The sequence below is a fragment of the Rhizohabitans arisaemae genome (genome assembly GCF_025996515.1).
Classification (GTDB): domain Bacteria; phylum Actinomycetota; class Actinomycetes; order Streptosporangiales; family Streptosporangiaceae; genus Rhizohabitans; species Rhizohabitans arisaemae.
Map to the genome: position 1 here is coordinate 631,764 of NZ_BLRH01000035.1, position 57,671 is coordinate 689,434.

Consider the following 57,671-nt stretch of genomic DNA (forward strand, 5'->3'; position numbering starts at 1 on the left):
CGCGGCCTCCCGGTCCCGTCCGTTCAGCCAGGCGAAGTACTCCCGATAGGCGGTGTCCTCGGCACGGTTTCCACCCGACACCAGGTCACGCAGCATGACCGGTACGGACCAGCCGTCGGCGACCAGGTGGTGCAGGGTGAGGACGAGCCGGTGCCGGTCGTCGCCGAGGACCAGCGCGGCGCGGAGCAGCGGCGGCGCGGCCAGGTCGAACCGGTGCGCCCGCTCCTGCGCGGCGACGGCTTCGGCGACGGCGTGGACCGGCTCGCCGGAGCTCCGCGCGTCGACCTCCCGCCACGGCGGGATCGCCCGCTCGGGGACGAGCTGGAGGAGGGATCCGTCGTTCAGCCTGCGAAAACCCGCCCGCAGCAGCGGATGCCGGTCGAGAAGGCCCTGGACGGCGTCGCGGACCGCCCGGGGGTCGGCGACACCGGTGAGCTCGATCACCTGCTGGACGGTGTAGACGTCCGCGGCGTCCTCGTCGTACACCGCGTGGAAGTACAGCCCCTGCTGGAGCGGGGTGGCCGGCAGCAGGTCGGCGACGCCGCCCGCCCGCAGCCCGTCCAGCTCCTCCTGCCCGATCGTCACCAGCGGGAAGTCCGACGGGGTACGGCCTCCGGCGCCCGGCGCGGCCGCGTGCGCGGCCAGCCCCCGCAGGGCTTCGACCCAGGCGTCGGCCAGCTCCGCCACGTCGGCCGGGTCGAGCACCCCGCCCGGCCAGGACCAGGTGGCGCTCAACCGCGGCCCACGGGGTCCGTCCTCGACGATCGCGTCGATCTCCAGCGCGTGGGTGATCGGCATCCGCGGGTCCCGCCCGGCGGTGAGCGGCTCGGCGCCCGGCGGTGGCTGCCAGTCCCCGCCGTCGGCCCGGAACCGGCCAAGATAGTTGAAGAGCACCTGCGGGCCGGTCGGATTGCCGTGTCCACGGCGGAGCAGCCCGTGGTTCAGGCCGGGACCCGGCAGGGAACGCAGCTGCTCCTTGATCCGCTTGAGCGTCGTGCCGGCCGCGGGACCACCGGTGTGGAAATCGGCCCGGTCGAGCTCCCCCGGATCCAGCCGGACCGGGACGACCGACGTGAACCAGCCCACGGTCCGGGAGAGATCTGCCCCGCCCGCCACCGCGTCCTGCTCCCGGCCGTGCCCCTCCCGCTCCAGGACGAGCACCCCGGAGGTTTCACCCCGCCATCCGGTGACGGCGACGGCGAGCGCGGTCAGCAGTACGTCGTCGACGCCTGCCCGGTACGCCGTCGGCAGGTCGGCCAGCAGCGGCGCGGTCACCTCGGCCGGGAGCGAGATCGTCAGTGTGCGCCGGGTGGTCTCGACGTCGGCCGCCGGGTTGAGCGCCCGCAGCGTCCGCGAGCCGAGCGCCGGCACGGGCTCGCGTGTCAGCTCCCGCCAGGCCTCCCACTCGGCCTGCCGATCCCCGGCTCGTGTCCCGGCGTCCAGCAGCTTCGCCCAGCGCGGGAACGAGGTGCCCACCGGCGGCAGCCCCACCGCCGTCCCTTCGGACAGGGCGGCCGCGGCTGCCGCCAGGTCGGCCAGGACGATCCGCCACGACACCCCGTCGATCACCAGATGGTGCGCCACCAACAGCAGCACCCCCGGCGCGTCCGGGCCGGGGTCGAGCCAGACCGCACGCAGCATCCGCCCCTCCGCCGGAGCCAGCCGCGCCACCGCCCGCTCCCGCTCCCGCGTCACGATCGCGTGCAACGTGTCCGTGGGTTCCCCATCGATCGCGTGGTGAATGCCGGCTGTGGCTTTCGCCCGCCCGGGGCGTGCGGTGTCGGCGGGAACGGTCTGCGGCCTACCGGTTCCGGCTTCGGCTTCCACGGCGGGAGAGGTCGGCGGGAGCTCGCCGGCTCGGGCCGCGTCATCCGTACCGGGTGAGTTGTCGGCGAGGATCTGTGCCGTTGGTCCGGTGATGAGCCGGTGCTCCGCTTGTTCGGTGATCGGGCCGGTGAATGGCGGGGGAAGGGCCGAGCCGGTGTCGTCTGCGGGCGGGGTATCAGCCGTACCGGATGGGTCGCCGGGTTGTCCGGGGGCGGCTGTCGTGGGGTTGCCGGCTGGGGCCGCGTCAGCCGTACCGGTGTCGGGGAAGGACACGTGGTCCAGGAGGTCGGCGGCGCGGACGGTGCCGGGCGGGGGGACGTCCAGGGTCCAGGAGGGGCGGCTCAGGCGGGCGCGGAGCATGCCGTGGTGGTCGAGGACGGCCTGGAGGGCGCCGGTGAGGAGTTCACGGGTGAGGCCGGCGGGCACCTGGACCGCGACCGACTGGTGGAAGCCGTCGATCGGGGCGTTCAGGTCGCGGAGCCAGGAGACGATCGGGGTCGGCGGGGCCGAGCCGATCCCCGGATCGTGGGCCGGAGCCGAGGCCGCGGGGGTCGCGGCGCGGGCGAGCGCGGCGACGGTGCGGTGGCGCAGGACGTCGCGGGGGGAGAAGGCGAGTCCCGCGCGGCGGGCCCGGCCGACCAGCTGGATCGCCAGGATGCTGTCGCCGCCGAGTTCCACGAAGCCGTCGTCGGCGCCGACCGAGGGCAGCCCGAGGAGTTCGGCGAAGAGCCCGGCCAGCAGGTGCTCGGCGGGGGTGGCGGGGGCGGCCGTGCCGGTGGCGGCGGTCCAGTCCGGCTCGGGCAGGGCGTCCCGGTCCAGTTTGCCGTTGGGGGTGAGCGGGAGCGTGCCGGGAAGCACGACGATCACGCCGGGCACCATGGCGTCGGGCAGGCCCTTCGCCGCGTGCCGCCGCAGCTCCGCCGGGTCCAGCCCGGCGGAGCCGGTCACATAGCCGACGAGCCGTTTGACGCCGCGGTGGTCGGGGCGGGCCAGCACCGCCGCCTGGGCGACGCGGGGGTCGGCCATGAGGACGCTCTCCACCTCGCCCGGCTCGATCCGATGACCGCGGATCTTGAGCTGGCCGTCGTCCCGGCCGAGGAAGTCGATGTTCCCGTCGGGCCGCATCCGGACTCGGTCGCCGGTCCGGTACATGCGGTCGCCGGGCGCCCCGTACGGGTCGGCGACGAACCGCTCGGCGGTCAGGCCGGGCCGGCCGAGGTACCCGTGGGCGAGCCCGCGGCCGGAGACGTACAGCTCACCGGCGACTCCGCGGGCGACCGGGCGCAGCGCCGAGTCCAGGATGTAGCAGCGGGTCCCGGGGTCGGGCACCCCGATCGGCACCGGCCCCGCGGCTTCGGGGTCGGCGAGCCAGAGGGTGGAGTTGACGGTCGCCTCGGTGAGGCCGTACGCGACCACGACCCGCGTCCGCCGTCCCCAGCGGGCGATCAGTTCGGCGGGGACGGCCTCGGTGCCGACCACCAGCACGCCGCCTTCGGGCAGGTCGCAGCCGGCGGGGAGCGCGGCGACCAGCGACGGCGGCAGGATCATGTGGGTGACCCGGTGCTCGGCCAGGTATTCGGTCAGCTCGGGACCGGCCACCCGGCGCTCCGCGGGGACGATCACCGCGGTGCCGCCGACGCAGAGCGACATGACCAGGTCCCAGACGGCGACGTCGAAGCCGACCGAGGCGAACTGGGCGATCCGGCTGCCGGCGTCGACGCCGAGCCGTTCCCGCGCGGTGGCGATCAGGCTGCCGACGCCGTCGTGGGAGACGACGACTCCCTTGGGTCTGCCGGTCGACCCCGAGGTGTAGATGACGTAGGCCGCCTGGTCCCGGAGCGGACCCGGCAGGTTCGTGTCCGGATATTTGTTGAGTTCCGATGAGGCGTCGACAAATATCCGGACAAGTGATTCGGGGAGGTCGCCGGCGAGCCCGGCCACGGTGACGACGGCCCGCGCCCCGGCGTCCTCGGCCAGGTATGCCACCCGATCCGCCGGGTTGTCCAGATCGAGCGGGAGGTAGGCCGCGCCCGTCTTCATCACCCCGAGCAGCGCGACGACCAGGTCCGCCGAGCGGGGTACGGCGGTCGCGACCACCTCCCCGGGCCGGATCCCCCGGTCGCGCAGCAGCCGGGCGAGCCGATTGGCCCGCGCGTTCAGCTCGCCGTACGACAGCAGCTCCGGCCCGCACACCACGGCGGGCGCGTCCGGCGCCGCGGCCGCCCGGCGCTCGAAGGCCTCGGTCCAGGTCGGTCCGCCCGGTTCGCCGGGCGTCCCGGCGAATCGGGTGAGCACCAGCTCCCGCTCGGCCGGGTCGGTGAGCCCGATCGAGCCGAGCGGCCGGTCCGGGTGCGCGGCCGTCCCGGCCAGGACGGCGAGCAGCCGCCGTTCGTGCTCGGCGAGTTCGCCGGGGGAGCAGACGGCGGCGTCCGCGGCGAGCTCGATCCGCACCCCCTGGGGTCGGTCGTACACGGTGACGATCAGGTCGTCGACCGGCCCGGTCGCCAGCTGGTGGGCGGACACGGCGAGCCCGCCGAAATCCGGCTCCGCGTGATGGGGGAGCACGTTGATCGTCGGGCCCACCAGCGAGCGGAGCCCGCCCGTGTGCCCCAGTTCCTTGGCGAGCTCCTCGCCCCGGTACCGGGAATGCGGCATGATCTCGCGGACCTGCTCGATCACCGCCGCGAGGAGTCCGGCCGGGGTCGTGCCGGGCCGGACCGTGAGCCGGAGCGGCAGGACGTTGGACATCATGCCGGAGCCGGACTTCAGCTCCGGGTCCACCCGCCCGGTCATCGGCAGGCCGAGGACGAGGTCCTGTTCGCCGGAGGCCCGGTGCAGGTACGCGGCGACGGCCGCGATCGCCACCCGGGAGAACCGGGTCCCGGCCGCCTCGGCGAGCCGGCGCAGCTCCGCGACGAGCCCCGCGGGCGGCTCCACGATCCGCCGGTGCACCCGTACGGCCCGCTCGGCCGGGCACTCGACCAGGCGGGCGGGCTCCTCGGGGAGTCCGGCCAGCCGGTCGTGCCAGAAACCGCGGTCCACCGCGTACCGCGCCGAACCCCGATACTCCAGGTCACCGGCGACCAGCCGGCGCAGCGACTCGTCCCGTACCGCGTCCGGCTCCGCCCCCGAGTACAGCGCGGCGGCGCGCAGGAGCAGGCATTGGATGCCGAATCCGTCGGTGACCAGGTGGTGGTAGCGCTGGTACCACCAGATCCGGTCGCCGGACAGCCGGATCAGCGCGTGGGCGAAGACCGGACCCTCGGCCAGGTCGATCGCCCGGTTCAGGTCCGCGTCCATCCAGGCGCGGGCCGCCGCCTCGGGGTCGGGTTCGCCGGACAGGTCGAGCAGGGCAGGCGTCCAGTCCGGGCGGGGCCGGGGGATCTGGACGGGCCGGCCGTCCCGCTCGCCGAAGACCACGTGCAGGCCGTCGGCGAGCAGGACGGTACGGCGGACCGCGTCGGCGAGCCGCGTCAGGTCGGGCCGTTCCCGCGGTTCCCCGGCCGGGGTGGTGAACTCCACGTAGAGGCCGACGTTGTAGGCCGGGTTCTCCGGCTCGATCCGCTGGGCCAGCCAGATCCCGGTCTGCGCCCCGGTGAGCGGCAGCGTGAACGCGTCGTCGTACATCGTGTGGGTGCCCTTCCGTCCCTGCCGGCGGTTTCGTCGAGGCTGCTTGGTCGGCCGTGGCTACTTCTTGAGCAGCGGCTCGACCTGATCGATGGCGTACGGGATGCTCAGCACCGTGTTGAAGGACAGCGCGGCGCCGATCGGCGGGTCCTGGTAGGTGACGAAGAGGTCACGCCCCTCCTTGGCCACCTTCAGCTCCTTGTAGACCGAGTCGTTCTTGATCCGCTCCCAGGGCTCCTTGCCCGTGGTGAGCCACACCAGCCGGTCGACCTCCAGGATGTTCAGCCCTTCGGAGCCGAACTCGACCACGTTGGAGGCGCCCGCCTTCCGGGTGATCTCCTCGGGGACGGTGAAGCCCATCTCGGCGAGGAAGGCGGACTTGGGGTCGCCCTTCTGGAAGGCCGAGTACTGGCCGGGCTTGAAGCTGTCCGCGGCGACGGCGGTCTTGCCCGCCCACTGCGGGTTGGCCTCGCGGACCTTGGCGAACCGCTGTCCGATCCCGGCGATGAGCTGCTGGGCCTTCGCCTCCTCCCCGAGGGCGCGGCCGGCGAGCAGGGTCAGCTCCTGCCAGGGTGCGGCGTAGGGGTCGAACGCCTTGGGCTGGGCCACCACCGGGGCGATCTTGGAGAGCTGGTCGTAGTGCTCCTTCTGGATGCCCGAGTACATGGCGAAGATCAGGTCAGGCTTGAGCGCGACCAGCTTCTCGGTCTTGACGCCGTCCTCGCGCAGGCCGAGGACGACGGGCTCGGTCCCGCCCCAGGCGTCCTTGGCCCACGGCCAGTCGGTGAACGGCTTGCGCTGGAACCAGTCGACCACGCCGACCGGCTTGAAGCCGAGCGCGAGCACCGGTTCGTGGTCGCTCAGGCCGATGGTGACGATCCGCTCGGGCCGTTTGGCGATCTGCGTGGTGCCGTATCGGTGGTCGACCCGGATCGGGAAGGCGCCTTCCGCGCTCGACGAGGCCGCGGCGGGCTGGGCCGTTCCCGGGGTCTTCTCGGCGTCGGCGCCGCACGCGGCGGCGGCCAGGCTGAACAGGGTGAGGGTGGCGATCGTGGTGAGCAGCCGCCGGGCCGATCGCGGAGCTGCGGGGAACCTGGGGGACATCGTTTCCTTTTTCAGGCTCAAGCCGACGCCCGATGCCGAGTTCCGGAGTCTGCCGCGACCGCACAGGCTCGGGCCGGATTGGGCGCACGCCTTACCGATAGAGCATCAACAGCGGGATACTAAGGTAAGCCTTACCTATCTTCAATCCCTCCGGAGTGCTTGCATATGGGAGATAGGTGAGGTATGCCTTGCCTAACCGTAAGATCGGATCCCTGTGGCATCTCACAAGGCGACGGCGTCACGGCGGGCCGCTCCGGCGGTGACCCCCCGGCCACGCAGGCGCTTCCCGCTCGTCGGCGTCGCGGCCTGCGCGCTCGCCGTCCTGTGCCTGCTCTCCCTGATGCTGGGCAGCCGGGCCATCCCCGTCGACCAGGTGGTGCGGGCCCTCCTCGACCCGGACCACCCCGGGCTCGACGCCCAGGTGGAGGCGATCGTCCGGGGCACCCGGTTCACCCGCACCCTCGTCGCGGTCCTCGCCGGAGCGGCCCTGGGCCTCGCCGGAGCCGTCATGCAGAGCCTGACCCGCAACCCGCTCGCCGACCCCGGCCTGCTCGGCGTCAGCGCCGGCGCCGCCTTCGGCACCGTGGTGGCCGTCGGCGCGCTCGGCGTCGCCACCCTGCGGATCTCCCTCTGGTTCGCCTTCGCCGGGGCGGCCCTGGCCGGAGTCACCGTCTACCTGCTCGGCAGCCGGGGACGCGCCGGCGCCACCCCGGTCAAGCTCGCCCTCGCCGGAGTGGCGACCACCGCCCTGCTCGACTCCCTCACCAGCGGCTTCGCGCTCACCGACCCCGAGGCGCTGGACCGCTACCGCTACTGGTCGTCGGGATCGGTCACCGGGCACGAGACGGGGACGCTCCTGGAGATCCTGCCGTTCCTGGCCGCCGGGACGATCCTCGCGCTCAGCACCGCGGGCGCGCTCAACGGCATGGCCCTCGGCGACGACGCGGCGATCGCCCTCGGACACCGGCTCGCGTGGGTCCGGATCCGGGTCGCCCTCGCGGTGACCCTGCTGACCGGCGCCGCCGTCGCGGTCACCGGCCCCATCGTCTTCGTCGGGCTCGTCGTCCCGCACCTGGTGCGGATGGCCGTCGGCCCCGACCACCGCAGGCTGCTCACCGGCTCGCTGCTGGTCGCGCCGTGCCTGCTGCTCGCCGCCGACATCCTCGGACGGATCGTGGCCCGCCCCGCCGAGATCGACGTCAGCCTGGTCTGCGCGCTCCTCGGCGCGCCCTTCTTCATCGCCCTCGTCCGCCGACGCCGCCTCGCGGAGCTCTGACCGATGCCCGTCCTCGAACTCACCCGGTCCCCCGGGCGCCTGACGTTCCGGTTCTCCCGGCTCGCCGTCTCCGGTGTCCTCCACCCCCGGCTCATCTTGGTCTGGCTCGGGCTCGCCGCCGTCACCTTCCTCGTCTTCTGCCTCGCCGTCGGCTTCGGCAGCGGCGACCACACCATCGCGCCACCCGGGGTGGTGGCCGCCCTGTGGGGTACGGGCGACACCGCCGACCTCTTCGTCGTCCGGGAGCTGCGGCTGCCGCGCGCCGTCACCGCCCTGCTCGCCGGAGCCGCCTTCGGCCTGGCCGGGGCGATCTTCCAGGCGGTCGCCCGCAACCCGCTCGCCAGCCCCGACATGCTCGGCATCACCCAAGGGGCCGGGGTCGCCGTGGCCGCCGGCGTGGTGCTCGGCCTCGGCTCCGGCCTCGGCACCCAGGTGCTCGGGCTCGGGGGAGCCGTCACGGCCGGGCTGCTCATCTACCTGCTCGCCTGGAACCGGGGTACCACCGGATACCGCATCGTCCTGGTCGGCGTCGGCATCGGCTGGATGTGCTCCAGCCTCACCTTCTACCTGGTCAGCCGGGCCGAGCTGTATCAAGCCCACCAGGTGGTGGGCTGGCTCGTGGGCTCCCTCAACGACCGCGGCTGGGCGCACGCGCACCCGCTCGCGCTCGCCCTGGCGGTGCTGCTGCCCGCGGCGCTGCTGCTCGGCCGTCCCCAGCGCGCGCTGCAGCTGGGGGACGAGACGGCCGGGGCGCTCGGGGTCCGGGTGCACCGCGCGCGGGTGGCCCAGCTGCTCTGCGGGGCCGCCCTCGCCGCGTTCGCCACCGCCGCCACCGGCCCCATCCTGTTCGTCGCGCTCGCCGCCCCGCAGATCGCCCGGCGGCTCGCCCGTACCGGCGCGCCCCCGGTCACCGCCGCCGCCCTCACCGGGGCGGCGATCGTGCTCGCCGCCGACCTGATCGGCCAGCGGCTCCTGGCCGATCTGATTGTGCCGGTCGGAGTGGTGACCGGGGTGCTCGGCGCCCCGTTCCTGCTGTGGCAGCTCGCCCGTACCCAGGGCTCGGTCGCACGGGAGTGAACCCGGCAGGGCGGTCGGGTACGGCCGTCCGGCCGTGAACTCCCGGACCCGGAACGCCGGCCCGCTCACCGGCATCGGCCTTCGGCGGCGGCTCCTCGCGATCCGGTGGCTTCGCCCGTACGGATCGCGAGGGCTTGAGGCGAACGAAACGCCGCCGAGGTCAGCGGGTGAGCACGTACGGCCGCCGGTCGGCGCGGAGCCGCCCGGCGAGGGAACGGGTGATCTCGCCGACCCGGACCGCGGTGGCCGACAGCAGCGTCGAGGTGAGGCCGTGGGTGTGCTCGGTGGCGCCCTGCACGTAGAGGCCGCAGCCCATCGAGTCCGCGACGGCGATCCGGTAGTCCCGCTCGATCCGCAGCCCGCCGCCCGGGAGCCGCCGGCAGTGCTCCCCGGCCGCGCCGAGCAGGGTCAGCGGGTCACCCGGCCGGTAGCCGGTGGCGTACACGACGACGTCGGCGTCCAGCGCCGTCCGCTCCCCGGTGGGCAGGAACTCCACCACGGCCCGCAGCCCTCCCGCACCCGCGACGACCTCGGTGAGCCGGGAGGCCGACATGATCCGCAGCCGCTCGACGCCCCGGACCTTCTCCTGGTAGTGGCGCCGGTAGAGCTCGTCGATGAGATCGAGGTCGACCACCGAGTAGTTGGTGGAGGCGTGGTAGCCCATCAGCATCTCCTTCACCCGCGGCGGCGCGGTGAAGAAGTGGTCGACCGCCTGGGGGTCGAAGACCCGGTTGGCGAAGGAGCTGTCGTCCGCGGGGACGTACCCGTACTTGCCGAAGACGGCGCACACCTCGGCGCCGGGGAAGGCGCCGTGCAGGTGCTCGGTCACCTCCGCGGCGCTCTGGCCCGCGCCGACCACGACCAGCCGCCGGGGGTCGCGCAGCCCGGGGAGCCGGAAGAGCAGCTCCGAGCTGTGCCAGACCCGCTCGTCGTCGACCGTACCCTCCGGCAGGAACGGCTCCAGCCCGGTGGCGATCACCAGGTTGCGGGTCCGCCGGGTGGTCAGCTCGCCGGAGGCCGCGTCCCGCCGGGCCACGACGTCCAGGTACTCGACCCGCCCGTCCACCTGGACGGGGGTGACCGCCACCACCTCGGAGCCGTATTCCACCTGGCCGGCGAAGGGGGCCGCCGCCCACTCCAGGTAGTCGTGGAACTCCTCCCGGGAGGGGAACATCGTCTTGTGGTTGATGAAGTCGGCCAGGCGCCCGCGGTCCCGCAGGTAGCTCAGGAAGCTGAACTCGCTCGTCGGGTTGCGCATCGTGACCAGGTCTTTCAGGAACGACACCTGCATGGTGGTGCCTTCCAGGAGCATGCCGCGATGCCAGCCGAAGGCGGGCTGCCGCTCCAGGAACACCGTGTCGATCGATTCGCCGGTCTGGGTGTGGTGCTCGCGTAACGCGATCGCCAGGGCGAGATTGGACGGTCCGAAGCCGATGCCGACCAGATCGTGGACGTGCTTCTCCGCAGCAGACATGGGGGCCTTTCAACAGAGGGCGCCAGGGGGGAGGGGGCCGCGCGGTACGCCCGGAGGTGGAGGCGTTCGCCCGGCGGCTTCCAATGATCCAACAGTTCGGTTAGGTTAGGCTCACCTAAATCTTGAGCCTAGCCCGTCCTGATCCCCCTCACAAGGAGACCCCATGCGGATCGTGATGTTCGGCTACCAGACCTGGGGGCACCGCACCCTGCGCGCGCTCCTGGACACCCCGCACGAAGTCGTCCTCGTCGTCACCCACCCCCGGAGCGACCACGCCTACGAGAAGATCTGGGACGACTCGGTGGCCGACCTCGCCGCCGAACACGGCATCCCCGTGCTCCTGCGCGACCGGCCCGAGGACGAGGAGCTGACGCTCAGGCTCAAGGAGGCCGCCCCCGACCTCATCGTCGCCAACAACTGGCGGACCTGGATCCCGCCGGAGATCTTCAACCTGCCGCGGCACGGCACCCTCAACGTGCACGACTCGCTGCTCCCCGCCTACGCCGGGTTCTCCCCGCTCATCTGGGCGCTCATCAACGGGGAGCCGGAGGTCGGGGTGACCGCGCACATGATGGACGAGGAGCTCGACGCCGGGGACGTCGTGGTTCAGCGCGCCGTCCCCGTCGGCCCCGAGGACACCGCGACCGACCTGTTCCACCGTACGGTCGACCTCATCGGCCCCGTCGTCGAGGAGGCGCTCGCCCTCATCGCCTCCGGCCGTACCGACTGGACACCGCAGGACCGGTCGAAGGCGAGCTTCTTCCACAAGCGGTCGATCGACGACGGCAACATCGACTGGACCTGGCCGGCCGAGGACATCGCCCGGCTGGTCCGGGCCCAGTCCGACCCGTACCCGAACGCCTTCACCCACCACCGGGGCGAACGCGTCCGCGTCCTGAAGGCCTCGGTCTCCCGGGGGATCTACGGCGGCACGCCCGGCCGGATCTTCATCCGGGAGGGCGACGGCGTGGTCGTCGTGGCCGGAGCCGAGGCCAGACGGGGGCGCAGCCACGGCCTGGTCGTCGAACGCGTCCGCACCGAGGACGACCGTGAGCTTCCCGCCGTGGAGTACTTCCGCACCATGGGCGGCTATCTCAGGTCGAGCCCTTGAAGACCGTAGGCCCGGCCCCGGGCCGCGATCCGGCCGCTCCGGGATACGGTTCCGTCATGGGTGGCTGTCGCACGCCGGATCCCCGGCCATGAAGATCGCGGAACTGGCGGCGGTGGTCGAGGACGAGACGGCCGCCATGACCGAGCTGCTGGCCGAGCTGGTGCGCGTCCCCAGCGTCGGCGGTACGGCGGCGGAGTCCGCGATCCAGGAACGGCTCGCGGAGTGGCTGCGCGCCGAAGGGCTGGAGGTGGACCACTGGCCCATCCCGATCGAGGCCCTCGGCGCCGAGCCGGACTTCCCCGGGATGGAGGTGCCCCGCACCCAGGCGTCCGGGCTGGTCGCACGGCTTCCCGGCACCGGCGGCGGGCGCTCCCTGATGCTGGTCGGCCACGTCGACGTGGTGCCGCCCGGGGACCTCGCCGCCTGGACGACGGACCCCTACGGGGGTGTCGTCCGGGACGGCCGCCTGTACGGGCGGGGCGCCTGCGACATGAAGGGCGGCCTGGTCGCCGCGCTTTTCGCGGTACGGGCGCTGCGCCGGCTCGGGCCGCGGCTCCGCGGGGACCTGCTGCTCGCGTGTGTGGCGGGTGAGGAGGACGGCGGACTCGGCGCCTACGCCCTGCTGCGGCGGGGATGGCGGGCCGACGCCTGCGTGATCCCCGAGCCCACCGGCCTCGGCGTGGTCCCCGCCAACGCCGGTGCGCTGACCTTCCGGCTGACCGTGACCGGCCGGGCCGCGCACGCCGCCCGGCGGGACGCCGGGGTGAGCGCGGTGGAGCGGTTCTGGCCGGTCTTCCAGGCGCTGCGCGAGCTGGAGTCCGCGCGCAACGCCGCGCCGGACCCGCTGATGCGGCGCTGGACCCTGCCGTACGCGATCGAGATCGGGATGGTCCGGGCCGGTGACTGGTCGTCCACCGTCCCCGGCGAACTGGTCGCCGAAGGGCGTCTCGGGGTGATGCTCGGCGAGTCCGTCCCGGCCGCGCGGGCGGCGCTGGAGCGGGCCGTCGCCCGGGTCTGCGCCGCCGACGACTGGCTTCGCGAGCACCCGGTCCGGGTGGAGTGGTGGGGCGGCCAGTACGCCGCGGGCCGCCTGCCCGCAGAGGACGGCGGCCTGCTGGCCGCCCTCACCCGGGCGCACACCGCGACCGCCGGCGGACCGCCCGAGGTCTGGGGCGCCCCGTACGGCAGCGACCTGCGCCTGCTCACCGGGCTCGGCGGCATCCCCGCCGTCCAGTACGGCCCCGGGGACGTCGACCTGGCCCACGCCCCCGACGAGTGGGTCGCCGTGGCCGACGTCGCCGCCGCGGCCCGTACCCTCGCGGCGCTGGCGGCCGCCCACTGCGGCTAGGCGGGGGCCAACGGCTTCGGCTCGGCGGTGAACACCCGTTCCCCGGCGAGCCAGGTGCCGAGCACCGCCGTACGGCTCGCGATGTCGTGCGGGTCCAGCCGGCGGAGGTCGCGATCCAGCCAGGCCAGATCCGCCGTCATCCCGGGGACGAGCAGTCCCCGCTCCCGCTCGGCGAACGCCTGGTAGGCGACCCCCGCGGTGTAGGCGGTGAGCGCCTCCTCCAGGGTCACGCGCTCGCCGGGCAGCCAGCCGCCGGCCGGTTGCCGCTCCGCGTTCTCGCGGGTCACGGCCACCGGGAGACCGGACAGCGGCCGGTGGTCGGTCACCGGCCAGTCGCTGCCGAAGGACACCCGCGCCCCGGACCGGAGCAGTGAGCCGATGGGGTACTGCCGCCGGGCCCGTTCGGGACCGAGCCGCGGGATGGTGAGCTCGACCATCGCCGGGTCGGTCCGTGCCCACAGCGGCTGGAGGTTGGCGATCACCCCGAGCTCGGCGAAACGCGGCAGATCCGCCTCGTCGAGCACTCCCACATGGGCGATGACCGGGCGCCGGTCCCGCGGCCCGTTGACCCTGATCACGTGCTCGATCGCGTCCAGCGCGGTGCGCACGCCCGCGTCGCCGATCGCGTGCAGGTGCGCCTGGAACCCGAGCGCGTCGACGGCGGCCAGCGTCCGGAGCAGCTCTTCGTACGGCCAGATCGGCATGCCGCGCGTGCAGGGGTCGTCGCCGTACGGCGCGAGCAGCGACGCCGTCCGGTTCTCCACGATGCCGTCGACGAAGAACTTCACCGTGTTCGCGGTGAGCAGGTCACCCGCTGCGCGGACCCGCTCCCGGATATCGGCGAACTCCTCGGGCTGATCGCGCCACCGCTCCGGGTCGGCGCGCAACCCCAGGTTGACCCGGGTGGCGAGGAGCCCGCGCCCGGCCGCCGTCAGATACGCCTCGACCGTTTCGGGCTCCACCCAGGCGTCCTGCACCCAGGCGACCCCGGCGGCGGCGAAGATCTCGGTCGCCCGGCGGAGCGCCGCCACGGTGTCCTCGGCGGTGCGTGGCGGGGCGACGCGGAGCACCGCGTCCACCGCGTCCCATTCGAGCATCGTGCCGAGGAGTTCGCCGTCGGGGCGGCGCGCGAAGACCCCGCGGGCGGTGTCGGGCGTCGCGGCGGACAGGCCGGCCCGCCGCATGGCCTCGGTGTTGCACCACAGCGTGTGGTAGTCCCAGGCGCGGAGCGCGACGGGGCGGCCGGGCACCGCGGCGTCCAGCCACCTGGCGTCGAACAGGCCGTCCGGCGCCAGGGTCGAGTCGTAGCCGGCACCGGTGATCCACTCGTCCTCGGGGTGCGCCTCGGCGTGGCGGCGTACCTCCTCGACGATTTCCGCGACGCCGCCGTGGCCCTTGAGCCGAGGACCCGACGCCTCGAAGCCGCCGTGGTCGGGATGGCAGTGCCCGTCGCCGAACGCGGGGAGGAGCAGGCCGCCGTCGAGGTCGACGGTCTCGTCGGCGTCCCCGGCCAGGGCGGCGGCGCCGAGGGCCTCGATCCGGCCGTACCGGACGGAAAGGGCGTGGGTGACGGCTCCGGTCCCGGTCCAGACGACGCCGTTGCGGAAGAGGGTTCGAGTCATCGGCAACCTAAAATGAATCGCGTTAGTTTTGCGTGGAAAGGATAGATTGTCCGAAGCCTGGGCAACAGGGGGTGGGACGACAATGCCGCGGCGTGCGGGCAGGCCCAGCAAACCCGTGCTGAGCAGGGACGTCATCGCCCGTGCCGCCCTCGGGCTCATTGACGAGGTCGGCGCGCAGGGGTTCTCCCTCGCCCTGCTCGCCCGGCGGCTCGGCGTCCGGCCCTCCTCGTTCTACAACCACGTCGCCGGCAGGGACGACATCCTGGCCGCGGTCCGCGAACTGGTCTCCGACTCGATCGACGCCACGATGTTCGCGGAGCTCCCCTGGGACGAGGCGGTCGTCCGATGGGCGTACGGCTATCGCGCCGCCTTCGCCCCCCACCCCCCGCTCATCCCGCTCCTGGCCACGACCCCCGTCACCGGGGCCGTGCGCACCCTGCGCATGTACGACCAGGTGGCCGCGGGCCTGGAACGCGGCGGCTGGCCCGCCGGGACGGTCATCCCCGTCCTGGTCGCCCTGGAGTCCTTCATCCTCGGCTCCGCCCTCGACGTCGTCGCTCCCCCCGACATGTTCGACAGCGGGCCCCTCGACGCCGAGGCGCCCACCTTCGCGGCGAGCGTCCGGGCCCGCGACGCGGCCGCCGCCGCCCGGGGGTGCTCGCCCGCCGACCTGGCGTTCGAGGTCGGCCTGCGGGCGATGACGGCGGGACTGCGCCGGACGCTCGGCGAGCTCCGCGCCTGAGGTACGCCCGGATCCCCGAGCGCCTGAACCCGGCCGTTCCCGCCGGTTCGGCCGTGCTCCGACCGCAGTCCGTGTCTTTGTGGCTTGAGCGAATATGAAGACTTTTTCTAACTCTGATTTGGATTCTGAGGTATAAAGATCTCACCACAATCGTTTCAAAGGTGTTGGCACATGATCGACCGCACTCGTCTCTCCACCCTCCTCGACCGTGAACGCGACGCGTTCCGCGCCCGCAACCCGCGCTCGGCGGCGGCCTTCCAGGCGGCGCGCGCCCACCTGTTCGGCGGCGTGCCGATGACCTGGATGAACAAGACGGCCGCCGGTTTCCCGCTCTACCTGGCGCGGGCCGGGGGAGCCAAGGTCGTCGACGTGGACGGGCACGAGTACGTGGATCTGTGCCTCGGCGACACCGGGGCCATGGCGGGCCACTCCCCGGAACCCGTCGTGGCCGCGGTCGCCGAACGCTACGGCCGCCTCGGCGGGGCGACGGTGATGATGCCCACCGAGGACGCGGCCTGGGTCGGCGCCGAACTCGCCCGGCGGTTCGGCCTGCCGTACTGGAGCTTCTCGCTCACCGCCACCGACGCCAACCGGTGGGCGATCCGGCTGGCCCGCGCCGTCACCGGGCGGCCGAAGATCCTGGTCAACAGCTACTGCTACCACGGCAGCGTGGACGAGGTGCTGATCGTGGTGGACGGCGAGGGGCGGCAGGTCTCCCGCGAGGGAAACGTCGGCGCGCCGGTCGACCCGGCCGTGACCTCCCGGGTCGTCGAGTTCAACGACCTGGCGGGACTCGAACGCGAGCTGGCCTACGGCGACGTCGCGGCGGTCCTCATGGAACCCGCGCTCACCAACATCGGCATCGTGCTGCCCGAGCCCGGCTACCTCGACGGGGTGCGCGAGCTCACCCGGAAACACGGCACACTGCTGATCAACGACGAGACCCATACGTTCTCCGCCGGGCCGGGCGGCTGCACGGGGGCGTGGAATCTCACGCCCGACATCGTGACGATCGGCAAGGCGATCGGTGGTGGCATACCCAGTGGGGGCTACGGACTGTCGGCCGAGACGGCAGCGCGTATCGAGGCGATGAGCGGGCTCGACCTGGTCGACATGGGCGGAGTGGGCGGCACCCTGGCGGGCAACGCGCTCTCCGTCGCGGCGATGCGGGCCACTCTCGAACACGTCCTCACCGACGAGGCCTTCGCCGGGATGACCGAGCTCGCGACCCACTTCGCCAAAGGGGTCCAGCAGGTCGTCGACGCCTACGCGCTGCCGTGGTCGGTGGTGCGGCTCGGGGCCCGCGCCGAGTACCGGTTCGCCAGCCCGGCCCCGCGCAACGGCGGGGAGTCCAACGCGGCGGGCGACCCCGATCTCGACGACTACCTCCACGTCTACCTGGCCAACCGGGGTGTCCTGCTCACCCCCTTCCACAACATGGCGCTGATGTGCCCGGCCACCACGCCCGCCGACGTGGACCGCCACCACGAGATGTTCGAGGCGGCGGTGGCGGAGCTCGTCGCGTGAGCGCCGCGGCACACCTCGACGAGATCGACCGGATCCTCCTGCGCGAACTCCAGCGGGACGGCCGTGCCTCCTACACCGCGCTGGCCGAGGCCACCGGCCTGTCGGCGCCCGCCGTACGGCAGCGTGTGCAGCGGCTCAGGGACGAGGGGGTCGTGCAGATCGTCGGGGTCACCGACCCCATGGCGCTGGGGCTGCCCGTGATGGCGTTGATCGGGGTGCGGACCGACGCCGACGTGCACGCCGTGGCGGACCGGATCGGCGAGCTGTCCGGCGTGATCTACGTGGTGCTCACCTCCGGCTCCTTCGACCTCTTCGTGGAGGTCGTGTGCGAGAAGCCGGCCGAGCTGCTCAAGATCCTGAACGACCACGTCAAGCGGGTCCCCGGGGTGACCCGCGCCGAGGCGTTCACCTACTTCGGCATCCACACCCACCGCTTCGCCTGGCCCGGCACCTGACCACCCCGCCCACACCCTGGAGGTACCGGAGGTCACCCACGGTGATGGGATCGCTTGACGTGCGCGCCGTTCAAACTCCATGGTTCATGTACGTGTCAGGCCCATTGCGGTGAGGTCTGAAAGTGAGCCTCGGGAGATCCTGCCGGACGACAGGGCCCGGGGCTTGCGGCATTTCCGGCCCAGGTTCGTACGTCGATCGCTTGCATCCGTGAGGCTGAGGTTCGATCCGGAGAGTCTGTTTCCTTGATCTCTGTTCGGCTAAGCCGCCTCGGTACCTATCCCGGGGGCGCCTTGAGTTTCCTGGTCCTGCCACAACAATTCATGAGCTTCCGACGACGGTAACCCGGGTGAGCCTTGGTTGGAGCTCCAGATTTATCGCATTTGCTCAGGTTGAGGGTGGCTGGCTTTGGTGGATCGAGTCGCGATTCAAGAGCGAGGGCGAACGATCGCACGAGCTTAGAAGTTATGCAAGGATTTTCCTACGGTAATACGGAAGTCAGATTGGGTAGCGGCTTCAACCACGGATGTTCAGGCTTTTGAGAGAGGCTGGAGCTACAACATGCTTCGGAAAAAAGTTGTAACTCCAGCTAGAGGCATCCGCAACCTGGAGTACCAGGACGATGGCCTGCATGCAGGGCATATCTAGGGATATTGGGTTCCAGGCGGACCTGAAAGGGGGCGCTGAGTCGGCTTGGTGGTGGTTCGGCTTGATTTTTGTGTCACTTTGGACCGCATACGGTGGCAGACTCAGTGCATAGGACGGGCCTCCTACCCGCTGAGTTCACGGTTCGGCGCTGGTAGGAGGCCCGGCCGGACTTAGCTTTGTCCGGCGATGAACACGATCCACACGATGGTTCTCAACAAGGCCAGTGCGGTTCGTGCCCACTCATGCAACCGCGGAGAGCGGCTGCCATTGTGACGGTTCTCCTCCACCGGATTCCTTTCTACGCAAGGTCTCCCTGACCCGGCGACATCCGCTCAGGGCACGAGTGTGGAGGATCACTGTCAATCAGCAATCTTGCCACTATTGGTGCGGACGCCTCCCGAAAAATCCACATTATTTCTCCATATCGTGGGCGTCAGTCGGCCGGTTTCTCCTGCTGTACGGCTTCTACCTGCGGAGAAGGGTGCACAAGAAAGCGCCGTCCCGTATGTGGGTTTTGATCTTGTGGGTATGCCTTACTCGTATAAATGCTGACATTTCGCCTTAAGCGTGAGGTTCCCCGGTCAGTTGGGACGGGCTTCGCCCGGGGTCGGCCCGCCCAGCACCTGGGAAGGAAGGGTTCAGCACATGAACCGGCAGGTCAGGGCGGGCGTCGCCACTCCGCTCGATCCCGGCCGGTTCGACGGACCCGTCGACAAGGACCGACGTCGACGACGATGAAAGGGGCATCGAGGTGCTGGAGAAGAAGCTCACCGAGGCGCGCTGGACCCATGTCGCGCTGCCCAGCTGCGATCTCGACAAGGCGATCGAGTTCTACACCGGGATGACCCCGCTCGTCGTGGTGGCCCGGCACGAGGACGAGGACGGGCGCAATGTCTGGCTCTCCAACGACAGGCAGGTGGAGTCACCGTTCGTGCTGGTGCTGGTGGAGTTCGCCAAGGACAAGGGGAAGCCCCAGCCGCAGCTCACCCCGTTCGCGCACCTCGGCATGGAGGTGCCGGACCGCGAGGACGTGGACCGCATCGCGGCGGAGGCGCGCGAGCTGGGCTGCCTGCACTGGGAGCCGACGGAGCTGCCGCCGCCGGTCGGCTACGTCTGCGCGCTGAAGGACCCCGACGGCAACGTCGTGGAGATCTCGCACGACCAGAAGGTCTTCGAAGAGGTCCGCTCCCTATGGGGGAGTTGACCTCGGTCCGCGTGGCGGTGGAACGCTGGTCGATGATTTGGCCGACCGGTGCGCCGAACGGCTCGCCAAGTCCAAGCGGCCGGTCCGGTTTGAGGTCGTGGCGGCGCTGCGCCGTACCTCCGTCGGCAAAATCCGCACGTTCCTGCGGAAGTCGGGATCTGAGTGACCCCGGCCCCGGATCGGCCTGTAGGAGGCGGCATACTACCGACATTCGGGACTTTGGGGACTTCTAGTGAGAGAGGTGACGACATGCTCGCCTCCACCAGTGCCATCGCCGACATTCTGCAGCTCCGCGGGGAGACCGGCTGGCTGAGTCCCCCGCTCGTCCCGATCCACCGGACGGCGGCGGTACGGGGCACCGCCCGCACGGTACGGCTGGCGCCCGGCCCCGGCCCGGAAGGCCTCAATCCGCTCCATCGGTTGCTCGACGGGAGACTGTCCGGCCGGATCGTCGTCGTCGCCGGAGCCGAGGCGGCGGCCGGAGCGGTCTGGGGGAGATCCTCACCCTCGCCGCCCTCGGGGCCGGTGCGGCTGGCGCCCTGGTCGAAGGCGCGGTCCGCGACGTCGCCGCCATCGCCGAGCTCGGCTTCCCGATCTGGGCGCTCCGCGAGGCCACCGTCGGGCCCGGGCCCGACGTCCACGTCGCCGTGATCGGCGATCCTGTCGAGATCGACGCCGTGACGGTCTCCGACGGCGACCTCCTGGTCATGGACCGGAGCGGTGTCGTCATCGCCTCACCCGAGATCCTCGCCGAGGCCGCCGAGTACGAGGTCGCCGAAGCCCGGGTCGTCGCGGCCCTCCGCAGCGGCGCCCCCCTGGCCGACGCCTACCGCCACAAGGCCGAGACGGTCGCCCGGCTTCGCGCGGGTTTCTGACCGGCTCGGCCGTCGAGGTACGGCCGCGGCCGTACCTCGACACGGCTGCCGCAAGCCGTCGGGGCTGCCGCCGGTCTTGGACCGGAGCGGGGTTGTGGCCGCTGACCAGACCCGGTTGCCGGGGTCGTCTGATGGCGCCATCAGCACCTCGGGTACCGGTGGCCTCATAAGCTAAGTACATGACAGCCGAGGAGCTCGCCATGCTGGATATTGCTGAGATCGCCAATTTGCTGGTCGAACGTACTGAGAAGCGTCGGCAGGCTACCTTGGCTGCTCTCGATCCGAAACGGCGCGCTCAATTCGGCCAGTACTTCACTCCTGCGCAAGTTTCGGACTTCATTGCGTCACTCGCCCGATTCCCGGTATCTGGCTCCGTTCGGATCCTTGACCCTGGTGCCGGTGCCGGGTCTCTCTCAGCTGCCCTCGTCGCACGCCTGATCAAAGAGCGGCCGGATCTCTCCGTGACACTCGTGGTCTGTGAGATAGACGAAATCGTCCATCCAGCACTTGATGAGACTCTTCGGGACTGTCGGGAACAGGCAGGTAGCGTTGGTGTGGAGATCGAAACCGTCCTGCAAACAGGTAATTTCATTGACTGGGCAGCTGGTGGCTCGCTCCTGGATACTACTCCAGAACCGTTCGACCTGGTGATTACTAACCCGCCCTACAAGAAGCTCAGTCGCGCTTCTCGCGAGCGGAATATTGTCGAATTCCATGCATGTGGCGTCTCAAATCTCTACGCCGCTTTCCTTGCGATGAGCGTGAATCTGCTCAAGCCCAATGGTCACCTTGTGGCGATCACACCGCGCAGCTTCGCCAACGGCCCCTACTTTCGGCCTTTTCGGCAGTTCTTCCTGGAGAAAATGCACCTTGACCGCCTCCATGTCTTCGAGTCCCGATCGACCGTCTTCGGAGACTCCGACGTCCTCCAGGAGAACATCGTCTTCAGTGCCAGTCGTCAATCCAGACAGGATCGCGCTCCTATCACGATCTCTATCAGCGCCGGGTACCATGACACCCCACGGACGCGCACGGCGCCGCATCGTGAAGTCGTCCAACCGGACGATCCAGAGCAGTTCATTCATATCAGCGGCGCCGACGATGATCGTGAGCTAGCCGAGATCCACTCCCGGCTCCCTGCTCAGTTGCCTGAGCTCGGGCTCAGGGTTGCCACCGGTCGTGTCGTCGACTTCCGGGCCAAGGAACACCTGCGTCAAGACCCTGGGGCCGATACCGTTCCTCTGATCTATCCCCTACACATGCGTGATGGTCGAGTCACCTGGCCTGTCCCGGGAGCTCGTAAACCAAACGCAATCGTCTCAAACGAGACCACCGTGAAGCAGTTCTTTCCTTCAGGAAACTACGTGATCGTTAAGCGTATGTCATCGAAGGAGGAACGACGCCGGATAGTCGCAGCGGTCTTCGAAGTGGAGACGTTTCCCAATGCAAATATTGGCTTCGAAAACCACGTGAACGTCTTCCATACCAACGGACAAGGTCTTTCCATTGAAGTCGCTCGGGGTCTCGGACTATGGCTTAACTCCACCGTTCTGGACAGAATCATCCGAAGGTTCAACGGGCACACGCAGATCAACGCAACTGACCTGCGCAATCTGAGGTACCCGTCCCTTGCTGAGCTGATGGCCATGGGGACGGTCCTGGGCGCAAGCCCCTGGCCGGATCAAGACAAACTCGACGACTTGGTCACGCAGCATGTGGTCGCCTGCCAGACTAAGCGGGGTGATAACGCCACGGCCTAAGAGCACCCCGTCGGCCGAGATGGTTGCGAAGATCATGGAGGCTCAGGGCATCCTTCGCCTCCTCGGCTTCGACGACGAGCGGTGCAACGAGCGATCCGCCCTGGTCCTCCTCGCCCTGCTAAGGTTGCCGCCCAGCGCGTCTTGGCCAAGCGCTGAGCGCCCCATGCTACGGACCGTAGAGATCATGGACTGGCTGCGCACCAATTACGAAAAGGACTACAAACCCAACACCCGTGAGACTATCCGCCGCTTCACCCTCCACCAGTTCGTCGAAGGCGGGCTCGTTGTCGCCAACCCCGACGACCCTGGGCGGCCTACGAACTCGCCAAAGAACTGCTACCAGATAGAATCAGCCGCTTTCGAACTGATCCGGCTCATCGATTGTCATGCATTTGACGATCAGCTTGCTGCCTATCTGGCCATGATGCCCGGCCTGAAGGCGAAGTACGCCATGGAACGTGACCTGTTGCGTATACCGGTAACCCTCCCCGACGGAACCGAGGTAAAGCTCAGCTCTGGCGGTCAGAATAAACTGATCGTTCAGATCATCGAGGAATTCTGTGCACGCTTCACCCCTGGCGGCCAAGTTCTCTACATCGGCGATACCCAGAAGAAGTGGAGCGTCTTTAAAGAAGACGTTCTCGCCAGGTTGGGCATAGCTGTGGACTCACACGGCAAAATGCCAGATGTTGTGGTTTACATTCCTGACCGCAACTGGCTCGTATTGATTGAGGCAGCCTCCACACACGGTCCGGTCGATTCCAAGAGACATGGCGAATTGAAATCTCTATTCCATGGCTCGACTGCTGGCCTCGTCTTTATCTCGTGCTTCCCATCCAAGGTGGTGCTCAGGGAGTACCTGAAGGACATTTCATGGGAAACCGATGTCTGGTGTGCCGACAATCCAACTCACCTTATTCATTTCAACGGCGATCGGTTCCTAGGCCCGTATGAGTAGAATCAGCGGTGCCCAGTACTATGGGCATCTCGGCGGAACGGGGCCGTAGCGCGTACGGTATGGTCGGCGTCAGCTCAGGTCCCGAGGACATCAAGTTGCTGCGCCGCCTGCTCAATAGGAGCATCTGAGGTCACCGGCTCAATCGCGGCGGCCGGGAGGGGCTTCCACCCAGTCGAGGGCGCCTTTCCGGGAGACGGGCCGGAAATCCCCGATGGGGCGGCCGGTTTCCAGGGCGGTCGCGGTCGCCTTCAGGAGCGCCAGGAAGGACGGCCAGTCGGCCTTCTCGGCTGGGCCCACCTCGTGGGAGAACTCCCCTGCTTTGCCGGTGGCCGTGTCCACGACCAGGGTGTCACCGTTGATCGCTATCGCGAACGGGACCAGATGCCCTTTCCACCAGCCGTCCGCAGCGGCGTCGGTGTCGGTGCCGCACGAGTACTCCCAGTCCTCGGAGAGGGATTCGACCGGCATGAGACCGAAGAAGGGCGGGCCGAACCCGTCGTACTTCGCGCCGTCGTGGCGGAGCAGGGAAGCGCGCAGGTCGTCGGGGAGGGCGGCGCCGATCCGGGCCTCGACTTCGGCGATCGCCCGGGGACGCGCCGGTCCCTTCAGCGTCCGGTAGGTGACCGGGTACTTCGCGGCGAGCCGGCGCTCGATTCGGCGCCAGACCGCGTTGACCCGCGCGGCGACCGCCGGGTCCGGGCGGCGGACGACCGGGGGACGCCGATCCGGGCAGTCGGCGGCCCGCGGTTCAGGGGTCGGCGGCGGCGTCGGAGTGGGCTTCGGGGGCGAATCCGGGGTGGGCGACGGGCGGGGGCCGCCCGCACAGCCGGAAGGGTAGCCGGACGGCGGCCGGGTCGCCCAGCGGAGTTCGCAGCCGGCGGTGACGGTGGGATACCGGCCTCGCAGCGCCGTACCCCGCTCCAGCGAGGTGGCCACGTCCTCCAGAAGCGTGAGGTAGGAGGAGCGGCCTTCGTAGCGCACCCGCTCGGCGTGGACTTTGACCCCGACCCTGCCCGTACGAGGGTCGACGAACAGGTCGGACCCGTCGTCCGCCACGGCGAACGCGAGCAGGCTCCCGTGCCACATGCCGCGTTCCGGGTCGGCCTCCCGAAGCGATCCGCCCATCACCAGGGCCCGGCAGTGCTCCGCGCTCGCCTCGGCCATGCTCCACAGGTCCAGGAGGCCGTGGGCGGGCGGGAAGTGGAATCCGGAGGAGGCCGGCGACAGCGGAAAAGTGGGCTGGGAACCGCCGTCGGCCCCGTTGTGGCGGAGCAGTGAGGCGTACAGGTCGTCGGGCAGCCTCGTCCCCCGCCACGCCTCCCACTCCGCGATGTCGGCCGCCGTCATGGGCTTCCTGAGGGTGCGCAGCGTCGCCGAGGCGCGGGCGCCCAGCCAGCGTTCGATGCGGTCCCACGCCCCGTTCACCCGCGCGACGATCGCCGGATCCGGTTCCCGCGGCGGGGGCAGGGGGCTCGGGTCGGCGTCCACCGGCTCGGGCGGTTCGGCCTCGGGTTCCCCGTGCCAGAAGATCGGCGCGCACCCGGCCGCCCGCGCCTGGTCCGCGGTGAGGGCCCGGCCGAGGATCCGTGCCTCCGCCTTCAGGTCCCGGTTTCCCCGGCCGTCGACGCAGCGCAGGGGCGTCCACAGGCTCGACGACGTGATGAGCATGGAGCATTCGGACGACCCGGTCACCTGCGCGGAGCTCACCGCACCGCCTGCGAGCAGACCGATGACGAGCGGAATTCGCATGGCTCGGGCCATACGTGACCTGATCATCCCGGTACCCTAATCACGAGATATCTGCTTCTTATTTATTTCATGACTTATATGTTTATTGCGGTTTGTGCTCTTGCGGTCCGCCCAGGCGGGGTCAGGGGCGGGTGAGGTAGGCGTGCAGCTTCCTGGCCTCCTGAATGAGCTGTCCGTTGCCCTTGCGGCGGGCGACGAAGTCGGCGAGCGCGGGAATGTCCGCCCGGGCCTCGGCCCAGCAGGCGAAGGCGCTTGCGTCGACCAGCAGGCTGCGCAGCCCCCGGACCGTCTTCTCGCCCTTGCCGGGCAGCAGGATCGGCAGTGCCGCCTCCATCGCGTTCCAGACCTGCCGAAGTGAGCCGTCCGTCGCGGCCTCCCGCAGGATGATCCCCACCCGCACAGCCGACTGCCCGCCGTGCTTCACCCTCTGCGCGAGCAGGTTGCCCAGGGCTTGGGCCGGGAGGTCGCCACGGGCGGCGAGGCCGAGGACCACGGGCATCCCGACGGGCCGGGAGTCGAGCAGGCACCCGGCCAGCAGCGACATCGTGGCCTCGCCCGCCGGCCCGTGGCCGAAGGCGAGCTCGTGGAGGATTTCCGGTCCGATCCCCGCGAACCCCCAGCGGGTGGTGGTGAACGACAGGAAGCGGGTGAAGTAGGCGGCGTTGAGCTCGCGATGCCAGGGCAGGACCGACGGCCAGAGATCCGACGGTTGCGCGACGTCGTCCGGACGGGGACCCGTGAGCACCCGGTCGATCAACGGAAACCCGGTCGGCCGGTACTCCACGGTCACGGTGATCCGGGCGTCGCGCGCCTCCTCGGGCAGGGATGCGGCGGGGTCGCTGAGAACCTCGGTGCGATCGCCGATCCGGTAGGCCCATCCAAGGGTCACGGTGGGCACGGGTACCCCGCCGGCGGTGAGCAGCGCCGCGACCCGACGTCCCTCGGGAGAGGTGAGCCGCGCGGTGCGGGCCAGGACCTCCGGGTCGAGGTCGCGGGGGAGGCGCAGGAGCGCCTGCGCCAGGTCGGCGGGCATCGGCGTCGCCCCGGCCGCCTCGTAGGTCTCCAGCCGGGTGAGGAACTCCTCGGCGTCCAGCCGCCCGTCCGACCAGGTGGGGGTGGCGAGCAGCATCGGGGGGAGGACACCGGCGCGCAGGGCGTGGAAGATCTCCGCACATCGGCTGAGGGTGATCCACCGGTTCCCGGGGGTGAGGTCCGGGTCCGGGAGCTGCCCCACCCGCGACTGAGGGCTGCCGAACTCCCTCGCCAATGCGTCCACCCAGAGAGCCGGATTGTTCCACCTACCCCAGAAGGTGGAGTTGTACAGCCGCGGATGGGTGAGCCGGCGGATCAGATGCGTGCGAGCCGTCTCCCGGTCGGCCGCGGCAAGCGCGACGAAAGCCGCGAGGACCCGCTCGACGCTCCGCCAGCCCTCCAGGTCCTTCCACGAGGTGAGTTCGATGAGCTCCTCGAACGACTCGATCGGCGCAGGGAAAGGTACGGCCTGCGGCGGCTCCGGCAGTGTGAGGGAGTCGAACGGATCGGCCGGCTCCTGTACCGGCTCGGGCAGGGCCACCTCGCCGCCGAGCAGGGGAGCGAGCTTTTCGGCCGACTCATAGGGGAGCACGGGGACCGCCTGCTTGATCGTGTCCAGCCCGGCCGGGCCGAGGTGCGGAGCCAGCTTGAGCGCGATGCGGACCGCGCGATCCCGGACCTCCGGCGAGTTGTGGCCGAGGGCCGGGACGAGCGCGGGGGTCACCTCGTCGGCCAGGCCCGGCGAACGCCGTACCGACCGGTCCAGCCAGGTCAGGCCGGAGTCGACGAGTTTGCGCTCGGGCCGGAACAGGACCCCTTCGAGGGCCTCGGTGAGCTCGAACGGGTCCGGCTCGTCCAGGCGGCGCAGGTGCTTGAGGGCGAGTTCGGCGACCTTGCCCGGGGCGGCGGGAAGCAGCCGGACGTAGTCCCGGGAACGTCCCGCGACCTGCTCGGCGGTGGGCTCCAGAGCCTCGTGCAGCCGGACGAAGTAACGCAGGTCGGCGGGGGCGCCGCCGCGCAGGAACCTGCTCACGCATCCGGCGAGCAGCATCTCGCGCCGGGCGGGGGAGGCCGTGGCGATCAGCCTGGCGATCCAGGGGTCCCGGTCCTCCTGCCACTGGAGCGCACGTCCGACGCCCTCGGCCTCGAAGATCCGGGGGAGCATGCGCGTGAAGAACGGATCATCGGTGATCTCCGTGTTGATCGGCTGGACCGCGGACACCCAGCCCACGGTGAACAGGTCGTGCTGCGGGGGTTCGGCCCCGGTACGGCGGAACAGCTCGATCGCGAGTTTCACCCCCCAGCCCTCAGGTGTGCGAAGCCGGAGCGCGAGCCGCCCGGCCAGGTCGGCCTGCCAGTCCGGTGGCCGCGTCGCGAGAACCCTGAGGAGAAGCTCCTGCTCCCCAGGCTTCTGGGCGGTCCACCGGTCGGTGTACTCACGGCGGTTCAGCCAGGCGGCGACGGCCGCCGCACCGCCGATCGTCGTGGCCCCCGCCACCCGGAGAGCGGTCCCGAACTCGTGGAGGCTCCCCCACCGTCCCGCCCGGTCGCGAAGGACGGCCAGGTGGCCGGGGAGCTCCCGCGCGATCCGGCGCCGATCCTCGTCGCCGAGGGCGGTGACGTACTCGGCGAGTTCGGCGGTCCGCCTCCTGTTGATCAGGTCACGCACGTCATCCCACGCGGTCATCGGACCTCTCCAATCACAATTGACACTGAAATATCAGTCTTAGGTAGGAAAGCGCACGCCAGCGGCAGCAATGGTGGGCCGGCCCCGGGTTGTCGCGGAGGCGTGACGAGGACATTGCCAGTCGGCCCCGACATTTTCGGAGCCGTTCCCGGCGGGCTTCGGCCGGTGCGACGGCGGTTCCGTAGTGATCACCCCAGCGCGCCGACGGGGCACATCTCGCGCGGGTAATTACAATCCGCAAGTGAATGTGCACCCAGGGTGGTTGGCCCCGGTTTTTGAAGGAGAGAGACCATGCGAACTCCCGTACGGCTGGGCATGGCCGCCACGCTGATCGCGGGCATGGCGACGGTCGTGGGCGTCGTCCCCACCGCCCACGCCGCGTCCGGCACGGCCCGGGCTCGGTTGCCGATCGACGTGGACATCCGCATCAGGCTGCTGCATTCCGGCAAATGCCTGGACGTGCAGGAACAGAGCACGTTGAACGGCGCCGCGATCGTGCAGCGGGACTGCTCCGGCCAGTCCAGTCAGCGATTCCGGATCGTCAACGCCACAGGAACGTTCCGGATTCGGACGTTCGCCGGCAAGTGCCTCACCGTGAACGGGGCCGGGGACGACAACGCGAAGGTCGTCCAGGACGACTGCACCGGCCGGCCCGGTCAGGTGGTGAACCTGGTGGGCAGCGCCGGGAAGGCGGGAACCGAGCTCCGGGTCAACGGGTATCTCAAGTGCCTGGCCGTTCAACCGGCCGGGAACGCGCCGCTCGCTCCGGTCGCCTGCGGGAGCGGACTCAACAACGACCGGTTCCTCTTCGAGAAGATCTGAACCGCCGGGCCCGAGGTCGGAGCCGGCCTGGAATCAGTCGCCGGCTTCGACCCAGTCCAGCGTTCCCTTGTTCACGGCCGGCCGCCAGCTGCGGATGGGACGGCCGGTCTCCAGCGCGGTGGCGGTCGCCTCAAGGAGCGCCAGGTAGGACGGCCAGGCGACGTCTCCCTCCAGGGTCAGCCCCTCGTCCTGATAGAACTCACCCGTCTTGCCGGTGGCCGGGTCGGCGAACAGGTTGCCGCCGTCGGGCGCGCCCGCGAACGGGATCAGACGCCCGTGCCACCAGCCGGTCGCGGAATTGTCGACCACGATGTCGCACAGCATCCTCCAGTCATCGGCGATCGCCTTGACCGGCATGAAGCCGTAGAAGGGGGCGGGGCCGAACCAGGCGCCTCTGTGCTTTGCGCCGTTGTGGCGGAGCAGAGAGGCACGCAGGTCGTCGGGGAAGACGACGCCCATCCGCGCCTCGGCTTCGGCGATGGCACGGGGGTCGGCCGGGCCGTTCAACGAGCGGTGGGTGTCGGGGAACTCGCGGGCGAGGCGGCGTTCGATGCGCCGCCAGACCGCGTTCACCCGGGCGGCGACCGACGGGTTGGGCCTGCGGACAACCGGGGGGTGGCGCTCGGGCCGGCAGCCGACAGCCCGTGCCTGCTCGGGGGTGAGCTTCGGAGGCCGGGGCGGGGGACTGGGCTTCGGTTCCGGTGTGGGTGACGGGCGGGGTCCACCGGCACAGCCGGACGGGGCGGAGGTCGACGGCTCGCCCGCCCAGCGGAGCTCGCATGTCGCGGTGACCGTCGGGTAGTGGCCCCGCAGCGCCGTACCGCTCTCCAGTGAGGCGGCGACGGCCTCCAGCAAGGTGGGATAGGACGGCCAGCCGCTGGGTCCCTCGTAGCGGACGCGTTCGTCGCGCACCTTGACGCCGACCCGGCCGGAACGCGGGTTGACGAACAGCTCCGAACCCTCGTCCGATGCGGCGAACGGGACCAGGCTCCCATGCCACCGACCGCGTTCGGGGTCGGCCTCCCGGAGCGTGCCTGCCATCACCAGGCTCTCGCAGTTGGTGTCGCCCGCGTTGCCGATGCTCCACAGGTCGAGGAGCCCGTGGGCCGGGGGAAAGCGGAACGCGGAGGACGCCGCCGGAGTCGGCAGACCGAACTTGGAGCCGTCGTCGACGCCGTTGTGCCGGAGGAGCGACGCGTACAGCTCGTCGGGAATCCTGGCCCCGCGTTCCCGCTCCCACTTCGCCACGGCCTCCGCCGAGGCGGGATGGCCAAGACTGCGCAGCGTGGCGGAGGCGTGGACGCCCAGCCAGCGCTCGATGTGGTCCCACGCCCCGTTCACCCGGGCCGCGATCGACGGTTCCGGGGCCCGTGGCCGGTGGGTGGGGCTTGGGCCGGGAGACGGCATGTGCTCCGGTTCCGGCGACCCGGCCTCCGAACCGTCGCCCCAGAGGATCGGCCGGCATCCGACGGACCGTGCCTGATCCGCGCTGAGCGTCCGTGATCGGAGCCCCGCCTCCGCCTCCACATCCCGGTTCCCTCGTCCGTCATTACAGGTGAGGGAAACCCAAGGACTGGACGACGAGAACAGCGACGTGCAGTACACCGGCTCGATCACCTGCGCAGAGCCCACCGCGCCCCCGGCGAGCAAGACGACGGCAAGCAGTAGCCTTCCCCACCGACCCATCCACGACCTGAGCATCCCGGCACCTTAGCCATGGAATATGCGTTGGATGCTCATTTCAGCATTTATATGTTTATTGAGGATCTGCAGCTTTGCGGGCTGGTACGAAGTCAGCCACTGACGCCCCCATCGAGCCACCTTCACGGATGGCGAGTGCGATGCCGGTGGTTCATCCGGGCAGGCCGGTGTCCGGAGCGTAGAGGTCGTCGGTGAACTCCTGGCCCAGGTGCGCTCGCACGCTGGCCGCAAGGGCCACGACACGTTCGGCTCCGCCGACGGACCCGATGCGGCGTTCCATCACCACCAGGCGGCGTTCGAGTACTTGGGCGGCATGTGGTGTCTCCTCGGCTGGCCGGATGACCCGGGGGCAAGGTCGTGAACGGGCTCGTATTCGAGGTGCACGCTCACTGCAGCTCAGCTCTTTTCGTTCTCGTCGCCACGTGGTCTCGGTCCATGGTTCGGAACGGGTGCCGAAGGTCCTGTACTCACTCTCACCTTCGCAAACAGATCAGAAGATCGTCTGGGCCCATCCTTGTCGCAGTGCCGGAACCCGACACACCAATTGATCGGTACGCCTGACAAGCCCCGTCAACTATGGCGTACTTACACCGTTCCCAATTATCGATGCCCACGTTACGGTCATTTGTTGGGTAGATCCTCCCGGATGGTCGGCGAGGCGTCTTTGTGTGTCATCGGAGGAGAGCATGATGGCGCGAGTGAACCTGCGTGCTGCGTTCATGAGAGGTATGGCATCCTCCGTCACCGCTCAGCAGGTGTTCACCAACAGGGCGGACGAGATGGCCGCGTTCCGCCGGTCGCTGGACGGACTTCATCAGATCTTGGACGAGGCTGAGCTCTCACCTGTCGTCGACCGGGTTCAGGGGCGTCGCAATGTTCTGACCTTTTACGGGGTGGGAGGTATCGGGAAGACGACGCTCTCGCATGAACTGGAGCGTCGCCTCCTCGAAGAAGCACAGGATGCGGGTCACGATGACGTGGTATCCATTCGCATTGACCTCTCCGAGGAGGGCGCAACCGACATTGAAGGATTGTTGCTCCGGATTCGGGCGGGGCTGGGAAGGCTGGGAAACCGGTGGCCTGCCTTCGACTTGGCTCTGGCTTCCTATTGGGCACGCGCACACCCGGGCGAGTCTTTACAGGAGTTCTTGGATGCGCTGCCGACGGTGCGGCGTGCATCGCGAAGCATCGGCCTGAACGATCAGATCGCGGCGAGTGTCGCTCAGATCGTGCCCGCGGGTGTCGGGGGATTGGCGGGGCTGGCTCAGCGTGCCGCGCTGGGCACCTACCGCATCATTCGGGACCGGGTGCGGGAGGGTCGTTTGCTTGGCGAGTGCGAACTCTTTGCTGAGCTGGTGGAAGCGGACGCGGATTATGAGACGTTGTCGTTCTTTCCGTATCTGCTCGCCTGGGACCTGGAGCGGCAACGGCGAAGTCGGCGGCCCAGGGTATGCGTATTCCTCGACACCTTTGAAGTGTTCGGCAGTAGGACGGACCGGATCGAAGAGCGTTTCCTGCAGCGGTGTGTATATCTTATGCCGAACATCCTCTTCGTAATCACGGGGCGTAATCGGGTTGACTGGGCGGACAGCGGGATCAAGGGTGAACTGGACTTCACCGGCCGAGAGCGCTGGCCATATCTGCACTTCAACAATGACTCGATCGAACCTCGGCAGCATCTTGTGGGCTATCTGTCCGACGTCGACGCCGACAGCTATCTTCGCGAAGCACTCACACGGGACGGCTTGCCTGCGATACCAAGCGAAGTACGGGAGCGCATCATCGCCGGTGGGCAGGGTCTGCCGCTTTACCTGGACTTGTCGGTGTCGCACTTTGTTGAGCTACTGGCACGTGGTGGGGATCCGTCGGTGGACGATTTCGGTGGATCATTCACTGCGGTTGCCAGTCGGTCGCTTAGGGATCTGCCTCAAGAGGAACGCGATCTGGTGCGTACGGCGGCGCTTGTCGACCGTGTCGACGCCGCACTGCTGAGGGCCGGGCAGCCAAGCCTTTCAGATGGTGCTGTGGCCCGATTTCTCCGGCGTCCCTTCTTGACGCATGATGACGCCTACGAATATCCATACGCTTTGCATATGGCATTGCGGTCGGCAATCGGCGAAGCGGATCGAGGGCTTCCGGACGGCTGGTCCGACCGTGACCGTCGCGAAGTCGCCGCCCGACTGCTCGGTCGGCTGGGGGAACGGCTGGGACCCTCCGCCGGTCGTGGAGTCATCGCGCAGGCCCTCGAATCAGGTCTCAAGCTGTCCGGCGGGTACGGAGTCTTCGACGACTGGATGGTTCGGGCCACGCAGCGATTGGTGGAGGCCGGGCAGTGGACGGGCATCGGTGCGGGACTCACCGTCCAGAGAACGGATGTGTCGGATTTCCGGGCGATGCATGCCGCGATTCAGGGGATTCAGCTTCGTCGTTCAGGGAGTGCTTCCGAGGCCGTCCGGGTTCTGGACAACGCTGCTGAGGAAGTCGGCGCCAACACCCTGGCTGCACAGCTGGTACGCCTTCACCTTGCGCACGCCCTGCGAAATCAAGGGAACTACACGAGAGCCGCCGATATCTATCGAGGGCTGATTGACGGTGAGTTCGACGCGGCCGCCCGGTACTGGCTCTGCGATTACGACTACCTCAACGGGCGCTTCGTGCGTGCACTTGCAACACTGCAAGCCCACGGAAGCCGTGATGCATCCGACAAAGGTGAATGCCTTCGACTGATCGGACATATCTGGCGGGTAAACGCTCGCTTTGCCGAAGCCGCGGATTCATACACCGAGGCGATAGAACTGGCACGTGCAGAGGGGCTTGCGGCTGCGGAGGCGAAAGCACTGGCCAACATGGCTCAGACAACGTGCTGGCTTGGGGATATGTCCGCTGTTGCCGAGGTGGCGAGCCAAGCTCGTGGGTTGCTCGATCTCGTGCCGAATCCGGTCGAGCTCGTCAAAATCCGTTCCGCCGAGGCCGTTGCCGCAGTGATGGCCGGCGAGTTCGGGCTGGGATCGGACGCGGTGGATGGGACCAGGCGGCTTGCGGATGGGATCGGTTACCGGGGAGGTCACAACCTGGCTGATGTAGCGGAGATTCTTCTTCACGTGCGTACGGGTGACTACGACGGTGCCCAGCGGACGCGCGTAGAACTTGACCAGCGGACGCGTTCCTCGGGTGGAAACACCTATTGGGTGGCGATCGCGACCGCTTGGATCGACGGTGTTGAGATTGCGGTCGGGAGCCGCCCCGTCGTCGATTGGATAGATGAGGCGGTCACCTCGCTGAGTCGCTGGGCGGAGTTGACCGCTCCTCGATAGTGTCTCCGGGCGGAAAGCAGATGGCATGAGGCGGGGGTAAAGCTCGATGGGCGACCGGGTACGGGTCGGGCTGGCAGGGGTGGGGATCATTGCGCAGACCCATCTGGAGGTTCTTGCGGCGCTTCCGGTCTCCCTGGAGTTCACCGTGGACCCGAACCTTGCGGAACCACCCGTGTTTCGGGGAACCACACCCTCTCACTATCGGGATCTCGCCGATGCACTAACCGCGCATCAACCCGATTTGGTGGTGATCGCCACCCCTACCGAGACACATGCCGATCTTGTGGCCCAGGCGCTCAGAATGTCGCCCGCTCGCGTGCTGGCTGAGAAGCCGCTCGTCCACGATCCTTCCTCACTCGATCGATTGCGTTCCATGAACGACGCGGATGATCTGCGGGGGCGGCTGTTCACAGCGCATCATTTTGCATTCTCGCCTGAGGTCGGCTGGGCCGAGGAAGTGATCGACAAACATCCGGAATGGGGGCCGGTTACCCAGATCACGTCGGCGTTCTACGATCCGTACATCCTCCGGGGCGATCAGGCGTTCGCCTCGTACGTTTCCAGCTGGATGGACTCCGGCGTGAACCAGCTCAGTATGCTGGCCCGATTCGTGGACCTTCTGGCGATTACTTCCGGTGGTCAGACCGACGGCGGGTCGAGTGCCTGGTACACCTTCAGCTACCGTTGCCGGGGCGTGGTGGGCACCGCTCGGCTGCGTACCAGTTGGCTCACCGGTTCCAGCAGCAAGAAGACGGTTCTCACCTTCGGGCAAGCCGGGGTGGAGGTCTGGATTGATCACACTGCGATGACCGGTTTCGCCAGTCGGGACGACGTGTTGCTTGCCGTCTACGGCAACGACGGTCGAACACCCAGGAAGGTCGCCCACTACCGGCCTCTCTACGAGAGCCTCCTGTCCGATCAGCCCGATCCGGTTCTGGGGTTCGACGTCGCAGAGACCGTCGTCCGGCTTCAGCATGCCGTCCCACCGGCCTGATCGAAGGGCGGCAACCAGATGGCCAGGCCACCTGGCGCGGGTTGTCCGAAGGGGATTGTTGGGCGCTGCCTCCCGGTCCGCTGTGGTCGGGGGGCGAAACCCGCGAGAATCAGTTCCTCGCCACGCCAGCCGTCCTGTTCCAGTCGCAAGGGAAGCCGGTGGGCTCCCGGAGCGAGGTGGTCGGTTCGGGGAAGGGTACGGACGCGGCGGCCAGGGGAGACAGTCGGCACCTCGAGTTATCCGGGCTCGGTTTCGGTGACCTCGGCGCCGAACGCTTCGGCCAGTTTCTCCCCGTCCTCAGGCGGGAGCACGGGGATCGCCTGCTTGATCGTGTCCATTCCGGCGGGACCGAGTTTCGGCACGAGCTTGAGGGCGATGCGGACCGCGCGGTCTCGGACGTCGGGCGCGGAATGGCCGAAGGCGAGGACGAGCGCGGAGGCCAGTTCACCGGCCAGGCCGGGCGAACGCCGTACCGAACGATCCAGCCAGGTAAGGGCGGAAGCGACCAGTTTGCGTTCGGCCCGGAACAGGACGCCTTCCAGCGCCTCGCCGAGATCGAGCGGATCAAGGTCGTCCAGGCGGCGCAGGTTGGCCAGGGCGAGTTCGGCGACGTTGACGGGGGCGGCGGGCAGCAGGCTGATGTAGTCCCGGGAGCGTTCGGCGATCTGCTCGGCGGTGGGTTCCAGGGCTTCGTGCAGCCGGGTGAAGTAGCGCAGGTCGGCGGAGGCGCCACCGCGCAGGAACTTGCTTACGCATCCGGCGAGCAGCATCTCGCGCCGGGCGGGAGAGGCCGTTGCGACCAGCCCGGCGATCCACGGGTCGTCGGCCTTCTGCCATTGGAGCACCCGCCCGGCCCGCTCGGCCTCGAAGATCCGGGGGAGCATGAGCTCGAAGAACGGGTCGTCGGTGACCTCCGGGCCGGTCGGCTCGGCTCCCGCCACCCAGCCCGCGGTGAACGGGTCGTGCACGGGAGGCTCCGCCCCGGTGCGGCGGAACAGTTCGACAGCTAGTTTCACCCCCCAGTCGCCTGAGGTGCGAAGCCGGAGCGCGAGCCGCCGGGCGAGGTCGGCCTGCCAGTTCCGAGGACGGGACTCGAGCACCTGAAGCAGTAGATCCCGCTCCTCCGGCGACTCGTAGGTCCACTCGGTGGTGTACTCGCGGCGGCCCAGCCAGATGGCGACGGCGGCGGCACCTCCGATCGTCGCGGCACCCGCGACGCGGAACCCCTTTCCGAGGTCAATGAGGTCAAACCTGTCCAGGCTGTCCCGGAGCGCGGACAGGTGACCGGGGAGCTCCCGCGCGATCAAGGCCCGGTCGCCGTTGCCGAGCGTGGCGATGTACTCGGCGATCGGGGCGGCCTCCCCGTGGTTGATCAGGTTGCGGACGTCATCCCATGCGGTCATCGGACGCCTTTCATTGCCAGTGCGGCCTTCAATGGATGCTGCGCTGTCGGTGCGGCGGGACAGTGAGAGCACATTCCCACCCGAGTCCGACATTTCCGAATAGGTTGCCGCGCTTGGGTCGGCAGGCGTGATCGCGATAACCGGTGCGCGGTCGGGCCGTCGGGCGAGCCTGAGAATGAGATCAGGCGCCCGTCCCACCAGTGGCCTCGGGTTCGCCGTTGACAATCGCGATGATGGCGCTTGAGTCGACGATCATGCGGGCAGGCCGGTGTCCGGATCGCAGAGGCTGTCGGTGGACAGCTTGTCCTGGCCCAGGGCGGCTCTCATGCGGGCCGCGACGGGCAGGATACGGTCGGCTTTGCCGACGGCCCCGTCGCGGCGTTCCATGGCTTCCAGGCGGCGTTCGAGCACTTGGGCGGCGTGTTGTGTTTCCTCCGCCAGCCGGATGACACGGCGGGCGAGGTCGTGAATGGGCTCGTGTTCGAGGTCCACGCCCACTGTCGCTCAGCTCCTATCGTTCTCGTCGCCGTTCGTAGCTCGAACCCGAGCGACGTTTCTGCTGGAATCCGATCGGCTACTGATTGTGATCACTGGCTGATGTCGGATCCATAGGACGTACGACGGCAAAGCTGCGTGGGAGGCGGTGCGTCAGGAGGCCGGGGGGACGATGTGGATTTCGAAGCCTTCGCCGGTCACCACCGCGCCTACGCGGATCTTGCGGGTCTTGCGGAGCTCGACTTCGCCGTCGACCATGACGTTGCCTTCGGCGATGAAGTGCTTGGCGGCGCCGCCGCTCTCGGCGATCATGCAGTACTTCAGCAGGTCGCAGAGGGGGATGTAGTCGTCTGCCAGCTCAAACGTCTCTCGCACCCTCCCAGGATAGAGGGGTTCGGGCCGGCGTCCGTCCAGCTGAATGGACTTCTCGGACATATCGCCAATTTGGGGCACGTATTGACTGGTCGGCGATGACGAGATACGTTCCGGGGGATTCGCGGTGGTTCGAGGGAAATCCGGTGAGATGCCGGTGCGGTCGCGCCACTGTGTCCGGAACGCAGGTTCCGGGAGCCAGGTCACTTGGCCACCGCGTCCTCAACGAGTGGGCGCGTAACCCAAGGAGGCATCGCATGAGTGACCTGACCACCTCGGCCCCGATCTCGCTTCCGGCCTTGAGCCGCTGGCTCCTGGCGGTCCCCGTCTTCCTGCTCCTGGCCTACCTGGTCACCTTCGATCAGGGCGTCGTATCCCAGGCAGGCGACTACCTGCACGAACTCATGCACGACGGGCGGCACCTGCTCGGCGTCCCGTGCCACTAGACGCCGCATGATCCGCACCCTGCTGGTCCGGGGCCTGCTCGTCGGGCTGGTCGCCGGGCTTATCGCCGCTGTGTTCGCCTACGTCGTCGGCGAACCGGACATCGACCGCGCCATCGCGCTGGAGGAAGCGGCCGCGGCCGCCGAGTCCGGTACGGCCGAAGGCGGGCACAGCCACGACGAACCCCTGGTCAGCAGGCCGGGGCAGCGATTCGGGCTGTTCCTCGCGCTCGGCCTGTACGGGCTCTCCGTCGGCGGGATCTTCGCCCTCGCCTTCGCCGGCCTGCGCGGGCGGGTGGGGCCCCGCTCCGAGGGCGCGCTCGCGATCACCATGGCCGCGGTCGCCTTCGCCGCCGTCGTCCTCTTCCCCTTCCTGAAGTATCCCGCCAACCCGCCGGCGGTGGGCGACCCCGAGACCATCGGGACGCGTACCACCCTCTACCTGGTCATGGTCCTCCTCGGCCTGCTCTCCGTCGCCGTCGCGGTGACCTCCGCCAACCGGCTGTCCGGCCGGGGCCCGGCCGTCCGCCGGACCGTCGGCGCGGCCGGTTTCCTGATCCCCGTCGTCGCCGGGCTGGTGCTGCTGCCGACCGTCGACGAGGTTCCCGCGGGCTTCCCCGGCACCCTGCTGTGGGACTTCCGGGTCGCCTCGCTCGGCACCCAGCTCGTGCTCTGGGCGGCGCTGGGCGTTCTGTTCGGGATCCTCTCCGAGCGGGCCGCACGCCGTACCGGGCTCGGGGCCGCGGTCCGGGCTCCCGTGCCGAGCTGAGCGGGTGCGCCGGTTAATCCTGGTTCGCCACGCCGTCACTCCGGGGATGCGCCGGGCGTGCTTCCCGTCGGGGGAGCACGCCGACCCCGCGGGCCTGCGCCGGGCCGCCGCGCTCGCGGGGGCGTTCCCCGGCCTGTCCGGGGTGTACTGCTCGCCCGAGCCCGTGGCGACGCAGACCCTGGCGGCAGCCGGGCTGCGCGGTACGGTGGCCGGCGCGCTCGCGGCGGCCGACCACGGGCGGTGGAGCGGCCTGCCGTACGCGCAGGTCGCGGCGGCCGAGCCGGAGGCGCTGCGCCGCTGGCGCGAAGACCCGGACGCCGCCCCGCACGGCGGGGAGAGCATCGCATCCATGGTCCGCCGGGTGTCGGCGTGGCTGGACGGGCAGTCGTCGCTGGACGGTACGGCCGTCGTCTGCTGCGACGCCGGCCCGATCAGGGCGGTCCTCGCACGCGTGCTCGGGCTGGACCCGGCCGCCGCCGACCGGATCGACCTGGCGCCGCTCTCGGTCACCCGGATCGCCTCCGCCGGCCGCGGAGGCTGGCGGGTCGGGGGAGTCAACGGACAGCCCCGGATACCTGACCTGCTATGACATGAAAAATCGATGTATGAGGTGGTATGCCGTGGGCCTGAGGGAAGGAGCTCTGTGACCGTCACCTATCCGTTCAGCGCGGTGGTCGGACTCGACGACCTGAAACTGGCGTTGATCCTCAACGCCGTCTCGCCGCGGGTGGGCGGCGTGCTGGTCCGGGGGGAGAAAGGCACCGCCAAGTCCACCGTCGTCCGGGCGCTCGCCGCCCAGCTGCCCGCGATCGAGGTCGTGTACGGCTGCCGCTTCTCCTGCGACCCGGCCGCGCCCGACCCCGCCTGCCCGGACGGGCCGCACGGGGCCGAGGCGCCGGGCCGGACCCGCCCGGCGTCCCTGGTCGAGCTGCCCGTCGGCGCCTCCGAGGACCGGCTCGCCGGATCGCTGGACCTGGAGAAGGCGCTCACCGACGGGGTCAAGGCCTTCGAACCGGGCCTGCTCGCCGCCGCGCACCGGGGCGTGCTCTACGTCGACGAGGTCAACCTCCTCCACGACCACCTGGTGGACCTGCTGCTCGACGCGGCTGCCCTCGGCACCTGCTACGTGGAACGCGAGGCGGTCTCGGTGCGGCACGCCGCCCGCTTCCTGCTGGTCGGCACCATGAACCCCGAGGAGGGGGAGCTCCGGCCCCAGCTGCTCGACCGGTTCGGGCTCACCGTCGAGGTACGGGCCTCCCGGGAGCCGGCCGAGCGGGCCGAGGTGGTGCGGCGCAGGCTCGCCTTCGAGGACGACCCTGCCACGTTCGCCGAGCGCTGGACCGCCCAGGAGGCCGAACTGGCCGGACGAATCGGGGAAGCGCGGGAGCGGGTCTCCCGGGTCGTGCTGCCCGACGCCAGACTGCTGCAGATCGCCGAGGTCTGTGCCGCGTTCGACGTGGACGGCCTGCGCGCCGACCTGGTGACGGCGAACGCCGCCGTCGCGCACGCCGCCTGGCACGGCCGGACCGAGGTGACCGCCGAGGACGTACGGGCGGCGGCCCGGCTCGCCCTGCCGCACCGCAGGCGGCGCGACCCGTTCGACGCCCCCGGCCTGGACGAATCCCGCCTGGACGACCTGCTCGGTCAGGACGACCCGGATCCCGACCCGGATCCCGACCCCGGACCCGGCGGTGGCTCGGACCCCGGTTCGGACCCCGGGCAGGGACCCGCGCAGCCAGACCCGCCCGGGGAGACCGCGGCCGATCCGCCCCCGGCCGGCACCCCCGGACCCGATGCGACGTCCCCCGACGCCGAAGGCCCGGACTCCGGGGAACCGGGAGCCGGTGCCACGCAGAGCAGGACGGCCGCGCCAGGCGAGCCGTACCGGGTGCCCGTGCTGTCCGTCCCCGGGCTGGGTGAGGGCGCGGCGGGGCGCAGGTCCCGGGCGCGCACGCCGCACGGCCGGACCATCGGGTCCCGGGTGCCGCGGGGACGCGTCCGGCGGCTGCACCTCACCGCGACCCTGCGCGCCGCGGCGCCGTACCAGGCACGCCGAGGACGCAGCGGCCCCGGGATGCGAATCCGGGGGACGGACCTGCGGGAGCCGATCGCCGAGGGGCGCGAGGGCAACCTGGTGCTGTTCGTCGTCGACGCGAGCGGCTCCATGGCGGCGCGGAGCCGGATGCGCGCGGTCAAGACGGCGGTGCTGAGCCTGCTGCTCGACGCCTACCAGCGGCGGGACAAGATCGGTCTGGTCACCTTCCGGGGCGCGGGCGCCGAGCTGGCCCTCCCGCCGACCTCCTCGGTGGAGGTGGGGGCGGCGCGGCTCCGCCTGCTGCCCACCGGCGGGCGGACCCCGCTCGCCGCCGGGCTGGTCAAGGCCGCCGAGACACTGCGGGTGGAACGGCTGCGCGACCCGGACCGGCGCCCGCTGCTCGTCGTGGTCACCGACGGCCGGGCCACCAGCGGGGGCGCCGCCGACGTGCCCCGCGCGGCCGGGCTGCTCGCCGGGACGGCGGCCGTCGTGGTCGACTGTGAGAGCGGGATGGTCCGGCTCGGACTCGCTTGCGACCTCGCGGCGAGGCTCGGCGCCCGGCTCGTCCCGCTCGACTCGCTTTCGGCCGGAGGCGGCCTGGACGGCCTGGTCCGCGACCATCGGAGGGCGGGTTGACCGTGCGCGGTGCTGTCTGGCGGGGTGTCTTTGCGATCGGTGCCGGGCGCACGCCGTACGATCCGCCGATCGCAGATCCGATCCGGACAGACCGGTACGGCTCGCGCGGCGCGGCCGGATGCCCGGCGGCGGGACGGTTTCCGCGACCATCGGAGGACGGGTTGAGCGCGCGCGGTACGGCTTACGCGGCGTCGGCCGTGCTTCGTGGTGCAGGGCGGGTTGACGTGTCGGCGGGACAGCCGGTCCACCTGTCCGGTGACGGGCTGATCGGGCGGAGGCACGGAGTCCGTCCGCCGGTCGCGGACGCGGGGCGGGCGCGGTACGGCTCATGCGGCGCGGCCGGCTTCCCGGTGGCGATCAACGGGGGGCGGGCGTCCGCCGTACAGGCCGAGGGGTTCTTCGACAGGGAGGCGGGCTGACATGCCGCAGGGACAGCCGGAGTATGTGCCGGACGACGGGTTGACGACCCGGCAGCGCAGGGTCCGGCCGTTGCTGATGGTGCACACCGGGCCGGGGAAGGGGAAGTCCACGGCCGCGTTCGGGATGGCGCTGCGGGCGTGGAACCAGGGCTGGCCGATCGGGGTGTTCCAGTTTGTGAAGTCCGCCAAGTGGCGGATCGGGGAGGAGCGGGCGCTCACCGTGCTGGGGGAGTCCGGGCAGGGCGGCTCGGTGACCTGGCACAAGATGGGTGAGGGCTGGTCGTGGATCCAGCGGCCCGGCACCGAGGCCGACCATGCCGCGGACGCCCGGGAGGGCTGGCGGCAGATTCAGCGGGACCTGACCGCGCAGACGTACCGGTTCTACGTCCTGGACGAGTTCACCTACCCGCTCAAATGGGGCTGGATCGACGTGGACGAGGTGCTGACGACCCTGGCGGAGCGGCCGGGGAACCAGCATGTGGTGATCACCGGCAGGGACGCCGACCCCCGGCTGATCGAGGCCGCGGACCTGGTGACCGAGATGGGGAAGGTCAAGCACCCCATGGACGCCGGGCAGAAGGGGCAGAAAGGCATCGAGTGGTAGCGGTACCGAGGCTGGTGATCGCCGCCCCCGCCTCCGGGAGCGGCAAGACGACCGTGGCGACCGGTCTCATGGCGGCGCTGCGGAGCCGAGGGCACCGCGTCTCCCCGCACAAGGTCGGCCCCGACTACATCGACCCCGGCTACCACGCCCTGGCCACCGGCCGTCCCGGGCGCAACCTCGACCCCTGGCTGACCGGGGAGGAGCTGATCGTCCCGCTCTTCCTGCACGGGTCCCGGGGCGCCGACGTGGCGGTCGTGGAAGGCGTGATGGGGCTGTACGACGGGGTCGGCGGCGAGGACTTCGCCTCCACCGCGCACGTGGCCCGGCTGCTCGACGCGCCCGTGGTGCTGGTGGTGGACGCCGCCAAGCAGAGCCGGTCGGTGGCCGCGCTGGTGCACGGTTTCGCCTCCTTCGACACCCGGGTACGGCTCGGCGGCGTGATCCTCAACCGGATCGGCTCGGAGCGGCACGAGCGGATCTGCCGGTCTGCGCTGGAGGAGAGCGGGATCACGGTGTTCGGGGCGATTCCCCGTACCGACGACGTCGTCACCCCTTCCCGGCATCTCGGGCTGGTGCCCGTCGCCGAGCGGGGTGGGGCCGCGGTCGGCGCGGTGGACCGGATGGCCGACCTGATCGCGAAATCTTGCGACATAGAGGGACTTGTCGGGCTGGCTGGGTCGGCGCCGCAGCTGTACGGCGAAGCGTGGGACCCGCCGCAGGCCGTACCCGTGACCCGGCCGGTCGTCGCGGTCGCGGGCGGGAGCGCGTTCACCTTCGGATACACCGAGCAGGCCGAGCTGCTGCACGCCGCCGGAGCCGACGTCGCCGTCTTCGACCCCCTCCGTGAGGAGTCCCTGCCCACGGGGACGGCGGCGATCGTCGTCGGCGGCGGGTTCCCCGAGGTGTACGCCGCCGAGCTCTCCGCCAACGAGCCGCTGCGCAAGCAGGTCGCCGCCTTCGACGGGCCGATCGCCGCCGAGTGCGCCGGGCTGCTCTACCTCGGCCGGGAGCTCGACGGGCACCCCATGTGCGGCAGGCTCGACCTCACCGCCCGGATGACGCCCCGGCTGACCCTCGGCTACCGCGACGCCGTGGCCGTCTCCTCCTCCCTGCTCACCCGGGAGGGGGAGCGCTTCCGCGGGCACGAGTTCCACCGGACGGCCGCCGACCCGGCCTGCGGATCGCCTCCGGTCTTCCGCTGGCGCGGCGGCGCCGACGGCTTCGGCGACCCGCTGCTCACCGCCTCCTACCTCCACCTGCACTGGGCGGGCACCCCCGAAGCCGCCACCCGCCTGGTACAGGCGACCCGGTGACGATCCGGTCGGTACCGTCGACGTCCATGGGGATGCCGAAGGGGAACGTGCGGCGAGTCGCGATCATCGGTTGCGGAGGCAGCGGCAAGACCACCATCGGCCGTCGCCTGGCCGTCGCTCTCGGCACCCAGGTCACCCACTTGGACGCGTTGTTCTACGACAGCGAGTGGAACAAGCTGCCTCAGGAGAGGTTCGCCGCCCTGCAGGAGGAGCTGGTCGCCGCCGAGACCTGGGTGATCGACGGTAACTACGCCGCCACCCTGCCGATCCGATTGCGTCGCGCCACCCACGTCGTCTTCCTGGACCTGCCTGCGACCACCTGCCTGTGGGGCGTCGTCCAACGCCGCCGGCGCTACCGGGGCGGTCAGTACACCGACGGTGTCTACGACCGCGTCACTCTGGAGTTCATCAAGTACGTCTGGGGCTACCGGCGGCGGATGGCTCCGCGGGTACGGGCGCTGCTCACCGAACACGCCACCGGCGCCCAGGTCCACGTCGTCACCTCGCGGCGTGCCGTCGACCGGTTGGCCGCTCAGCTGGAGCACGCCACCCGCCGGTGACCCCGTTCGCCACCCGGCGGTCGATCTCCAGCTCGCGCCAGCGCTTCGGCGCTCCACCGCAGCCCGCGCGGCAGCCGTACCCGACGTCGGGAGCCGGGCCGCCGAAGCACGTGTTTCCGGCTTGGCCGACATCGGACACACGACTGGGACATCTCCCGATCTAAACTGATCGAAGATAGGTCGTCGATCGTTCTCGGGCCAAGCCCGGGCCGCCCACGGTGACGGGTCGTGGACCGGCCCGTCGGACAGGTCAGGAGATCGTGTGAGCGACATCATTCAGCCGCGGACCCCCGGCGACGCACGGGTGATCGGCAAGGTCCTGGTCGCCGTGCCGCCGCCGGTGCTCTTCGCATTGCTCGCCGACCCGCAGGAACATCCGCGTCTGGACGGAACCGAGTGGGTGCGGGGCGTGATCGAAGGTCCGGAGCGGCTGGAGTTGGGTTCGGAGTTCCGGATGCGGATGAAGGGCTACAGCGTCACCAACACCGTGGTCGAGTTCGAGGAGAACAGGCTGATCGCCTGGCGGCACTCCCACCGGCACGTCTGGCGCTGGGAGTTCCGCGAGGTCCCCGGCGGCACCGAGGTGACCGAGACCTTCGACTACCGGGCCAAGCGCGCCCGCTTCTTGGTCGAACTCTTCGGCCTCCCGAAGCGCGCGGCGACTTCGCTGGAGAAGACCCTCACGGCGCTGCGGGTTCGATTCGGCTGACCCCGGCGGCAGCCGTACCGGACGCTAGGAGCCGTCCTCCAGGTCGCCTTCGGCTTTGAGGTAGACGGCCTGGAGGGCGTGCAGGACGTCGGGGTCGGGGTGCTGCCACATGCCGCGCTCGGCGGCCTCCAGGAGGCGTTCGGCGATGCCGTGCAGCGCCCACGGGTTGGACTGCGACAGGAACGCCTGGTTCTCCGGGTCGAGCACGTAGACCGAGGTCAGCTTGTCGTACATCCAGTCGGCGACCACCCCGGTGGTGGCGTCGTAGCCGAAGAGGTAGTCGACGGTCGCCGCCAGCTCGAAGGCCCCCTTGTAGCCGTGCCGCCGCATCGCGGCGAGCCAGTTGGGGTTGACCACCCGGGCGCGGAAGATCCGCGCCGTCTCCTCGGAGAGCGTTCTGGTACGGACGGCGTCGGGCCGGGTGCTGTCGCCGATGTAGGCGGCGGGGGCCTGCCCGGTGAGCGCGCGGACCGAGGCGATCATGCCGCCGTGGTACTGGAAGTAGTCGTCGGAGTCGGCGATGTCGTGCTCGCGGGTGTCGACGTTCTTGGCCGCCACCGCGATCCGCCGGTAGGTGCGCTCCATGTCGTCCCGGGCGGGCACCCCGTCCAGGTCGCGGCCGTAGGCGTAGCCGCCCCAGACCGCGTACACCTCGGCCAGGTCCGCGTCGTCCCGCCAGTTCCGGCTGTCGATCAGCGGGAGGATCCCCGCCCCGTAGGTGCCCGGCCGGGAGCCGAAGATCCGCAGCGTGGACCGCCGGTCGTCCCCGCCCGAGCCCCGGTCCGCCCGCACGTGCGCGCGCACGAAGTTGGCCTCGTCCGGCTCGTCCAGCGCCGCGACCAGCCGTACCGCGTCGTCCAGCATCGCCACCACGTGCGGGAACGCGTCGCGGAAGAAGCCGCTGATCCGCACCGTGACGTCGATCCGGGGACGGCCCAGCTCCTGCAGGCCGATCGGCTCCAGGCCGGTCACCCGGCGGGAGGCGTCGTCCCAGACGGGCCGGACCCCGAGGAGGGCGAGCACCTCGGCGACGTCGTCCCCGGCGGTCCGCATCGCGCTCGTGCCCCACACCGAGAGCCCCACCGAACCCGGCCACTCGCCGTGGTCGGTCCGGTACCGCTCCAGCAGGGATTCGGCCATCGCCTGGCCGGTCTCCCAGGCCAGCCTGCTCGGCACGGCCCGGGGATCCACCGAGTAGAAGTTCCGGCCGGTCGGCAGCACGTTGATCAGCCCGCGCAGCGGGGAACCGCTCGGACCGGCGGGCACGTAGCCGCCGTCCAGGGCGTGCAGCACCATCTCGATCTCGTCGACGGTGCGCGCCAGCCGGGGGACGACCTCGGTCGCCGCGAATTCCAGGATCTTGACGATCTGCTCGCGGTTCCCCGGGGAACCCGCCGCCGCATAGACCTCGGTGGCCGCGGCGGGATCCCAGCCGCGCCCGTCCATGCCCTCCACGAGCGTCCGGGCCAGGGCCTCCGCCTCATCCACGTCGAGGCGTCCCGCGGTCCCGTCTTCGGCGAGGCCGAGCGCCTCCCGCAGGCCGGGCAGGGACTCGCGGCCCGCCCACATCTGCCGGGCCCGCAGCATCGCCAGCACCAGGTCCACCCGGGCCGCGCCCTCCGGCGCCTGCCCGAGGACGTGCAGGCCGTCCCGGATCTGCACGTCCTTGATCTCGCAGAGCCAGCCGTCCACGTGCAGCAGGAAGTCGTCGAACCCGTCGTCGTGCGGACGGTCCTCCAGCCCCAGGTCGTGGTCGAGCCTGGCGGCCTGGATGAGCGTCCAGATCTGCGCCCGGATGGCCGGGAGCTTGGCCGGGTCCATCGCGGCGATCGAGGAGTGCTCGTCCAGCAGCTGCTCCAGCCGCGCGATGTCGCCGTAGGAGTCGGCGCGGGCCATCGGCGGCACCAGGTGGTCCACCAGCACCGCATGCGCCCGGCGCTTGGCCTGGGTGCCCTCACCCGGGTCGTTCACCAGGAACGGGTAGATCAGCGGGACGTCGCCGAGCGCGGCGTCGGTCGCGCACGAGGCCGACATCCCGGCGGACTTGCCGGGCAGCCACTCCAGGTTGCCGTGCTTGCCCACGTGCACGATCGCGTGCGCCCCGAACTCCGCCGACAGCCACCGGTAGGCGGCGAGGTAGTGGTGGCTGGGCGGCATGTCGGGATCGTGGTAGATCGCGATGGGGTTCTCCCCGAAACCGCGGGGCGGCTGCACCATCACCACGACGTTGCCCGCCCGCAGTGCGGCCAGCACGATCTCGCCATCGGGGTCGCGGGACCGGTCGACGAAGAGCTCACCCGGCGGCGGCCCCCAGTGGCGCTCCATGTCGGCGCGCAGGTCCTCGGGGAGGGTGGCGTACCAGTCGCGGTACCGCGACGCGGGGATCCGCACCGGGTTCCCGGCGAGCTGCTCCTCGGTCAGCCACTCGGGATCCTGGCCGCCCGCCGCGATCAGCGCGTGGATCAGGGCGTCGCCGTCCAGGTCGTCGACTCCTGGGAGCTCGCCGATGTCGTAGCCGCGCTCGCGGAGCGCCGTGAGCAGCCGGACCACGCTCGCCGGGGTGTCCAGGCCGACCGCGTTGCCGATCCGGGAGTGTTTGGTGGGGTACGCCGACAGCATCACCGTGATCCGCCGGTCCGCGGGCGGGATGTGCCGGAGCCGCGCATGCCGTACGGCGATGCCCGCGACCCGGGCGGCGCGCTCGGGGTCGGCCGCGTAGACGGTGAGACCGTCCTCGTCGATCTCCTTGAACGAGAACGGCACCGTGATGATCCGGCCGTCGAACTCGGGGATCGCCACCTGGGAGGCCGCGTCCAGCGGGGTCAGGCCGTCGTCGTTGGCCTCCCACGCGGCGCGGCTCGTGGTCAGGCAGAGCCCCTGCAGGATCGGCACGTCCAGCCCGGCCAGGTCGCCGACGTCCCACGCCGCGTCGTCTCCCCCGGCCGAGGCGGTCGCCGGGCGGGTGCCGCCCGCGGCGAGCACCGTCACCACCAGGGCGTCCGCCTGCCGCAGGGTGTCCAGCAGCCCGGGTTCGGCGGTGCGCAGCGAGGTGCAGAAGACCGGCAGCGCCCGGCCGCCCGCGTCCTCGATCGCCGTGCAGAGGGCCTCCACGAACGCGGTGTTCCCCGCGACGTGGTGGGCCCGGTAGTAGAGCACCCCCACGACGGGCCCCGTCCCGGTCACCGGGCGCTCCAGGACCCCCCAGCTCGGGGTGGGGGCGGGCGGGGCGAAGCCGTACCCGGTGAGCAGCACCGTGTCGGACAGGAAGCGGGACAGTTCGGCGAGGTTGGCCGGGCCGCCGTGCGCCAGGTAGGCGTGCGCCTCCGCGCACACCCCGCCGGGCACCGTGGAGAGCTCCATCAGCTCCGCGTCGGGGGCCTGCTCGCCGCCGAGGACCACCACCGGACGGGACCCGGCGAGCAGGAAGTCCAGGCCTTCCTCCCAGGCCCGGCGTCCGCCGAGTAGCCGCACCACCACCAGGTCCACGCCGTCCAGCAGCGCCGGAAGATCGTCGGCGGTGAGCCTGGCCGGGTTGGCCGGCCGGTAACCGGCACCGCTCGCCCGCGCGCTGAGCAGGTCCGTGTCCGAGGTCGACAGCAGCAGAATCACAAGGTCCCCCTTCGGGGTCCGCGCCCCGGTCGTGGTCGAACACGACGGCTGGAGTCTCCTGGCTCCCGGATCGACGCTCACCCCGGCCTTCCCATCCGTCGCCGGACAGTGGCCTGCCGTGGGGTTCGCTCCCCGGTCACAGTGGCGGGACCGCGCCGGACTCACACCGGCTTCCTCCCTTGACCGTCGTCTCCGATCAGACTACGGCGTGTTCGGTTCGCGCAAGAGGGCGGAGTTAACATCCTCGACGTGACCTATGCCGACTTTCCCGGGCGAGTACGGCGGGACGCCTGCCCGGGGGCGCTTCAGGTGCACCCCGCGGCCGACGGCGGGCTCGCCCGGATCAGGGTTCCGGGCGGCCTGCTCACCCCGTCCCAGCTGGGCGAGCTCGCCACCGCCGCCACGGGGGCGATCGAGCTGACCTCACGGGCGAACGTCCAGATCCGCGGGCTGCGCCCCGGCGCCGAACGTGACTTCGCCCACAGGATGGCCGAGGCGGGCCTGCTCCCCTCGGCCACCCACGAGCGGGTCCGCAACATCCTCGCCTCCCCGTTGAACGGTCTCGCCGGTACGGCCGATCTACGGCCCCTCGTCGCCGAACTCGATCGGGAACTGTGCGCCAGACCCCGGCTCGCCGACCTGCCGGGACGCTTCCTGTTCGCCCTGGACGACGGTACGGGCGACGTCGCCGGCCTCGGCGCCGACGTCGCCGCGATCTCGATCGGCCCCGGCTTCGCACCGGTGCTCGGGGGAACCGACACGGGGCTGCGGGCCCCGTCCGCCCTGGTGGTGCCGCTGATGCTCGCGGCGGCCGAAGCCTTCCTCGCCGAATGCGACGCCCAGGGCGTCCAAGCCTGGCGGGTGATCGAGCTGCCCGATGGGTCCGCACGGATCGGCACCCGCCTGGGCTCCGCGTTCGGCGCCCGGGACGGCCTGGAGACCGGTACGGTGACACGCGCGGCCACGCAGTCGGACCCGCAGGCCGTACCGCACGGAACAGACCCCCGGGACAGCCGGGGATCTCGCCTCCGGGAGATCGTCGGGGTCCTTGAGCAGGCCGACGGGCGGGTGGCGCTCGGCGCCGCCGTCCCGCTCGGGCGGCTCACCGCAGCGCAGGCCCGCGCCCTCGCCGAGGCCGCGGAGGCGGCCGGGGGCGGACCCGGGGGAGGGGAGGTACGGCTGACGCCGTGGCGCGGCGCCGTCGTCCCCGGCCTGCCCCAGGCCGAGGCCGGGCGGTGGGCGGCGCGGCTCGCCGAAGCGGGACTGGTGACGGATCCGGCTTCGCCGTGGATCGGGGTGAGCGCGTGTACCGGGCTCCCCGGGTGTGCCAAATCTCACGCCGACGTCCAGGCGGACGCCGGGCATTGGGTTCGAACCCGCGAGATTCCTGGCTTGACCTGCGGTTTTCCGGAGACGTCGGTGACACCACCCCGGGAGGATGCCGGGAATCCCCTGCCCGGTACGCTCCCGGTGCACTGGTCCGGCTGCGCCCGGCGTTGCGGTCGGCCGGCCGGGCCGGTCACGGACGTCGTCGCCACCGGAGCGGGCTACCGCGTCGAAAGTCCCGGCGACCGATCGGGCGGCCCGACCGGGGAGAACGACGGAGACGGCCGGGGCGCAGGTGGCTTGACGCGCGCCGGCATCGGGGAAACGGCGGCCGTGAGGGGAAGAGGTTGACGGACTACATCCGGGACGGCGCGGAGATCTACCGCCGTTCCTTCGCGACGATCCGCGCCGAGACCGACCTCACGGAGGTGCCGGAGGACGTCGCCGGGGTCGCGGTCCGGATGATCCACGCGTGCGGCATGGTCGACCTCGTCGCCGACCTGGCCTGGTCGCCCGGCGTGGTCCGGCGGGCGCGTGCGGCCCTGCGCGCCGGGGCACCGATCCTGTGCGACGCCATGATGGTCGCCTCCGGGGTGACCCGCCGACGGCTCCCGGCCGGCAACCCGGTGCTCTGCACCCTGGGCGAGCCGGGGGTTCCCGAGCTGGCCGACCGGCTCGGCACCACCCGGAGCGCCGCCGCCCTGGAACTCTGGCGGGACCGGCTGGACGGCGCCGTCGTGGCGATCGGGAACGCGCCGACCGCGCTCTTCCGGCTGCTGGAGATGACGGCGGAGGGCGCCGGGCGTCCGGCGGCCGTCCTGGGGCTGCCGGTCGGTTTCATCGGCGCCGCCGAATCCAAGCGGGCGCTCGCCGAGACGGACCTGGAGTACCTGGTGGTGCACGGGCGACGGGGTGGCAGCGCGATGGCCGCCGCCGCGGTCAACGCGATCGCGAGCGAGGAGGAGTAAGCGCGATGAGCGGACAGAGCCAGACCACAGGCCGGCTGTGGGGGGTCGGGCTCGGCCCCGGCGACCCGGAGCTGGTGACCGTCAAAGCCGCCCGGCTCATCGGAGCCGCCGACGTGATCGCGTATCACAGCGCCAGGCACGGCCGGAGCATCGCCCGTTCGGTCGCCGCGCCGTACCTGCGGGGAGACCAGGTCGAGGAGGCCTTGATCTACCCGCTGACCGTCGAGACCACCGACCACCCGGGCGGTTATCAGGGCGCGATCGACGAGTTCTACGCCGCGTGCGCGGACCGGCTCTCCGCCCACCTGGACGCCGGGCGCGACGTGGTCGTCCTCTGCGAGGGCGACCCACTCTTCTACGGCTCCTACATGCACATGCACAAGCGGCTCGCGGACCGGTACCCCACCGAGGTCGTCCCCGGGGTCACCTCCGTCAGCGCCGCGTCCGCCGTACTCGGGCGTCCGCTGGTGGAACGCGACGAGACCCTCACGGTCCTGCCGGGAACCCTCCCCGAGGACGTGATCGCCGAACGGCTCGCCGCCACCGACTCGGCGGCCGTGCTCAAGCTGGGCCGGACGTTCGGCAAGGTCCGCGACGCGTTCGCCAAGGCGGGCCGCCTGGACGAGGCCTGGTACGTGGAGCGCGCCACCACCGGCGGCCAGCGGATCGAGCCGCTCGCCGAGGTCGACCCGGCCACCGTGCCCTACTTCTCCCTCGCCCTGCTGCCCAGCTCGCCGCCGCCCGTCCCGCTCTCCCCGAGTCAGCTGCTGCCAAGCTTCCTGCTGCCCGTCGCCGCCTCGTCCGAGCCGGTGACCGAGCGGCCCGCCAAGCTCGTGGCGGACGAGGTCGTAACCGCTCGGGAGGGGGCGCGGGGTCCGGGAGCGGTGGTGGTGGTCGGCCTCGGGCCGGGCGGGCGGATGTGGCTCACCCCCGAGGCGCAGGACGCCCTCGCCCGCGCGGACGTCCTGGTCGGCTACGGCCCGTACCTGGACCGGGTGCCGCCCAACCCACGCCAGCGGCGGTACCCGACCGACAACCGGGTGGAGGCCGAGCGCGCCGCGCACGCGCTGGAACTCGCCGCCGCCGGATCCCGGGTCGCGGTCGTCTCCTCCGGCGACCCCGGCGTGTTCGCCATGGCCAGCGCGGTGCTGGAGGCCGCCTGCGAGCCGAGGTTCACCGCCGTCCCGGTCCACATCGTGCCCGGGCTCACCGCGGCCCAAGCCGTCGCGGGCCGGGCAGGCGCACCGCTCGGGCACGACTACTGCGTGCTGTCCCTCTCCGACCTGCTCAAACCCTGGGAGGTCGTCGCCGAACGGATCACGGCGGCGGCCAAGGCCGACCTGGTCCTGGCCATCTACAACCCGGCCTCGCGTAGCCGCACCTGGCAGGTCGCGGCGGCGCGGGACCTGCTGCTGGCGCACCGCGCGCCGCAGACCCCCGTCGTGATCGGCCGTTCGGTCGGCGGGCCCGGGGAGAGCCTGCGGATCACCACCCTCGGCGAGCTCGACCCGGCCGAGGTGGACATGCGCTGCCTGCTCGTCGTCGGCTCCTCCACCACCAAGGTCGTCGACCGGGACGGCGGGCCCGTGGTCTTCACCCCCCGGCGCTACCCGGCGTGAGCGCCGAGCCAGGCCACCGCCTCCGCGACCGTCCGCACGGACGGCACCCGCGGCGGTGCCGGCGGACGCTCGACCATCACCACCGGGAGCCCCAGCTCACGCGCCGCGACCAGCTTCGCCGTGGTCATCGCGCCGCCGCTGTCCTTGGTGACCACGACGTCGATCCGGTGCCCGCGCAGGAGCGCGAGCTCCCCGTCGGGCGTGAACGGCCCCCGGCTGAGCAGCACCTCCAGGTTCGCCGGGAACGGCGGCTCGGGCGGGTCCACCGATCGGGCCAGGAACCACAGGCCGTCCAGGGGGGCGAAGACCGGCAGGCTCCGCCGGCCCGTCGTCAGGAACACCCGGCGTCCCAGCGCCGGCAGCAGTTCGGCCGCGGCGGCGAGCGAGGCGGTACGGCGCCAGTCGTCGCCCGGGCCTTCCGTCCAGCCCGGCCTGCGCAGGATCAGCAGCGGGACGCCGGGTCCGGGCCGGGCCAGGCGGACCGCCTCGGCCGCCGACGCGGTCATCCGGGCCGCGAACGGATGGGTGGCGTCGATCACGGCGTCGATCCGGTGCGCAAGGAGCCAGTCGGCGAGACCTCCCGCCCCGCCGAAACCGCCCTCACGTACTTCGCCGACGGGCAACCGCGGGTTGGTCACCCGGCCCGCCAGCGAGGAGACCACGTGCAGCCGGGGGTCTTCGGCGAGGACCGCGGCGAGCGCCCGCGCCTCGGCCGTACCGCCCAGAATCAACACGTTCATCAGGGCGACCCCTCTCCTGCGGCCCGCCGATGAGCACGCAGCCGCGGTACGGGTGGACCACCGGCGCGTGCGCCACGGTGGGCACCACCGGTCGGCGAGGAGATCACGTGCAGACGGGGGTCGGCGGCGAGTGCCCGCGCCTCGGCCTTACCGCCCGGAATCAAGACTTTCACCCTGTCCCTTTCCCGGCGGTGCGTCGATGAGCACGCAGCCGCGGTATGGGTGGACCACCGGCGCGTGCGCCACGGTGGGCACCACCGGTCGGCGAGGAGATCACGTGCGGCCGGGGGTCCGCGGCGAGCGTCCGCGCCTTGGCTGGACGGCCCGGAATCAGCACGTTCATCAGGGTGACCCCTTTCCCGGGGCCTGCCGGTGAGCACGCAATTGCGGTTTGGGTGGACCACCGGCGCGTGCGCCACGGCGGCGACCGTCGCGGCCTACACCGCGCTGCTCACCGGGGAGTTCCCCGACCCGGTGGAGATCCTGCTGCCCAAGGGGCAGCGGCCCGCCTTCGCCCTCGCCCGGGAGGCGCTGACGGCCGCCTCGGCGAGCGCGTCCGTGGTCAAGGACGCGGGCGACGACCCGGACGTGACCCACGGCGCGTTGATCACCTCGACGGTACGGCACGGCGCCCCCGGGAGCGGGGTCGTCTTCACCGCCGGACCCGGGGTCGGCACCGTGACCAAGCCGGGCCTCCCCCTCGACGTGGGCGAACCCGCGATCAACCCGGTGCCCCGCCTGATGATGCGTGAGCACGTGGCCGAGGTCGCCGGGCGGTACGGCGGGACCGGGGACGTGGTCGTGGAGATCTCCGTCGCGGACGGGGAGGAACTGGCCCGCAAGACCTGGAACCCGCGACTCGGCATCCTGGGCGGGCTGTCCATTCTCGGCACCACCGGCATCGTGGTGCCCTACTCCTGCTCGGCGTGGATCGACAGCATCCGGCGCGGCGTCGACGTGGCCCGGGCCGCGGGCCGTACCCACGTCGCGGGCTGCACCGGAAGCACCTCCGAACGCGTCGCCGCCGAGCTGTACGGGCTGCCCGAGGACGCGCTGCTCGACATGGGCGACTTCGCCGGCGCCGTGCTGAAGTACCTGCGCCGGCATCCGGTGCCCCGGCTCACCGTCGCGGGCGGGATCGGCAAGCTCGCCAAGCTGGCCGACGGCCATCTCGACCTGCACTCCAGCCGGTCGCAGGTGAGCAACGCCTTCCTCGCCGGACTCGCGGGCGAGGCGGGCGGCGACGCCGGGCTGGTCGTGCGGATCACCGGGGCGAACACCGCGCTGGAGACCCTGCGGCTGTGCCAGGCCGCCGGCCTGCCCATCGGGGACCTCGTCGCCGGACGTGCCCGGCGGACCGCCCTGGACGTCCTGCGCGGTGCGCCCGTCGATGTGGACGTCGTGGTCGTCGATCGGGCGGGCGTGATCGTGGGGCGTGCGGGTCCCTAGGGCACACCCGGTCAGGTGCGGCATCGGGCGGCCGAGTAGAGGTGGCTGTCGGGGAATCCCTCCGCGGCCAGCGCCCGCCCGACCACGATCACGGCGGTCCGGACGATCCCCGCGTCCCGCACGAGGCCCGCGATGTCGCCCAGCGTGCCCCGCAGGACCACCTCGTCCGGGCGGCTCGCGTAGGCCACCACCGCCGCCGGGCAGTCCGTCCCGTAGCCGGGGATCAGCTCCTCGGCCACCGCCTCGATCCGCTGGACGGCCAGGTGGAGCACGATCGTCGCCCCGCTCCGGCCGAGCGTGGCCAGGTCCTCTCCCTCGGGCATGGGCGTCGCGCGGGCCGAGGTCCGGGTCAGGATGATCGTCTGACTCACCCCGGGGACGGTGAACTCGCGTTTCAGCGCGGCCGCGGCCGCCGCGAACGCCGGGACACCCGGCACCACCTCGTACGGCACCCCGGCCGCGTCCAGCCGCCGCATCTGCTCGGCCATCGCGCTGAACACCGACGGGTCACCCGAGTGCAGGCGGGCCACGTCCAGCTCCGCGGTGTGCGCGGCGACCAGCTCGGCGACGATGCCGTCCAGGGTCATCCGGGCCGTGTCCACCAGGCGCGCCCCGGGCGGGCAGACGTCCAGCAGCTCCGCCGGGACCAGGGAGCCCGCGTACAGGCAGACCGGGGCGGCGGCGATCAGCCGGTGCCCGCGCAGGGTGATCAGGTCGGCCGCGCCCGGTCCCGCCCCGATGAAGTACACCGTCATCCGGTCTCCTTGGTCAGCGTCCATACGGTCACCGGCATCATCGCCCGCCAGCCGGTGAAGGCGCCGACCGGGGCGGCCCGCTGCACCGAAAGCCGGAGCAGATCCCCGCCGCGGCGGGCGTACCACCCGGCCACCACCGCCTCGGACTCCACCGTCACCGCGTTCACCACCAGCCTGCCGCCCGGCCGCAGCGCCGCCAGGCACGCCTCGATCAGGCCGGGTACCGTCGCGCCGCCGCCCACGAAGACCGCGTCCGGCCGGTCGAGCCCGGCCAGGGCCGCGGGCGCCGCACCCACCACGACCGAAAGGCCCGGGACCCCGAGGGCGGCGGCGTTGCGCCGTACCCGATCCGCCCGGTCCGGCCGGCTCTCCACCCCGATCGCGCGGCAGGCCGGATGGGTGCGCATCCACTCGATCGCCACGCTGCCCGCCCCCGCGCCGACGTCCCACAGCAGTTCACCCGGGACCGGGGCGAGCCGGGAGAGCGTCACGGCCCGGACCTCCCGCTTGGTGAGCTGCCCGTCGTGCTCGAACGCGTCGTCCGGCAGGCCGGGCACGCGGGGCAGCACCGCCGTGCCCGGGTCCGCGCGGCACTCCACCGCGACGACGTTGAGCGGGTCGGCCCGGGCGACCGGCCAATCGCGCGCCGACGCGCGGCGGACCCGTTCGCCGGGTCCGCCGAGCCGTTCGAGGAGGGTCAGCGCGCTGGCGCCGTACCCGCGATCGGTCAGCCGGGCGGCCACCTCGGCGGGGGAGTCCCCGCCGGCGCTGAGCACCAGGATCCGCCGGTTCGGCTGGATCAGCGGGTACATCGGCTCGATCGCGCGGCCGACCAGGCTCACCACCTCGGTCCGCTCCACCGCCCAGCCCAGCCGGGCGCAGGCCAGCGAGATCGACGACGGATGCGGCAGGACGATGATCCGCTCCGGGCCGACCAGCCGGGCGAGGACCGTTCCAACCCCGAAGAACATGGGATCGCCGCTCGCGAGTACGCAGATTCGTCGTCCGTCGTGCTCGGCGAGGAGCGCGGGCAGGGCCGGCAGCATCGGCGAGGGCCACACGACCCGCTCCGCCCCGGTATCCGGAACCAGGTCCAGCTGGCGGGCGCCGCCCATGAGCACCTCGGCCTCGCCGATCTCCCGCCGGGCCGAGGGGGACAGGCCGTCCCAGCCGTCGGCGCCGACCCCCACGACCCGGATCGGTTCAGACATTGCCCAGAACCCGGGTGATCTCTATGTGGATCACCACGCGCTCGGGGTTCGGGCGGGGCGTGCGGTAACGCTCGGCGTAGCGGCGCTCGGCGTCGGCGACCTCCTCCGCGGAGTCGAGCACCCTGGCCCGGCCCTCCAGCGTCGACCAGCGGCGCCCGTCCACCTGGCAGACGGCCACCGCGGCGCCCTGCTCCGCGGCGCCGATCCGGCGGGCCTTGTAGGAGCCGCGGGAGGTGATCACCCGGGCGGTCGCGGAGTCCGCGTCGAGCGTCACCCCCACCGGGACCACATGGAGGGTCCCGTCCGGGCGGACCGTGCTCAACGTGCACAGGTGACGCTCCCGCCAGAACGCGCGGAACCCCTCACCACGCTCTCGAATCTCCACGAGCCCCCCTGAAGTCATGTCCGCGACATGCTAGCCGCAGGGCCGTACCGCGTTCCGCACGGGACGTCGTCCGCCGCCGAAGGTCCCAAGAAACCGGGACCATCGCTCCGTTGGCGGGAGCCGTACGACACTGCCCGCGAAATCCGGAAAACGGTGTGATTGAGGCAGCGCGAAGGAGATCGCGAAGAGGCAGAAGGAGCCGGAGATGGCCGTCATCGAGGGACGCAACCAGACCACCGCACGTCGCGACCACCGCCAGGCCGGCGGCACGGTCCGTCCCGCGGCCGTGGACCGGGTCTGGGCCGTCACCCGCATCGCAATGGGATGGATCTTCTTCTGGGCGTTTCTCGACAAGACCTTCGGCTGGGGTTTCGCCACCCCCGCGAACCGCGCCTGGATCGAGGGAGGGAGCCCGACCACCGGCTTCCTGAAGGGGGCCTCCGACGGGGCCCTGGGCGGATTCTTCGGCGGGCTCGCCGGGCAGGCCTGGGTCGACTGGCTGTTCATGGCCGGTCTGCTCGGAGTCGGCGTCGCGCTCCTGCTGGGGATCGGGATGCGGGTCGCGGCCGCCGCCGGCGGACTCCTGCTGCTGATGATGTGGGCGGCCGCCCTGCCGCTCGCGACCAACCCCTTCATGGACGACCACCTCGTCTACCTGCTGGTTCTCATCGGGCTGGCCCTCGCCGGCGCCGGTGACACCTGGGGCCTGGGCAGATGGTGGAGCGGGACCGATCCGGTACGGCGCCTGCCGCTGCTGAAGTGAACCCCGCGGCGAGACGGCCCGTCCCCCGTCGGGGACGGGCCGTCTCGCTCGCCGGGGACCTTGGCCACCACGGCCGGGGACGTTCGCCGTTCGCGGGTCCGTCGGCCGAGGGGGACACTGGAGGAGGGGACACGTTCACAGGGGGCGGACCGGCTGTGCGCCGCCGGGCGTGTGCACCGATGAAACCCGCCTCCCGATGCTGTTTACCTTTGGATTTGTTTACATTCGCGGCGGAGGGGGAACGTCATGCCGCTCAGTGTCAAAGACGTGATGGGGGATGTCGCGATCGCCGTGCTGGAGCAGACGACCTTCGCCGACATCGTGGCGGTCATGGCGCGCTACCGGGTGGGCGCGGTCACCGTCGTGGACGGGGAACGCCGCCCGGTGGGCGTCGTCTCCGAGGACGATCTGCTGCTCAGGGAGACCGAGGCCGACCGCCGTGACCCCTCGGGCTTCCAGAACGTGCGGAGCCGCAACGAGTATGCCAAGACGGCCGGTGTCACCGCCGCACAGATCATGACAAGCCCGCCGATCGTCGTCACACCGGGGACGGCCGCGCGCATGGCGGCGCAGATCATGCACGAGAACAAGATCAAGCAGCTCCCGGTGATCGACCCGATGGACGGTCACATCGTCGGCACAATCCTGCGATCCGACCTGCTCAAGGTCTTCAACCGCCCGGTGATCGAGCTGTACGGCGAGATCGTCACGGTGCTGAAGGACCAGGTGCTCGTCGATCCGGAGCGACTGCTCATCGACATCCGGGACGGCATGGTCAGCGTCGCCGGGATCGTCGAGCGACACTCCCAGATCGCGCACCTCACCGAGGCGATCCGCCGGATCGAAGGCGTCGTCGACCTACGGGTCGACCTCGCCTACGACCGCGACGACGTCGGCCTGCCCCCGGAATGACCCGGGTCCGTACCCCGACCTCAGCCGGATCGATGCATCGCCCCGGCCATCTGGGCCACGTCGTCGGCCGCGTCGCCGATCAGTTTGGCGGCGAGGTCGGAGAGGGCCCGTCCCACGGCCAGCTCGTCGCCGATCTCCGGTACCGGCCGGTCGACGGGGTTGCGCCGAGCGCGTCCGACGCTCTCGTGCCGAAGGCCGTTCCCCGTCGAGAGCACGACCCGGGCCATGGTCACGGAATCGTCGT

General features: G+C 71.0%; 47 protein-coding genes and 2 riboswitches (2 of these 49 cut by a window edge). Of the genes, 30 read left to right on the forward strand and 17 right to left on the reverse strand.

Annotated elements, in window-relative coordinates:
* Together RUR_RS24895 and RUR_RS24900 are read right to left on the reverse strand one after the other, a co-directional pair.
* A protein-coding gene (locus RUR_RS24895) for a non-ribosomal peptide synthetase (RefSeq protein WP_283137596.1) crosses the window boundary here: on the reverse strand, positions 1 to 5,454 show its start. 10,395 nt of this gene lie to the left of the window's left edge; only the first 5,454 of its 15,849 coding nucleotides appear in the window; its start codon is at positions 5,452 to 5,454; the stop codon falls past the left edge of the window.
* Between the two features lie 60 nt (positions 5,455 to 5,514).
* Entirely contained in the window at positions 5,515 to 6,558 is a 1,044-nt protein-coding gene (locus RUR_RS24900) for an iron-siderophore ABC transporter substrate-binding protein (RefSeq protein ID WP_283137597.1), read from the reverse strand.
* A 259-nt stretch (positions 6,559 to 6,817) separates the two neighbouring features.
* Between RUR_RS24900 and RUR_RS24905 the strand changes: the two genes are divergently transcribed.
* Positions 6,818 to 7,834, forward strand: a complete 1,017-nt coding sequence (locus RUR_RS24905) for a FecCD family ABC transporter permease (RefSeq protein ID WP_283137598.1) — start codon at positions 6,818 to 6,820, stop codon at positions 7,832 to 7,834.
* Positions 7,835 to 7,837: 3 nt separating this feature from the next.
* Entirely contained in the window at positions 7,838 to 8,911 is a 1,074-nt protein-coding gene (locus RUR_RS24910; protein WP_283137599.1) for a FecCD family ABC transporter permease, read from the forward strand.
* 160 nt (positions 8,912 to 9,071) lie between these two features.
* On the opposite strand, the gene RUR_RS24915 is transcribed toward RUR_RS24910, so the two are convergent.
* Entirely contained in the window at positions 9,072 to 10,385 is a 1,314-nt protein-coding gene (locus tag RUR_RS24915; protein ID WP_283137600.1) for a lysine N(6)-hydroxylase/L-ornithine N(5)-oxygenase family protein, read from the reverse strand.
* 163 nt (positions 10,386 to 10,548) lie between these two features.
* On the opposite strand from RUR_RS24915, the gene RUR_RS24920 reads away from it, so the two are divergent.
* Together RUR_RS24920 and RUR_RS24925 are read left to right on the forward strand one after the other, a co-directional pair.
* Entirely contained in the window at positions 10,549 to 11,496 is a 948-nt protein-coding gene (locus RUR_RS24920) for a methionyl-tRNA formyltransferase (RefSeq protein WP_283137601.1), read from the forward strand.
* 88 nt (positions 11,497 to 11,584) lie between these two features.
* Positions 11,585 to 12,844 carry an ArgE/DapE family deacylase gene (locus RUR_RS24925; RefSeq protein WP_283137602.1) on the forward strand — a complete coding sequence of 420 codons (1,260 nt, stop codon included), beginning with the start codon at positions 11,585 to 11,587 and terminating at the stop codon, positions 12,842 to 12,844.
* Here RUR_RS24925 and RUR_RS24930 read toward each other — a convergent pair.
* Positions 12,841 to 14,466, reverse strand: a complete 1,626-nt coding sequence (locus tag RUR_RS24930; RefSeq protein ID WP_283137603.1) for an amidohydrolase — start codon at positions 14,464 to 14,466, stop codon at positions 12,841 to 12,843. The two genes, RUR_RS24925 and RUR_RS24930, sit on opposite strands and share 4 nt — an antisense overlap.
* An 82-nt stretch (positions 14,467 to 14,548) precedes the next feature.
* Here RUR_RS24930 and RUR_RS24935 point away from each other — a divergent pair, with 82 nt between their 5' ends.
* The 8 genes from RUR_RS24935 (at position 14,549) to RUR_RS24970 (ending at position 22,633) form a co-directional block, all read left to right on the forward strand.
* Positions 14,549 to 15,208, forward strand: coding sequence for a TetR/AcrR family transcriptional regulator (locus RUR_RS24935; RefSeq protein ID WP_283137604.1), 660 nt, complete (start codon positions 14,549 to 14,551; stop codon positions 15,206 to 15,208).
* Between the two features lie 171 nt (positions 15,209 to 15,379).
* Positions 15,380 to 16,735 carry a transaminase gene (locus RUR_RS24940; protein ID WP_283137605.1) on the forward strand — a complete coding sequence of 452 codons (1,356 nt, stop codon included), beginning with the start codon at positions 15,380 to 15,382 and terminating at the stop codon, positions 16,733 to 16,735.
* Positions 16,732 to 17,190, forward strand: a complete 459-nt coding sequence (locus RUR_RS24945; RefSeq protein ID WP_283137606.1) for an Lrp/AsnC family transcriptional regulator — start codon at positions 16,732 to 16,734, stop codon at positions 17,188 to 17,190. Before RUR_RS24940 ends, RUR_RS24945 begins: the two co-directional genes overlap by 4 nt.
* A 1,397-nt stretch (positions 17,191 to 18,587) precedes the next feature.
* Complete coding sequence (locus RUR_RS24950) at positions 18,588 to 19,040, forward strand: VOC family protein (RefSeq protein ID WP_283137607.1); 453 nt, start codon at positions 18,588 to 18,590, stop codon at positions 19,038 to 19,040.
* A 249-nt stretch (positions 19,041 to 19,289) separates the two neighbouring features.
* On the forward strand, positions 19,290 to 19,691 hold the full coding sequence (locus RUR_RS24955) for an RraA family protein (RefSeq protein ID WP_283137608.1): 402 nt from the start codon (positions 19,290 to 19,292) through the stop codon (positions 19,689 to 19,691).
* Positions 19,580 to 19,915: an RraA family protein gene (locus RUR_RS24960; RefSeq protein WP_283137913.1), complete on the forward strand. Its 336-nt coding sequence runs from the start codon at positions 19,580 to 19,582 to the stop codon at positions 19,913 to 19,915. The genes RUR_RS24955 and RUR_RS24960 overlap by 112 nt, the downstream gene beginning before the upstream one ends.
* Positions 19,916 to 20,094: 179 nt before the next feature.
* Positions 20,095 to 21,675: an Eco57I restriction-modification methylase domain-containing protein gene (locus RUR_RS24965; protein ID WP_283137609.1), complete on the forward strand. Its 1,581-nt coding sequence runs from the start codon at positions 20,095 to 20,097 to the stop codon at positions 21,673 to 21,675.
* A 19-nt stretch (positions 21,676 to 21,694) separates the two neighbouring features.
* Positions 21,695 to 22,633 carry a BsuBI/PstI family type II restriction endonuclease gene (locus RUR_RS24970; RefSeq protein WP_283137610.1) on the forward strand — a complete coding sequence of 313 codons (939 nt, stop codon included), beginning with the start codon at positions 21,695 to 21,697 and terminating at the stop codon, positions 22,631 to 22,633.
* A gap of 138 nt (positions 22,634 to 22,771) precedes the next feature.
* Here the strand turns inward: RUR_RS24970 and RUR_RS24975 are convergent, their stop codons facing one another.
* Complete coding sequence (locus tag RUR_RS24975; RefSeq protein WP_283137611.1) at positions 22,772 to 24,409, reverse strand: SMI1/KNR4 family protein; 1,638 nt, start codon at positions 24,407 to 24,409, stop codon at positions 22,772 to 22,774.
* 94 nt (positions 24,410 to 24,503) lie between these two features.
* The gene (locus tag RUR_RS24980) at positions 24,504 to 27,101 is read right to left on the reverse strand and encodes a DUF7824 domain-containing protein (protein WP_283137612.1); all 2,598 of its coding nucleotides are present in this window, start codon (positions 27,099 to 27,101) and stop codon (positions 24,504 to 24,506) included.
* A 291-nt stretch (positions 27,102 to 27,392) separates the two neighbouring features.
* Here RUR_RS24980 and RUR_RS24985 point away from each other — a divergent pair, with 291 nt between their 5' ends.
* A complete protein-coding gene (locus RUR_RS24985) occupies positions 27,393 to 27,923 on the forward strand; it encodes an RICIN domain-containing protein (RefSeq protein WP_283137613.1) in 531 nt (176 codons plus the stop codon).
* A gap of 33 nt (positions 27,924 to 27,956) precedes the next feature.
* Here the strand turns inward: RUR_RS24985 and RUR_RS24990 are convergent, their stop codons facing one another.
* Both RUR_RS24990 and RUR_RS24995 read right to left on the reverse strand, forming a co-directional pair.
* Positions 27,957 to 29,450: an SMI1/KNR4 family protein gene (locus RUR_RS24990; protein ID WP_283137614.1), complete on the reverse strand. Its 1,494-nt coding sequence runs from the start codon at positions 29,448 to 29,450 to the stop codon at positions 27,957 to 27,959.
* A gap of 325 nt (positions 29,451 to 29,775) precedes the next feature.
* Positions 29,776 to 29,904: a hypothetical protein gene (locus RUR_RS24995; protein WP_283137615.1), complete on the reverse strand. Its 129-nt coding sequence runs from the start codon at positions 29,902 to 29,904 to the stop codon at positions 29,776 to 29,778.
* Positions 29,905 to 30,313: 409 nt separating this feature from the next.
* Here RUR_RS24995 and RUR_RS25000 point away from each other — a divergent pair, with 409 nt between their 5' ends.
* Together RUR_RS25000 and RUR_RS25005 are read left to right on the forward strand one after the other, a co-directional pair.
* On the forward strand, positions 30,314 to 32,938 hold the full coding sequence (locus RUR_RS25000) for a tetratricopeptide repeat protein (protein WP_283137616.1): 2,625 nt from the start codon (positions 30,314 to 30,316) through the stop codon (positions 32,936 to 32,938).
* A gap of 46 nt (positions 32,939 to 32,984) precedes the next feature.
* Entirely contained in the window at positions 32,985 to 33,932 is a 948-nt protein-coding gene (locus tag RUR_RS25005) for a Gfo/Idh/MocA family protein (RefSeq protein WP_283137617.1), read from the forward strand.
* 236 nt (positions 33,933 to 34,168) lie between these two features.
* On the opposite strand, the gene RUR_RS25010 is transcribed toward RUR_RS25005, so the two are convergent.
* The 3 genes from RUR_RS25010 to RUR_RS25020 all read right to left on the reverse strand — a co-directional run bounded on the left by RUR_RS25010 (position 34,169) and on the right by RUR_RS25020 (position 36,205).
* Positions 34,169 to 35,335 carry a hypothetical protein gene (locus RUR_RS25010; RefSeq protein ID WP_283137618.1) on the reverse strand — a complete coding sequence of 389 codons (1,167 nt, stop codon included), beginning with the start codon at positions 35,333 to 35,335 and terminating at the stop codon, positions 34,169 to 34,171.
* 252 nt (positions 35,336 to 35,587) lie between these two features.
* Complete coding sequence (locus RUR_RS25015; RefSeq protein WP_283137619.1) at positions 35,588 to 35,833, reverse strand: hypothetical protein; 246 nt, start codon at positions 35,831 to 35,833, stop codon at positions 35,588 to 35,590.
* Between the two features lie 150 nt (positions 35,834 to 35,983).
* A complete protein-coding gene (locus tag RUR_RS25020; protein ID WP_283137620.1) occupies positions 35,984 to 36,205 on the reverse strand; it encodes an RNA-binding S4 domain-containing protein in 222 nt (73 codons plus the stop codon).
* 109 nt (positions 36,206 to 36,314) lie between these two features.
* Positions 36,315 to 36,431, forward strand: a riboswitch (cobalamin riboswitch).
* A 28-nt stretch (positions 36,432 to 36,459) separates the two neighbouring features.
* On the opposite strand from RUR_RS25020, the gene RUR_RS25025 reads away from it, so the two are divergent.
* From RUR_RS25025 to RUR_RS25065, 9 genes are all read left to right on the forward strand, one after another.
* Positions 36,460 to 36,648, forward strand: coding sequence for a CbtB domain-containing protein (locus RUR_RS25025; RefSeq protein WP_283137621.1), 189 nt, complete (start codon positions 36,460 to 36,462; stop codon positions 36,646 to 36,648).
* Positions 36,649 to 36,655: 7 nt separating this feature from the next.
* Entirely contained in the window at positions 36,656 to 37,414 is a 759-nt protein-coding gene (locus RUR_RS25030) for a CbtA family protein (RefSeq protein ID WP_283137622.1), read from the forward strand.
* Positions 37,415 to 37,418: 4 nt separating this feature from the next.
* Positions 37,419 to 38,003 carry a histidine phosphatase family protein gene (locus RUR_RS25035; RefSeq protein ID WP_283137623.1) on the forward strand — a complete coding sequence of 195 codons (585 nt, stop codon included), beginning with the start codon at positions 37,419 to 37,421 and terminating at the stop codon, positions 38,001 to 38,003.
* Between the two features lie 12 nt (positions 38,004 to 38,015).
* A complete protein-coding gene (locus RUR_RS25040) occupies positions 38,016 to 40,085 on the forward strand; it encodes a putative cobaltochelatase (RefSeq protein ID WP_428847021.1) in 2,070 nt (689 codons plus the stop codon).
* A gap of 224 nt (positions 40,086 to 40,309) precedes the next feature.
* Positions 40,310 to 40,504, forward strand: a complete 195-nt coding sequence (locus RUR_RS25045) for a hypothetical protein (protein WP_283137625.1) — start codon at positions 40,310 to 40,312, stop codon at positions 40,502 to 40,504.
* 1 nt (position 40,505) lies between these two features.
* On the forward strand, positions 40,506 to 41,108 hold the full coding sequence (gene cobO, locus RUR_RS25050; protein ID WP_283137626.1) for a cob(I)yrinic acid a,c-diamide adenosyltransferase: 603 nt from the start codon (positions 40,506 to 40,508) through the stop codon (positions 41,106 to 41,108).
* Positions 41,102 to 42,421 carry a cobyrinic acid a,c-diamide synthase CobB gene (locus RUR_RS25055; RefSeq protein ID WP_283137627.1) on the forward strand — a complete coding sequence of 440 codons (1,320 nt, stop codon included), beginning with the start codon at positions 41,102 to 41,104 and terminating at the stop codon, positions 42,419 to 42,421. Before cobO ends, RUR_RS25055 begins: the two co-directional genes overlap by 7 nt.
* A 26-nt stretch (positions 42,422 to 42,447) precedes the next feature.
* Positions 42,448 to 42,981, forward strand: a complete 534-nt coding sequence (locus RUR_RS25060; protein ID WP_283137628.1) for a P-loop NTPase family protein — start codon at positions 42,448 to 42,450, stop codon at positions 42,979 to 42,981.
* A gap of 262 nt (positions 42,982 to 43,243) precedes the next feature.
* A complete protein-coding gene (locus tag RUR_RS25065; RefSeq protein ID WP_283137629.1) occupies positions 43,244 to 43,690 on the forward strand; it encodes an SRPBCC family protein in 447 nt (148 codons plus the stop codon).
* A 24-nt stretch (positions 43,691 to 43,714) separates the two neighbouring features.
* Here RUR_RS25065 and cobN read toward each other — a convergent pair whose 3' ends face one another.
* On the reverse strand, positions 43,715 to 47,299 hold the full coding sequence (cobN, locus tag RUR_RS25070; RefSeq protein WP_283137630.1) for a cobaltochelatase subunit CobN: 3,585 nt from the start codon (positions 47,297 to 47,299) through the stop codon (positions 43,715 to 43,717).
* Between the two features lie 29 nt (positions 47,300 to 47,328).
* A riboswitch (cobalamin riboswitch) is annotated at positions 47,329 to 47,502 on the reverse strand.
* A gap of 46 nt (positions 47,503 to 47,548) precedes the next feature.
* On the opposite strand from cobN, the gene RUR_RS25075 reads away from it, so the two are divergent.
* From RUR_RS25075 to RUR_RS25085, 3 genes are read left to right on the forward strand one after another with little or no spacing between them, the layout of a single operon-like run.
* On the forward strand, positions 47,549 to 48,976 hold the full coding sequence (locus tag RUR_RS25075) for a precorrin-3B synthase (RefSeq protein WP_283137631.1): 1,428 nt from the start codon (positions 47,549 to 47,551) through the stop codon (positions 48,974 to 48,976).
* Positions 48,973 to 49,593, forward strand: a complete 621-nt coding sequence (locus RUR_RS25080) for a precorrin-8X methylmutase (protein WP_283137632.1) — start codon at positions 48,973 to 48,975, stop codon at positions 49,591 to 49,593. Before RUR_RS25075 ends, RUR_RS25080 begins: the two co-directional genes overlap by 4 nt.
* Before the next feature lie 5 nt (positions 49,594 to 49,598).
* A complete protein-coding gene (locus RUR_RS25085; RefSeq protein WP_283137633.1) occupies positions 49,599 to 51,212 on the forward strand; it encodes a precorrin-2 C(20)-methyltransferase in 1,614 nt (537 codons plus the stop codon).
* On the opposite strand, the gene RUR_RS25090 is transcribed toward RUR_RS25085, so the two are convergent.
* Complete coding sequence (locus tag RUR_RS25090; protein ID WP_283137634.1) at positions 51,200 to 51,952, reverse strand: cobalt-precorrin-6A reductase; 753 nt, start codon at positions 51,950 to 51,952, stop codon at positions 51,200 to 51,202. The two genes, RUR_RS25085 and RUR_RS25090, sit on opposite strands and share 13 nt — an antisense overlap.
* A gap of 372 nt (positions 51,953 to 52,324) precedes the next feature.
* Here RUR_RS25090 and RUR_RS25095 point away from each other — a divergent pair, with 372 nt between their 5' ends.
* Positions 52,325 to 53,401, forward strand: coding sequence for a cobalt-precorrin-5B (C(1))-methyltransferase (locus RUR_RS25095; protein ID WP_283137635.1), 1,077 nt, complete (start codon positions 52,325 to 52,327; stop codon positions 53,399 to 53,401).
* 11 nt (positions 53,402 to 53,412) lie between these two features.
* Here the strand turns inward: RUR_RS25095 and cobM are convergent, their stop codons facing one another.
* Genes cobM through RUR_RS25110 form a run of 3 tightly spaced genes read right to left on the reverse strand, consistent with a single transcriptional unit; the run spans position 53,413 to position 55,770 of the window.
* Entirely contained in the window at positions 53,413 to 54,156 is a 744-nt protein-coding gene (gene cobM / locus RUR_RS25100) for a precorrin-4 C(11)-methyltransferase (protein WP_283137636.1), read from the reverse strand.
* Positions 54,153 to 55,367, reverse strand: coding sequence for a precorrin-6y C5,15-methyltransferase (decarboxylating) subunit CbiE (gene cbiE, locus RUR_RS25105; protein ID WP_283137637.1), 1,215 nt, complete (start codon positions 55,365 to 55,367; stop codon positions 54,153 to 54,155). The genes cobM and cbiE overlap by 4 nt, the downstream gene beginning before the upstream one ends.
* Complete coding sequence (locus RUR_RS25110) at positions 55,360 to 55,770, reverse strand: pyridoxamine 5'-phosphate oxidase family protein (RefSeq protein ID WP_428847022.1); 411 nt, start codon at positions 55,768 to 55,770, stop codon at positions 55,360 to 55,362. Before RUR_RS25110 ends, cbiE begins: the two co-directional genes overlap by 8 nt.
* 187 nt (positions 55,771 to 55,957) lie before the next feature.
* Between RUR_RS25110 and RUR_RS25115 the strand changes: the two genes are divergently transcribed.
* A complete protein-coding gene (locus RUR_RS25115) occupies positions 55,958 to 56,515 on the forward strand; it encodes a hypothetical protein (RefSeq protein WP_283137639.1) in 558 nt (185 codons plus the stop codon).
* Between the two features lie 246 nt (positions 56,516 to 56,761).
* Positions 56,762 to 57,427, forward strand: coding sequence for a CBS domain-containing protein (locus tag RUR_RS25120; RefSeq protein WP_283137640.1), 666 nt, complete (start codon positions 56,762 to 56,764; stop codon positions 57,425 to 57,427).
* Between the two features lie 20 nt (positions 57,428 to 57,447).
* Here RUR_RS25120 and RUR_RS25125 read toward each other — a convergent pair whose 3' ends face one another.
* On the reverse strand, positions 57,448 to 57,671 hold the 3' portion of the coding sequence (locus RUR_RS25125) for a DUF1876 domain-containing protein (RefSeq protein ID WP_283137641.1). The gene runs 46 nt beyond the window's last position; 224 of the gene's 270 nt are visible here — the last part of the coding sequence; its start codon lies beyond the right edge, outside the window — the gene reads right to left on this strand; the stop codon is at positions 57,448 to 57,450.

What these genes read in the sequence shown, in the direction of transcription:
- RUR_RS24925 (WP_283137602.1), top strand. Translation starts at nt 11,585, where the DNA reads ATGAAGATCGCGGAACTGGCGGCGGTGGTCGAGGACGAGACGGCCGCC.
- RUR_RS25010 (WP_283137618.1), bottom strand. Translation starts at nt 35,335, where the DNA reads ATGACCGCATGGGATGACGTCCGCAACCTGATCAACCACGGGGAGGCC.
- RUR_RS24940 (WP_283137605.1), top strand. Translation starts at nt 15,380, where the DNA reads ATGATCGACCGCACTCGTCTCTCCACCCTCCTCGACCGTGAACGCGAC.
- RUR_RS24915 (WP_283137600.1), bottom strand. Translation starts at nt 10,385, where the DNA reads ATGTCTGCTGCGGAGAAGCACGTCCACGATCTGGTCGGCATCGGCTTC.
- RUR_RS24955 (WP_283137608.1), top strand. Translation starts at nt 19,290, where the DNA reads ATGCTCGCCTCCACCAGTGCCATCGCCGACATTCTGCAGCTCCGCGGG.
- RUR_RS25000 (WP_283137616.1), top strand. Translation starts at nt 30,314, where the DNA reads ATGGCGCGAGTGAACCTGCGTGCTGCGTTCATGAGAGGTATGGCATCC.
- RUR_RS25115 (WP_283137639.1), top strand. Translation starts at nt 55,958, where the DNA reads ATGGCCGTCATCGAGGGACGCAACCAGACCACCGCACGTCGCGACCAC.
- cobM (WP_283137636.1), bottom strand. Translation starts at nt 54,156, where the DNA reads ATGACGGTGTACTTCATCGGGGCGGGACCGGGCGCGGCCGACCTGATC.
- cobO (WP_283137626.1), top strand. Translation starts at nt 40,506, where the DNA reads ATGCCGCAGGGACAGCCGGAGTATGTGCCGGACGACGGGTTGACGACC.
- RUR_RS24985 (WP_283137613.1), top strand. Translation starts at nt 27,393, where the DNA reads ATGCGAACTCCCGTACGGCTGGGCATGGCCGCCACGCTGATCGCGGGC.
- RUR_RS24975 (WP_283137611.1), bottom strand. Translation starts at nt 24,409, where the DNA reads ATGATCAGGTCACGTATGGCCCGAGCCATGCGAATTCCGCTCGTCATC.
- RUR_RS25005 (WP_283137617.1), top strand. Translation starts at nt 32,985, where the DNA reads ATGGGCGACCGGGTACGGGTCGGGCTGGCAGGGGTGGGGATCATTGCG.
- RUR_RS25040 (WP_428847021.1), top strand. Translation starts at nt 38,016, where the DNA reads ATGTATGAGGTGGTATGCCGTGGGCCTGAGGGAAGGAGCTCTGTGACC.
- RUR_RS25060 (WP_283137628.1), top strand. Translation starts at nt 42,448, where the DNA reads ATGGGGATGCCGAAGGGGAACGTGCGGCGAGTCGCGATCATCGGTTGC.
- RUR_RS25025 (WP_283137621.1), top strand. Translation starts at nt 36,460, where the DNA reads ATGAGTGACCTGACCACCTCGGCCCCGATCTCGCTTCCGGCCTTGAGC.
- RUR_RS24910 (WP_283137599.1), top strand. Translation starts at nt 7,838, where the DNA reads ATGCCCGTCCTCGAACTCACCCGGTCCCCCGGGCGCCTGACGTTCCGG.
- RUR_RS25120 (WP_283137640.1), top strand. Translation starts at nt 56,762, where the DNA reads ATGCCGCTCAGTGTCAAAGACGTGATGGGGGATGTCGCGATCGCCGTG.
- RUR_RS24995 (WP_283137615.1), bottom strand. Translation starts at nt 29,904, where the DNA reads ATGGAACGCCGCATCGGGTCCGTCGGCGGAGCCGAACGTGTCGTGGCC.
- RUR_RS24970 (WP_283137610.1), top strand. Translation starts at nt 21,695, where the DNA reads ATGGTTGCGAAGATCATGGAGGCTCAGGGCATCCTTCGCCTCCTCGGC.
- cbiE (WP_283137637.1), bottom strand. Translation starts at nt 55,367, where the DNA reads ATGTCTGAACCGATCCGGGTCGTGGGGGTCGGCGCCGACGGCTGGGAC.
- RUR_RS24920 (WP_283137601.1), top strand. Translation starts at nt 10,549, where the DNA reads ATGCGGATCGTGATGTTCGGCTACCAGACCTGGGGGCACCGCACCCTG.
- RUR_RS25110 (WP_428847022.1), bottom strand. Translation starts at nt 55,770, where the DNA reads ATGACTTCAGGGGGGCTCGTGGAGATTCGAGAGCGTGGTGAGGGGTTC.
- RUR_RS24965 (WP_283137609.1), top strand. Translation starts at nt 20,095, where the DNA reads ATGACAGCCGAGGAGCTCGCCATGCTGGATATTGCTGAGATCGCCAAT.
- RUR_RS25085 (WP_283137633.1), top strand. Translation starts at nt 49,599, where the DNA reads ATGAGCGGACAGAGCCAGACCACAGGCCGGCTGTGGGGGGTCGGGCTC.
- RUR_RS25030 (WP_283137622.1), top strand. Translation starts at nt 36,656, where the DNA reads ATGATCCGCACCCTGCTGGTCCGGGGCCTGCTCGTCGGGCTGGTCGCC.
- RUR_RS24930 (WP_283137603.1), bottom strand. Translation starts at nt 14,466, where the DNA reads ATGACTCGAACCCTCTTCCGCAACGGCGTCGTCTGGACCGGGACCGGA.
- RUR_RS24980 (WP_283137612.1), bottom strand. Translation starts at nt 27,101, where the DNA reads ATGACCGCGTGGGATGACGTGCGTGACCTGATCAACAGGAGGCGGACC.
- RUR_RS24900 (WP_283137597.1), bottom strand. Translation starts at nt 6,558, where the DNA reads ATGTCCCCCAGGTTCCCCGCAGCTCCGCGATCGGCCCGGCGGCTGCTC.
- RUR_RS24935 (WP_283137604.1), top strand. Translation starts at nt 14,549, where the DNA reads ATGCCGCGGCGTGCGGGCAGGCCCAGCAAACCCGTGCTGAGCAGGGAC.
- RUR_RS25090 (WP_283137634.1), bottom strand. Translation starts at nt 51,952, where the DNA reads ATGAACGTGTTGATTCTGGGCGGTACGGCCGAGGCGCGGGCGCTCGCC.